Annotated in this window: 48 protein-coding genes (2 of these 48 running past the window's edge); 25 read left to right on the top strand and 23 right to left on the bottom strand. The window is 33.3% G+C overall.

Annotation, left to right across the window (positions count from 1 at the left end):
• A protein-coding gene (locus tag L3X39_RS04115; RefSeq protein ID WP_237230478.1) for a VCBS repeat-containing protein crosses the window boundary here: on the top strand, positions 1 to 3,135 show its 3' portion. The gene continues 129 nt to the left of window position 1, outside the view; only the last 3,135 of its 3,264 coding nucleotides appear in the window; its start codon lies off the left edge, out of view; it ends in the stop codon at positions 3,133 to 3,135.
• A 63-nt stretch (positions 3,136 to 3,198) separates the two neighbouring features.
• Here the strand turns inward: L3X39_RS04115 and L3X39_RS04110 are convergent, their stop codons facing one another.
• The 4 genes from L3X39_RS04110 to L3X39_RS04095 form a co-directional block, all read right to left on the bottom strand.
• The gene (locus tag L3X39_RS04110) at positions 3,199 to 3,939 is read right to left on the bottom strand and encodes a succinate dehydrogenase/fumarate reductase iron-sulfur subunit (RefSeq protein ID WP_237230477.1); all 741 of its coding nucleotides are present in this window, start codon (positions 3,937 to 3,939) and stop codon (positions 3,199 to 3,201) included.
• 12 nt (positions 3,940 to 3,951) lie between these two features.
• Complete coding sequence (locus tag L3X39_RS04105) at positions 3,952 to 5,964, bottom strand: fumarate reductase/succinate dehydrogenase flavoprotein subunit (RefSeq protein WP_237230476.1); 2,013 nt, start codon at positions 5,962 to 5,964, stop codon at positions 3,952 to 3,954.
• 11 nt (positions 5,965 to 5,975) lie between these two features.
• On the bottom strand, positions 5,976 to 6,653 hold the full coding sequence (locus tag L3X39_RS04100; protein ID WP_237230475.1) for a succinate dehydrogenase cytochrome b subunit: 678 nt from the start codon (positions 6,651 to 6,653) through the stop codon (positions 5,976 to 5,978).
• Positions 6,654 to 6,813: 160 nt separating this feature from the next.
• Complete coding sequence (locus L3X39_RS04095) at positions 6,814 to 8,628, bottom strand: T9SS type A sorting domain-containing protein (RefSeq protein WP_237230474.1); 1,815 nt, start codon at positions 8,626 to 8,628, stop codon at positions 6,814 to 6,816.
• A 109-nt stretch (positions 8,629 to 8,737) separates the two neighbouring features.
• Here L3X39_RS04095 and L3X39_RS04090 point away from each other — a divergent pair, with 109 nt between their 5' ends.
• Together L3X39_RS04090 and L3X39_RS04085 are read left to right on the top strand one after the other, a co-directional pair.
• Entirely contained in the window at positions 8,738 to 10,030 is a 1,293-nt protein-coding gene (locus L3X39_RS04090) for an aminopeptidase P family protein (protein ID WP_237230473.1), read from the top strand.
• Positions 10,031 to 10,091: 61 nt separating this feature from the next.
• Positions 10,092 to 11,462: a leucine-rich repeat domain-containing protein gene (locus tag L3X39_RS04085; protein WP_237230472.1), complete on the top strand. Its 1,371-nt coding sequence runs from the start codon at positions 10,092 to 10,094 to the stop codon at positions 11,460 to 11,462.
• Between the two features lie 55 nt (positions 11,463 to 11,517).
• Here L3X39_RS04085 and L3X39_RS04080 read toward each other — a convergent pair whose 3' ends face one another.
• The gene (locus tag L3X39_RS04080; RefSeq protein WP_237230471.1) at positions 11,518 to 12,840 is read right to left on the bottom strand and encodes an aspartate kinase; all 1,323 of its coding nucleotides are present in this window, start codon (positions 12,838 to 12,840) and stop codon (positions 11,518 to 11,520) included.
• 97 nt (positions 12,841 to 12,937) lie between these two features.
• On the opposite strand from L3X39_RS04080, the gene L3X39_RS04075 reads away from it, so the two are divergent.
• From L3X39_RS04075 to L3X39_RS04060, 4 genes are all read left to right on the top strand, one after another.
• Positions 12,938 to 13,594: a hypothetical protein gene (locus L3X39_RS04075; RefSeq protein ID WP_237230470.1), complete on the top strand. Its 657-nt coding sequence runs from the start codon at positions 12,938 to 12,940 to the stop codon at positions 13,592 to 13,594.
• An 85-nt stretch (positions 13,595 to 13,679) separates the two neighbouring features.
• On the top strand, positions 13,680 to 14,459 hold the full coding sequence (locus tag L3X39_RS04070; RefSeq protein ID WP_237230469.1) for an alpha/beta fold hydrolase: 780 nt from the start codon (positions 13,680 to 13,682) through the stop codon (positions 14,457 to 14,459).
• A 56-nt stretch (positions 14,460 to 14,515) separates the two neighbouring features.
• Positions 14,516 to 14,809: a DUF1660 family phage protein gene (locus L3X39_RS04065; RefSeq protein ID WP_237230468.1), complete on the top strand. Its 294-nt coding sequence runs from the start codon at positions 14,516 to 14,518 to the stop codon at positions 14,807 to 14,809.
• A 53-nt stretch (positions 14,810 to 14,862) separates the two neighbouring features.
• Positions 14,863 to 15,120, top strand: coding sequence for a DUF1660 family phage protein (locus L3X39_RS04060; RefSeq protein WP_237230467.1), 258 nt, complete (start codon positions 14,863 to 14,865; stop codon positions 15,118 to 15,120).
• Here L3X39_RS04060 and thiL read toward each other — a convergent pair.
• Complete coding sequence (gene thiL / locus L3X39_RS04055) at positions 15,110 to 16,156, bottom strand: thiamine-phosphate kinase (RefSeq protein WP_237230466.1); 1,047 nt, start codon at positions 16,154 to 16,156, stop codon at positions 15,110 to 15,112. The two genes, L3X39_RS04060 and thiL, sit on opposite strands and share 11 nt — an antisense overlap.
• 83 nt (positions 16,157 to 16,239) lie before the next feature.
• On the opposite strand from thiL, the gene L3X39_RS04050 reads away from it, so the two are divergent.
• From L3X39_RS04050 to L3X39_RS03975, 16 genes are all read left to right on the top strand, one after another.
• Positions 16,240 to 17,598: a choice-of-anchor B family protein gene (locus L3X39_RS04050; RefSeq protein ID WP_237230465.1), complete on the top strand. Its 1,359-nt coding sequence runs from the start codon at positions 16,240 to 16,242 to the stop codon at positions 17,596 to 17,598.
• Positions 17,599 to 17,607: 9 nt separating this feature from the next.
• Positions 17,608 to 18,945: a hypothetical protein gene (locus tag L3X39_RS04045; RefSeq protein WP_237230464.1), complete on the top strand. Its 1,338-nt coding sequence runs from the start codon at positions 17,608 to 17,610 to the stop codon at positions 18,943 to 18,945.
• Positions 18,946 to 18,948: 3 nt separating this feature from the next.
• A complete protein-coding gene (locus tag L3X39_RS04040; RefSeq protein ID WP_237230463.1) occupies positions 18,949 to 19,719 on the top strand; it encodes an MbnP family protein in 771 nt (256 codons plus the stop codon).
• 91 nt (positions 19,720 to 19,810) lie between these two features.
• On the top strand, positions 19,811 to 20,878 hold the full coding sequence (locus L3X39_RS04035; RefSeq protein WP_237230462.1) for a cytochrome-c peroxidase: 1,068 nt from the start codon (positions 19,811 to 19,813) through the stop codon (positions 20,876 to 20,878).
• Positions 20,879 to 21,083: 205 nt separating this feature from the next.
• On the top strand, positions 21,084 to 21,413 hold the full coding sequence (locus L3X39_RS04030) for a HesB/IscA family protein (protein ID WP_237230461.1): 330 nt from the start codon (positions 21,084 to 21,086) through the stop codon (positions 21,411 to 21,413).
• A 17-nt stretch (positions 21,414 to 21,430) separates the two neighbouring features.
• Positions 21,431 to 22,879 carry a Fe-S cluster assembly protein SufB gene (gene sufB / locus L3X39_RS04025; RefSeq protein ID WP_237230460.1) on the top strand — a complete coding sequence of 483 codons (1,449 nt, stop codon included), beginning with the start codon at positions 21,431 to 21,433 and terminating at the stop codon, positions 22,877 to 22,879.
• 16 nt (positions 22,880 to 22,895) lie between these two features.
• Positions 22,896 to 23,312 (top strand): hypothetical protein, encoded by a 417-nt coding sequence (locus L3X39_RS04020; RefSeq protein ID WP_237230459.1) that lies wholly within the window; start codon positions 22,896 to 22,898, stop codon positions 23,310 to 23,312.
• A gap of 5 nt (positions 23,313 to 23,317) precedes the next feature.
• Positions 23,318 to 24,070: a Fe-S cluster assembly ATPase SufC gene (gene sufC / locus L3X39_RS04015; protein WP_237230458.1), complete on the top strand. Its 753-nt coding sequence runs from the start codon at positions 23,318 to 23,320 to the stop codon at positions 24,068 to 24,070.
• A gap of 10 nt (positions 24,071 to 24,080) precedes the next feature.
• A complete protein-coding gene (gene sufD, locus L3X39_RS04010) occupies positions 24,081 to 25,394 on the top strand; it encodes a Fe-S cluster assembly protein SufD (RefSeq protein WP_237230457.1) in 1,314 nt (437 codons plus the stop codon).
• 115 nt (positions 25,395 to 25,509) lie between these two features.
• A complete protein-coding gene (locus tag L3X39_RS04005; protein WP_237230456.1) occupies positions 25,510 to 26,724 on the top strand; it encodes an aminotransferase class V-fold PLP-dependent enzyme in 1,215 nt (404 codons plus the stop codon).
• 131 nt (positions 26,725 to 26,855) lie between these two features.
• On the top strand, positions 26,856 to 27,926 hold the full coding sequence (locus L3X39_RS04000) for a zinc metalloprotease (RefSeq protein ID WP_237230455.1): 1,071 nt from the start codon (positions 26,856 to 26,858) through the stop codon (positions 27,924 to 27,926).
• A 78-nt stretch (positions 27,927 to 28,004) separates the two neighbouring features.
• On the top strand, positions 28,005 to 28,469 hold the full coding sequence (locus tag L3X39_RS03995) for a hypothetical protein (protein ID WP_237230454.1): 465 nt from the start codon (positions 28,005 to 28,007) through the stop codon (positions 28,467 to 28,469).
• Positions 28,470 to 28,509: 40 nt separating this feature from the next.
• Positions 28,510 to 28,932 carry a SufE family protein gene (locus L3X39_RS03990; protein ID WP_237230453.1) on the top strand — a complete coding sequence of 141 codons (423 nt, stop codon included), beginning with the start codon at positions 28,510 to 28,512 and terminating at the stop codon, positions 28,930 to 28,932.
• A 54-nt stretch (positions 28,933 to 28,986) separates the two neighbouring features.
• The gene (locus tag L3X39_RS03985; protein WP_237230452.1) at positions 28,987 to 29,310 is read left to right on the top strand and encodes a DUF59 domain-containing protein; all 324 of its coding nucleotides are present in this window, start codon (positions 28,987 to 28,989) and stop codon (positions 29,308 to 29,310) included.
• 8 nt (positions 29,311 to 29,318) lie between these two features.
• Entirely contained in the window at positions 29,319 to 29,831 is a 513-nt protein-coding gene (locus tag L3X39_RS03980) for a DUF2480 family protein (RefSeq protein WP_237230451.1), read from the top strand.
• A 113-nt stretch (positions 29,832 to 29,944) separates the two neighbouring features.
• A complete protein-coding gene (locus L3X39_RS03975) occupies positions 29,945 to 30,871 on the top strand; it encodes a DUF3078 domain-containing protein (RefSeq protein WP_237230450.1) in 927 nt (308 codons plus the stop codon).
• Between the two features lie 71 nt (positions 30,872 to 30,942).
• On the opposite strand, the gene L3X39_RS03970 is transcribed toward L3X39_RS03975, so the two are convergent.
• Both L3X39_RS03970 and hflX read right to left on the bottom strand, forming a co-directional pair.
• Positions 30,943 to 33,207 (bottom strand): transglycosylase domain-containing protein, encoded by a 2,265-nt coding sequence (locus tag L3X39_RS03970; protein WP_237230449.1) that lies wholly within the window; start codon positions 33,205 to 33,207, stop codon positions 30,943 to 30,945.
• A gap of 12 nt (positions 33,208 to 33,219) precedes the next feature.
• Complete coding sequence (hflX, locus tag L3X39_RS03965) at positions 33,220 to 34,440, bottom strand: GTPase HflX (RefSeq protein ID WP_237230448.1); 1,221 nt, start codon at positions 34,438 to 34,440, stop codon at positions 33,220 to 33,222.
• 74 nt (positions 34,441 to 34,514) lie between these two features.
• Between hflX and L3X39_RS03960 the strand changes: the two genes are divergently transcribed.
• Positions 34,515 to 35,483: an endonuclease/exonuclease/phosphatase family protein gene (locus L3X39_RS03960; protein ID WP_237230447.1), complete on the top strand. Its 969-nt coding sequence runs from the start codon at positions 34,515 to 34,517 to the stop codon at positions 35,481 to 35,483.
• A 42-nt stretch (positions 35,484 to 35,525) separates the two neighbouring features.
• On the opposite strand, the gene L3X39_RS03955 is transcribed toward L3X39_RS03960, so the two are convergent.
• Positions 35,526 to 36,965: a DUF5689 domain-containing protein gene (locus tag L3X39_RS03955; RefSeq protein WP_237230446.1), complete on the bottom strand. Its 1,440-nt coding sequence runs from the start codon at positions 36,963 to 36,965 to the stop codon at positions 35,526 to 35,528.
• Between the two features lie 42 nt (positions 36,966 to 37,007).
• Entirely contained in the window at positions 37,008 to 39,809 is a 2,802-nt protein-coding gene (locus tag L3X39_RS03950; RefSeq protein ID WP_237230445.1) for a TonB-dependent receptor, read from the bottom strand.
• 114 nt (positions 39,810 to 39,923) lie between these two features.
• Here L3X39_RS03950 and L3X39_RS03945 point away from each other — a divergent pair, with 114 nt between their 5' ends.
• On the top strand, positions 39,924 to 40,976 hold the full coding sequence (locus L3X39_RS03945; protein ID WP_237230444.1) for an endonuclease/exonuclease/phosphatase family protein: 1,053 nt from the start codon (positions 39,924 to 39,926) through the stop codon (positions 40,974 to 40,976).
• A gap of 2 nt (positions 40,977 to 40,978) precedes the next feature.
• On the opposite strand, the gene L3X39_RS03940 is transcribed toward L3X39_RS03945, so the two are convergent.
• The 13 genes from L3X39_RS03940 to uvrC all read right to left on the bottom strand — a co-directional run.
• Entirely contained in the window at positions 40,979 to 41,419 is a 441-nt protein-coding gene (locus L3X39_RS03940; protein ID WP_237230443.1) for a hypothetical protein, read from the bottom strand.
• 92 nt (positions 41,420 to 41,511) lie between these two features.
• Entirely contained in the window at positions 41,512 to 42,297 is a 786-nt protein-coding gene (locus L3X39_RS03935; RefSeq protein ID WP_237230442.1) for an endonuclease I family protein, read from the bottom strand.
• Between the two features lie 78 nt (positions 42,298 to 42,375).
• Positions 42,376 to 44,031 carry a choice-of-anchor J domain-containing protein gene (locus tag L3X39_RS03930; RefSeq protein ID WP_237230441.1) on the bottom strand — a complete coding sequence of 552 codons (1,656 nt, stop codon included), beginning with the start codon at positions 44,029 to 44,031 and terminating at the stop codon, positions 42,376 to 42,378.
• A gap of 11 nt (positions 44,032 to 44,042) precedes the next feature.
• A complete protein-coding gene (locus L3X39_RS03925) occupies positions 44,043 to 46,598 on the bottom strand; it encodes a TonB-dependent receptor (RefSeq protein WP_237230440.1) in 2,556 nt (851 codons plus the stop codon).
• A gap of 177 nt (positions 46,599 to 46,775) precedes the next feature.
• The gene (pgi, locus tag L3X39_RS03920; RefSeq protein ID WP_237230439.1) at positions 46,776 to 48,395 is read right to left on the bottom strand and encodes a glucose-6-phosphate isomerase; all 1,620 of its coding nucleotides are present in this window, start codon (positions 48,393 to 48,395) and stop codon (positions 46,776 to 46,778) included.
• Between the two features lies 1 nt (position 48,396).
• On the bottom strand, positions 48,397 to 49,713 hold the full coding sequence (locus tag L3X39_RS03915; RefSeq protein ID WP_262910952.1) for a peptidoglycan DD-metalloendopeptidase family protein: 1,317 nt from the start codon (positions 49,711 to 49,713) through the stop codon (positions 48,397 to 48,399).
• The gene (locus L3X39_RS03910) at positions 49,671 to 50,588 is read right to left on the bottom strand and encodes a tryptophan 2,3-dioxygenase family protein (RefSeq protein WP_237230437.1); all 918 of its coding nucleotides are present in this window, start codon (positions 50,586 to 50,588) and stop codon (positions 49,671 to 49,673) included. Before L3X39_RS03910 ends, L3X39_RS03915 begins: the two co-directional genes overlap by 43 nt.
• Before the next feature lie 6 nt (positions 50,589 to 50,594).
• A complete protein-coding gene (locus L3X39_RS03905; protein WP_237230436.1) occupies positions 50,595 to 51,377 on the bottom strand; it encodes a DUF3108 domain-containing protein in 783 nt (260 codons plus the stop codon).
• A 193-nt stretch (positions 51,378 to 51,570) separates the two neighbouring features.
• Positions 51,571 to 52,731, bottom strand: coding sequence for a 4-hydroxyphenylpyruvate dioxygenase (gene hppD, locus L3X39_RS03900; protein ID WP_237230435.1), 1,161 nt, complete (start codon positions 52,729 to 52,731; stop codon positions 51,571 to 51,573).
• 135 nt (positions 52,732 to 52,866) lie between these two features.
• Entirely contained in the window at positions 52,867 to 54,024 is a 1,158-nt protein-coding gene (locus tag L3X39_RS03895; protein WP_237230434.1) for a homogentisate 1,2-dioxygenase, read from the bottom strand.
• 218 nt (positions 54,025 to 54,242) lie between these two features.
• Complete coding sequence (locus tag L3X39_RS03890) at positions 54,243 to 56,486, bottom strand: patatin-like phospholipase family protein (protein ID WP_237230433.1); 2,244 nt, start codon at positions 56,484 to 56,486, stop codon at positions 54,243 to 54,245.
• Between the two features lie 10 nt (positions 56,487 to 56,496).
• The gene (locus L3X39_RS03885) at positions 56,497 to 56,862 is read right to left on the bottom strand and encodes a hypothetical protein (RefSeq protein ID WP_237230432.1); all 366 of its coding nucleotides are present in this window, start codon (positions 56,860 to 56,862) and stop codon (positions 56,497 to 56,499) included.
• Positions 56,863 to 56,887: 25 nt separating this feature from the next.
• Positions 56,888 to 57,671: the 3' portion of an excinuclease ABC subunit UvrC gene (gene uvrC, locus L3X39_RS03880; RefSeq protein ID WP_237230431.1), read on the bottom strand. Its footprint extends 1,010 nt past the window's final position; only the last 784 of its 1,794 coding nucleotides appear in the window; its start codon lies beyond the right edge, outside the window; its stop codon occupies positions 56,888 to 56,890.

Below are 57,671 nucleotides of genomic sequence, written 5' to 3'. Positions count from 1 at the left end.
GATTTTAAAAATACTGTAAAAGAAGATGCAAACCATAGCATTATTAATTATATATACTTTTATAATGGTGGTGGCGTAAGTGCCGGAGATATAAATAATGATGGGTTGCCAGACTTATATTTTGTATCAAATCAAGGCGAAAACAAACTATACCTCAACAAAGGAAATTTAACCTTCGAAGACATTACAAAAAACGCCAACGTTTCTGGTAACTCTGATTGGAATACTGGAAGTACGATGGTAGATATTAATGGTGATGGATTTTTAGACATCTATGTTTGTGCTGTTTCTGAACTACTAGATTTTAAAGGGCATAATGAGCTTTTTATTAATAATGGCGATGGCACTTTTATCGAAAGATCAAAAGAATATGGCTTAGATATTAAAGGCTATTCAACACAGGCGTACTTTTTTGATTATGATAAGGATAACGACTTAGATGTTTACATTGTAAACCACGCAGTACATACAGTAACTTCCCATGGTGAAGCTAGTTTAAGAAACAAAAGGGTTCCTTTGGTTGGCGACATGCTATTAAATAACAACAACGGTAAATTTGAAGACGTAAGTGAAAAAGCAAACATATATGGTGGCATTAATGGGTATGGTTTAAGTGCTTCTATTGCTGATTTCAATAACGATGGTTGGGACGATATTTACGTTTGCAACGATTTTCATGAAGATGATTACTACTACATTAACAATCAAGATGGTACTTTTAAAGAAGCTTTAGGGCAATCGTTTTCAACCATTTCAAGATTTTCTATGGGTAGTGACGCAGCAGATATTAATGGTGATGGATTTCAGGATTTAATTGCTTTAGACATGCTTCCAAGTGATGAAAAAGTGCTAAAAGAAACTGAAGGCGATGATGCCATGTATTTAATGCAAGAAAACCTCAGAAACAAAGGATACAAGGATCAATATTCTAGAAATGTGCTTCAAATAAACGAAAAAGGCAGCTATTTCTATGAAACCGCATTGTTTAACAACGTTGAAGATACTGATTGGAGTTGGTCGCCTTTACTGGCAGATTTTAATAACGATGGCAACCAAGATTTATTTATAAGTAACGGAATAAATAGAAGACCAAATGATTTAGATTTTAAAAAATACGTGTCGAATAGTTTTAAAAATAAAAGCCAAAAAGAAGGTCTGGATCATCTGTATAAATCCATTAATGAAATGCCTAGTGGTAAGGTTTCAAATGTCATTTTTCAAGGGAACTCGAGTAAATTTATGAATAAAACCGGTGAATGGATTGAAAATAAAGCGTCGCTTTCAAATGGTGCCACTTATGCTGATTTAGATTTAGATGGTGATTTAGATATTGTTACAAATAATTATAACGATTATGCAACAGTATATGAAAACAAAACCAACAAAGAAAAAAATAGTCTCAGCATCGTTTTAAACTATAAAGAAAATAACAAAAACGGTTTAGGAACTAAAGTTATTCTTTATAATAAAGGGGTTAAACAACTCAAACAATTGTTTACTTCAAGGGGGTTTTCATCTTCTACGGAAACAAAAATTCATTTTGGTTTAGACACGATTAGTACGATAGATTCATTAACAATTATATGGCCAGATAATAGTTATCAAAAACTATTCAATCCTGAAATAAATAATACCTTAACCATTGATTATAACGACACTCAAAATTATTTTGATTACTCCTCTGGTCAAAGCAAAAATCCAATCTTCACTCTAAATGATCTTATTCCCTTTAAGCATGAAGAAGATGATTATTATGATTTTAACAATGAAAAAATTATACCATACCAGGTTTCAAAACTAGGTCCAGCTATAGCCATTGGAGATATTGATGGCAATGGTTTTGATGATGTTTTTTTGGGTAACAGTTCTGGAAAAAAAGCTGAAATATTTTTAAATAACGGAACTTCCTTTACAAAATCACCTCAAAAGCAATTGGAAGAAGATGCTTTTTTTGAAGATAATGATGCTAGTTTTTTTGATGCTGATAACGACGGTGATTTAGATTTATATGTTGCCACCGGCATCAACTCACAGCGGAATAAAAATTTTGAGAAGGACAGAATTTACATTAATAATAATGGGAAATTTGAAATATCACAAAACAAAACATTGTATAATCCTTTAAATACATCTTGTGTTGCTCCTTATGATTATGACAACGATGGAGATGTTGACTTGTTTATAGGTAATTTATCAAATCCCGATAACTTCGGAAAAATGGTAAATTCCGCCATATTAGTAAATGACGGTAAAGGTAATTTTAAAGCAGATTTAAACTTTAAGCTAAAATCTTTTGTTACTTCAGCCCACTGGATAGATATTAATAATGATAACCAAAAAGACTTATTAGTAGCGACAGAATGGGATACTCCTAAAATTTTTGTTAATACCAATGGTACATTGTCTTTGTTAGAAATGCCTAAAAACCTAAATGGTCTGTGGCAAACCATTAATGCGTTTGATGTGGATTTAGATGGTGATAATGATATTTTATTAGGGAATTGGGGATTAAACACTAAATTTAATCCGACTACTGAAAACCCTCTAGTCATGTACTACGGTGACTTTGATGATGATGGACAAAAAGAAACCCTTATTGCTTACACTATAAATGGTAAGGAATATCCTGTAAGTTCAAAAGATGATTTAGCAAATCAATTAAATATTATTAGAAAAAGATTTGTTGAACATAAAAATTACGCCTTAAAAACGGTTGAAGAAATTTTAACTCCCGAAGCTGTAAAAAGAGCTGTAAAATATAATGTACAAACTCTAGCATCTGGTTATTTAGAAAATAACAACGGTACTTTTTCAGAGTTTAAAGAGTTCCCTCAAAAGTTTCAGTACGGTCCTATAAAAAGCTTTGATGCAATCGCTTTTGAGAATCAAAATGCGCTCATAGTTTCTGGTAACTCTTTAAGTATGAGCGCCTATCATGGAGGTTATACATCCTTAAAAGGTATTCTTTTAAAATCTTTAGAAGATTATAATTGGGTTTCAAATTATGGTATAGGACCTTTTAATGTTCAAACAAAAGGTGTGAAGTCCATTAAAATGAAAGATAAATCTGTTTTACTTGTTGTTTCAAACAACGACAGTTTAAGGACATACTCCTATAAAAATTATCAAAAATAAAGACAATAAAAAAGTCTGATAAACATATCAGACTTTAAATTATTTATTGAAAAACTTAAATCTTTAAATAGAAGCTTTCATTAATTCACGATTCATTCTAGCAATGTTGTCTAATGAAATTCCTTTAGGGCATTCAATTTCACAAGCACCTGTATTAGTACAGTTTCCAAATCCTTCTAAATCCATTTGGGCTACCATGTTACGTACGCGGTCAGCAGCCTCAACTTGTCCTTGCGGCAACAAAGCATATTGCGATACTTTTGCTCCAACAAACAACATAGCAGATGAGTTTTTACATGTTGCAACACAAGCTCCACAACCTATACAAGTAGCAGCATCCATAGCTTCATCAGCTGCGTGTTTAGAAATAGGAATTGCATTTGCATCTTGAGTGTTTCCTGAAGTGTTTACCGAAATATATCCTCCAGCATGTTGAATTCTATCAAAAGCACTTCTATCTACAACTAAGTCTTTTAATACCGGGAATGCTGTTGCTCTAAATGGCTCAATAGTAATAGTGTCTCCGTCTTTAAACATGCGCATGTGTAATTGACAAGTGGTAACACCTCTATCGGGACCATGAGCTTCTCCATTGATATACATAGAACACATACCGCAAATACCTTCGCGACAATCATGATCGAACGCTACAGGGTCTTCTCCAGAGCTTACTAATTGCTCATTCAAAACATCCATCATTTCTAAAAAAGACATGTGCTCTGAAATATCAGTAACTTTATAATCCACCATTTGACCCTTTGTATTTGAGTCCTTTTGTCTCCAAATTTTTAGTGTTAAATTCATAGTGTCTTTTTATTATTTGTACGAACGTTGTTTTAGTTCAATATCCTTAAATTCTAATTGTTCTTTATGTAATACGGCATCAGCAGGCTCTCCTTTATATTCCCAAGCGGCAACAAAAGCAAAGTTTTTATCATCTCGTTTTGCCTCTCCTTTTTGTGGTCCGGATTCTTCAGCAGATTCTTCTCTAAAATGTCCTCCACAAGATTCTTCTCGCATTAAAGCATCTTTAGCAAATAACTCCCCTAATTCTAAAAAGTCTGCAACACGACCTGCTTTTTCTAATTCTGGATTAATTTCATTTGCATTTCCTGGAACTGTAACTTCTTTCCAGAACTCTTCTCGAATAGCTTTAATTTCAGCCATAGCTTCTTTTAATCCTTTTGCATTACGAGACATACCACATTTATCCCACATAATTTTACCTAACTTCTTGTGGAAATAATCAACCGAATGCTTTCCTTTATTATTAACAAAGAAATCTATTTTGTCCTTAACAGCTTTTTCTGCTTCTTCAAATTCTGAAGTATCTGTTGGTATTTTTCCAGTACGAATGTCGTCTGATAAATAATCCCCAATAGTGTATGGTAAAACAAAGTAACCATCAGCTAAACCTTGCATTAATGCTGAAGCTCCTAATCTATTTGCACCATGGTCAGAGAAGTTTGCTTCACCTATACAGTAACAACCTGGAATTGTTGTCATTAAATTATAATCAACCCAAACACCACCCATAGTATAATGTACTGCAGGATAAATCATCATTGGTGTTTTATACGGATCTTGATCTACAATTTTCTCATACATCTGGAATAAGTTTCCGTATTTAGCTTCAACAATATTCTTACCTAAATCGTAAACTTTTTCTTTTGAAGGATTATCTATATTATGAATTTTAGCTTGCTCTTTTCCGTAACGTTCAATAGCGGAAGCAAAATCTAGATATACCGCTTCTCCTGTTGCATTTACTCCATACCCAGCATCGCAACGCTCTTTTGCAGCACGTGAAGCCACATCTCTAGGCACTAAGTTTCCAAACGCAGGATAACGACGCTCTAAATAGTAATCTCTTTCATCTTCAGACAAATCGGTAGGTTTTTTACGTCCTTCACGAATTGCTTTTACGTCCTCAATATTTTTTGGAACCCAAATACGTCCGTCGTTACGTAACGACTCAGACATTAAGGTTAATTTTGATTGATAATCTCCTGAACGTGGAATACACGTTGGATGAATTTGTGTGTAGCACGGGTTTGCAAAATAGGCACCTTTTTTATGAATTTTCCACGCAGCGGTAACATTACTTCCCATAGCATTTGTAGATAGGAAATATACATTTCCATAACCTCCTGAAGCCACCACTACAGCATGAGCTGAATGTCTTTCAATTTCACCAGTAACTAAGTTTCTTGCAATAATACCTCTAGCTTTACCATCAATTTTTACAACATCAAGCATTTCGTGGCGATTATACATTTGTATTTTTCCACGGGCTATTTGACGGTTCATTGCTGAATATGCCCCTAATAATAACTGTTGACCTGTCTGACCTTTGGCATAAAATGTTCTAGAAACTAATACCCCACCGAATGAGCGGTTATCTAACAATCCTCCATAATCACGTGCAAAAGGTACGCCTTGCGCCACACATTGGTCTATTATATTAGCAGATACCTCAGCTAAACGATACACGTTTGCTTCACGTGAGCGATAATCTCCACCTTTTACGGTATCATAGAATAATCTGTATGTTGAATCACCATCACCTTGATAATTTTTAGCTGCATTTATACCTCCCTGTGCCGCTATAGAATGCGCACGACGAGGTGAATCTTGATAACAAAAAGCTTTAACATTATAACCTAATTCTGCTAAAGTTGCAGCGGCTGAACCTCCTGCTAAACCTGTTCCCACAACAATTACATCAATATGTCTTTTATTAGCTGGGTTAACTAGGTTAATGTGATTTTTATAATCTGTCCATTTATCTTGAATTGGACCTTTTGGTACTTTTGAATCTAAAGCCATACTATTTCAGATTAATGGTTAAAATGATGATAAAGTGCAATAAAAATAAATCCTAAAGGAATTATTATTGAATAGGCTTTTCCTATATTTTGAAGGGTTTTCTTTCTGCCAGCAGTTGCTCCCATCGATTGAAATGCCGAGGTAAACCCATGTAATAAGTGTAAAGCTAAAAACACGAATGCTAACACGTATGCTCCAACCCTTATTGGGCTAACAAACTTATGGGTTAGCTCTTCATAATAGCGAAATCCTTCAACACCTTCTATGGTTCCAGACCAATCGCCCTTTATGAATTTTGTATTAATTTCTGGAAACCAAAAATCTATAAAATGTAGCACAATAAAAGCAAGTATTGCTACACCGCTATAAATCATGTTTCTACTCATCCAAGTTGAATTTGCAGCGCCATTATTCTTTACATAAGCTACTTTTCTAGCTTTTTTATTTTTAATTTCTAACACAAATCCCATAACAAAGTGGAATACAACACCAAAAATTAACACTGGTTGTAATACAAATTGGATTAAAGGGTTTGTTCCCATAAAATGAGAAACTTCGTTAAAAAGATCAGGATTAAATACTGATAAAATGTTAATTGAAAAATGTTGAAGTAGGAAAAACATAAGGAAGAATGCAGAAAGCGCCATAGCTACTTTTCTTCCAATTGAAGATTTAAAAAATCCACCCATTTTTATAAAGTTAATTTATTTAACACAAAGGTACGTTAGGACGCATATATACACAAATAACAAATGCCTTGTTTTAGCTATTTAGAATGATTTTAAAGAATTTGTATAAAAAGAAAAAAGGTATTCAAATGAATACCTTTTTTTAAGGTTCTTTTTTCTATTAATTAACTACTAACTTCTTTGTTATCATTGCATTATCAGAGTAAATATTTACAAAATAAACTCCTTTTGAAACCCCTATTAAATCGATTGTTTTTGTCCTTGGCGAATCGGACATATCAATTTGAGATATTAATCTTCCGCTTAGGTCATAAATAACGGTTTTTTGTAAGTTAATTAATGAATTGTTTTTTATATTAAATTCATTACGTGCTGGATTAGGGAAAATAGTAATTGCTTTAGCTAATTCATTTTCTTCAACACTTAATGGGCATGATGCATCTGTCATAACTAACTGTCCGCAAACCGCTGAACCAGTACTTCTACTTTGAACATTACTTGCGGCTGTAATGTTGTCTGCCGTTAAAACACGCTGCTGTTCACTATTTGAAAGCGCATAATGCATTACATCATCCATATTATCACCATCGAAAGCAGTATCTATAACATGCCCTAATTGATGCCCATGACCTAATTCATGTAACGCCACGCTATAAAAATCGTATTCTGTAATGCCTGGTAAACCAGAGCCAAAATGCCAATTGGTTTCACTATCAAAAACTATATCCAGTTCTGATACAAACCAATCAAAAGTAACACCACCACATCCAGAATACCATGAATAACATATCCCAAGAACATTAGTGTCAAGTTCTGAACCATTATCGAAACGAATAACATTGGTTCCATCTGAGGAACCACCAACCATATCAACCGCGGTTGCAGTCCCGCTAATGGTCCAATTTATTCCAGTTTGGCAAATCCATTCGTTAAAAGCGCTTTCAAAATCTGCCCTAGCACCAGGATGTTCAGTATCATTAAAGAAATCCGTTTGCATTTGCCATGTATATCCGCCACTTGCGTTAGCTCTAATGTGTTGTACTTGATAAGCTTCATCTCCAGAACCAGGATCGAAAACCACATTACTTTCAGCATATGATACTGTTAAAGTAGATGATAGCGGAGATTGTCCATTGCTGCTATCCTCTACATAAATAGGTCCCGTTCCAGCACCAGAAGGCACTTCCACTGTAATTTCAGTATCACCCCAAGTTAATACTTGTGTATCTAAAGCATTAATGTAAGTACCTCCTCCATCATCTGCATTACTAAACCAAACTGTCCCTTGAGTAGCTCCAAAATCAGTTCCTGTAATAGTTAAAACATCTTTTGTTCCTGCGGTAACAACTGACTTGTCTAGAGTTAAACTACCTGGAGGCAATAACCCTTTTGCCTGATTTTGCATTCTTTTAGAATGAATTTCTTGTATATCAAAACTCGAAATAATGGAATAATCTCTTTTTGTTAAGCCTAATATTTCATTATAAAACGTTGATTTAATACCTTGTTTTTTGTTAAATGGATTAACTGCCAAATCATTATATAAGTTATATTTATAAAACCCTTGAACTGATCCGTAAGGTTTAAATATTTGTGTTGCAGATTTTGATTCTGTTTTTACTTTATCGCTTTCTACTAAAGTAAAAACCCCAATATCTCCTTTTTGAAGTTTTAAACTTGGATGTGCAATTAAGGCTTTCAATCCAACCGTTCCACCCAGAGTTATAACCTCTATAGTTGCTAATGGATTTCCTTTAAAAACTTTATAAACTTCAACGGTATTTGCTGTATAAATTAAGCCGTCGCTCGTGTTCCAAAATGACCTTTTTGAAATAACTTTTCCCTCAATCACCAAACTAGATTTTTCTATTTGCTGACTTAAAGGTAATTCAATAAGCATTTCTTGTGCATTACTTGTTTTTGAAATCAATATTGAAAATAATATTAGAAATAACAAGGATAGTTTTCTTTTCATAATATAAACTTTTGAGTTATAAAACTATGGGGGAGTATCAAATATAGTAAATTATCAATTAAGATTTATTTTGTTTTACTACTTTTATCAAACATAACAAACATATAATATGAAATACTTACCTATTGATAATAAGCTTTTTACGAACAATAGAGCAAACTTTACGGCTAAAATGAAACCTAATAGTTTGGCTGTTTTTAACTCTAATGATATTTATCCTATAAGTGCAGATAGCACCATGCCTTTTGAGCAACATAGGGATATATTTTACTTAAGCGGTGTAGACCAAGAAGAAAGCATTTTAGTTCTGTTCCCTGATTGCCCAAAAGAAAAACACCGTGAAATTTTATTTTTAAAAGAAACTAACGACCATATTGCTGTTTGGGAAGGGGAAAAATTAACAAAAGAAAAAGCTTTTGAAACAAGCGGAGTCAAAACTGTTTATTGGCTTCATGACATGGAAAAAATTATGTTTGAGTTAATGACGCAGTGTGATACTGTCTATATTAATACCAATGAACATTACAGAGCCAATGTAGAAACAGAAACTCGTGAAGACCGTTATACAAAATGGCTTAAAGCAAAATACCCAGCGCATTCTGTAGCTAAAAGCAATCCTATTTTACAAAGACTTCGTTCGGTTAAAGACCCTATTGAAATTAAACTTATGCAACAGGCTTGCGATATAACAGAAAAGGGGTTTAGACGCATACTTAATTTTGTAAAACCTAATGTTTGGGAATATGAAATTGAAGCTGAATTTATGCACGAGTTTTTGAGAAACCGCTCAAAAGGGTTTGCTTATACGCCTATAATTGCCTCTGGAAACAATGCCAACGTACTACATTATGTAGAAAATAACCAACAGTGTAAAGCAGGCGATTTAATTTTGTTTGATGTCGCTGCTGAATACGCCAATTATTCAAGTGATTTAAGCAGGACCATTCCTGTTTCGGGTAAATTTAATAAAAGGCAAAAAGAAGTTTATAACGCGGTTAATCGTGTTAAAAAAGAAGCAACAAAAATGCTTACACCCGGAACTTTTTGGGCGGATTATCACGTTGAAGTAGGCAAACTAATGACTAGCGAATTATTGGGATTAGGATTATTAGATAAAGCGGATGTACAAAATGAAAATCCCGATTGGCCAGCTTACAAAAAATATTTTATGCATGGTACATCGCATCATATTGGTTTAGATACGCACGACTATGGGATTCTAACAGAGCCTATGCAAGCTAATATGGTGTTTACTGTAGAACCTGGTATATATATTCCAGATGAAGGCTTTGGAATTCGATTAGAGGATGATGTTGTTATACAAGAATCTGGAGAGCCTTTTAATTTAATGAAAAACATCCCAATTGAAGCTGATGAAATTGAAGATTTGATGAATAAATAACTCTTTTTCCATTAACAGAAAACATAATATTAACAAATAATTTTCTTAAACAGTTAAATTTATGAAAGCAAAGTTGGGCAGTGGCATTTATATGAGTCTCATATTTTGTTGCTCTTTGCTTTTGTTTAATTGTAGTCCAGATGACGAAAGTTCAATACCAAAAATAGGAAACATCCCAGACTCTGCTTTTGAGCAATCTCTAATTGATTTGGGCTATGATGATGTTTTAGATGGCGAAATTTTAACTGCCAATGTGGTTAATGTAACCGAACTAAATATCACTGGTTATAATTTAGATATAGATGATAAAATAAAAGATTTAACTGGAATTGAATATTTTATCGGCTTAACAAAATTGAATTGTTCAAACCAAAATATTTCCTCACTAAATTTAACTAATAATTTAGGTTTAAAAGAGTTAGAAATAGCAGATATGGGATCTGAAAATTTAGCTAATTTAAACATAAGTAAAAATGTTGAACTTGAGATATTAAAGTGCTTTAGAAGCGGTGTTATAAATTTAGATTTAAGTAAGAATATTAATTTAGTAGAATTATACACATACGAGAATAATAAACTTTCAAATCTAGATATTCTTAATAATACAGAATTAAAAGTACTGTGGTGTTACGGTAATGATTTAAGCGATTTAGATGTTAGCAATAATACAAATTTAGAAGTTCTAGATTGTAGGTTTAACAATCTCATCAACTTAGATGTTAGTCAAAATGCAAAGCTTAAACATCTCTCTTTTTGGGACAACGAAATCTCTAGTATCGATGTTAGTAACAATCTTGCTTTAGAGCTTTTTGATTGTTCAGATAATCCGATTAGTAATATTGATGTTACCAATAATTTATCTTTAGAAGCTTTGGGTTGCAATGGAAATCAGTTAACAAGCATTGACGTAAGCAAAAACACAGCATTAAAAAGTTTAGGTTGTAATAACAATCAACTTACTACCTTAGATATTAGTAATAATTTAGGTTTAATTAGTTTGTCTTTTGGATACAACCCTATTTCTAACATTAACCTAAGTAATAATTTGGCTATAGAGTATTTGTCAATTGATAACACAATAATATCCAATTTAGATGTTAGCAATAACGTAGCGTTAGAAATCCTTTTATGCAACAACAACCAACAACTCTCAACCTTAGATGTTAGTGGTAATTCGTCCTTAGTTTGGCTTCAATGTTATAATAACCAACTTAACACTTTAAATGTAAATGGTGCTGCTAACTTAAATATTTTAGAATGTAATAACAACCTGATTACTTTGCTTGATGTTAGCAACAATTCCAATTTAACCACGCTAGATTGCACTTCAAATAATTTAACCTGCATTCAGGTTAATGATGCACAGTTAGGAAATATTCCAACTAATTGGGTAAAAGACAACACAGCTTCATACGCAATTACTTGTAATTAATAAAAAAAAGGATTGTTAAGCAACAACCCTTTATATAACACTAAAAATTGCAATTTTAAAGAGTGACTAATTCAAATAAATAATTGTTTAATTTTTGAAGTGTGTTAATTTTATCGTTGGTATCAATTAATAACGAAATGTTATTCTTACTACCACCATAAGAAATCATTCTTATTTTAACATCTTGCAATATTTGGAATAATCTATAAGTTTCTTGATGGTTTACAATATTATGCCCTACCAAACAAACAATACTTTGGTTTTTGTCTACTTCTATTAAGGCTATTTTATTTAACTCAGTTAAAATAGCATCAAGATTTCTATCATCATCAATAGTTAATGATACAGCTACCTCCGATGTGGTAATCATATCGATAGAGGTTTTATAAGTTTCAAAAATTTCGAATACCTTTTTTAAGAAACCATGCGCTTGCAACATGCGAGCCGATTTAATTTTTATAGCGGTAATGTTATCTTTCGCGGCAATAGCTTTAACTCCTTTTGTTGACGTTTCGTCAGAAATTAAAGTACCGTAAGCCTCTGGGTTCATGGTATTTTTTAAACGTACAGGAATATTATCTGCTCTTACAGGCGTTACCGTTTGTGGATGTAATATTTTAGCACCAAAATAGGCTAACTCTGCAGCTTCATCAAATGATAAGTTAGAAATTGGATTGGTATTATCTACATATCTAGGATCATTATTATGCATCCCATCAATATCCGTCCAAATTTGAACCTCTTCAGCTTTAATAGCAGCACCTATAATAGTTGCCGTATAATCACTACCTCCTCTTTGTAAATTTGAAATAGCACCATCATTATCTAAACATATAAACCCTTGAGTAATATAAATTTGTGAAGCATCAGCAGCTTCAAAAACTACTTTAAAATTCTCTTCTATATAATTTAAATCTGGTTCTTTAAATTCATCTATACGCATGAAACTTAAAGCAGGAAGTAATGCAGATTTTACACCTTCTTGAACTAAATAACTGTTAAACATGTATGTAGAAAGTAATTCGCCTTGAGCAACAATTTCATTCTCTAAATGCTCTGAAAATGTTTTATAAGTGCATTCAACCAAAAAATTAAACACTCCAGAAACATATGTTTTTACATCTTCATTTAATTCTTTGTTTTGTAAAAGATTATCTATTGTAATAAAATAAGTTTCGTGAAGCTTGTTTATTTTATCAATAGCTTCATTGGATTGATTATTAGCTATATCTTGCGCAATAGACACCAATTGGTTAGTAGTTCCAGACATTGCTGAAAGTACCACAACTTTTTTTTCGCCATCGTTAATAATACTCTTAACGTTGCTCATATTTTTTACAGAACCAACTGAGGTTCCTCCAAATTTCAATACCTTCATTTTCATTAATTTGAGTGTAAAATTAAAACTCATTTATCTATTAACACTGTTTATTAAAGAAAATGTTTATTTTTGTACATAATGTTAAATAATTAACATGAGAACTGTATCTAACTGTGTTGAAGACATTTTGATAGCGCAACCTTATTTAGAAGAAGCGCTATCTCGGAATATTATAAACTTTAGTGCTTTAGCAGTGGAGTTGACTGCACCTATAAGTGAAATGCTTAAAAAAGAGGTGAAACCAGGAGCTATTATGATGGCGCTTAGGCGGTATAATCCACCTGCATCTTTGTCGAATACAGTAAAAATGAAGCGCGTGATACAAAACTTAGGCGATATAACTGTACGCTCAAATTTAACGGATTTTACAGTAAAAAATTCGGATACCCTTATTGATAATCATGCCAAAATTTTAGAGAGAATAAATCAAGAGTCAAAATTATTTTACACTTTTACAAGAGGAATTCACGAAAGCAATATTATTATTTCCAGCAGTTTAAATGATTTTATTGAAGATCAATTAAAACACGAAACATTTCTAGCAGTACAAGATGGTTTATCAGCCATAAGCATAAACTTACCTAAGGACAATTCAAAAATTGCGGGTTTATACTACCATTTTTTTAAGCGTTTAGCTTGGGAAGGTGTAGTGCTTTATGAAGTAATTTCAACCACAAACGAGTTTACTATTTTAGTAGAAGACGAATTTGTTGATAAAGCATTTGCCGCTATTAAAAGAGTAAAATCTTAATTCTTTCATCTTACTTTTTAAAAAATCTAGTCCAATTAAAATAAATAACGTCAGTAAATATATCTTTGCCTAAGATATATTAAAAATGGTTATTCAATATAAAGGAGCAAACATTTATTATACCGATATAGGGAAAGGACAAACACTTGTTCTGCTTCATGGTTTTTTAGAAAACAGTACTATGTGGCAACCATTTATTCCTAAGCTTTCCAAAAACAACAGAGTAATTTGTATTGATTTATTAGGACACGGAAAGACTGATTGTTTAGGTTATATCCACACTATGGAACTTATGGCTGAAGCTGTTGAAGCTGTTTTGAAAAAACTTCACATAAAAAAAGCATTTTTTGTAGGTCATTCTATGGGAGGATACGTAGCTCTTGCCTTTGCAGATAAAAATCCTAATATGTTACAAGGTTTATGTTTAATGAACTCAACAGCTCAACCAGATTCTATTGAAAGACAAACAAACAGAGATAGGGCAATCATTGCTGTTAAGGAAAATCACAAGCGGTTTATTAATATGTCTATTTCTAACTTATTCAGACCAAAAAACAGAACTCTATTTTCAGAAGAAATAAAGCAGGTTAAAAAGGAAGCTTTACTAACTCCTTTACAAGGTATTGTTGCGGCATTAGAAGGAATGAAAATAAGAAAAGACAGAACTTATTTACTAAATAATACTAAACAAAAATTAGTGATGATTATTAGTAAAAAAGACCCTGTTTTAGATTACAATACACTCTTAAATCAAGTTAAAAACACATCAGTTGAAGTTGTTGAATTTAACGACGGACATATGAGTCATATTGAAAATAAAAACGAGTTAGTAAACACAATAATGCATTTCATCGAAAATAAATGACATTTTATCGTTGTTTTGTTTTTTTTATGTAAGTTTAAACCCCAAATGTCCCAAACATGAAAAAAACTACTACCAACAAACCTTCTTTAATCCCAAAGATGTACTGCAATCTCTTCGGTCATGATTACCAAGTAACTAAAAAAGTAACCTACCATGTAAAAGAATACACTTGTAGGCATTGTAGAAAAGAACTAACTACAAACAGCAATGGCAGATTAATAGAGTTAACCCCTAAGTTTAGAGAGATTAATGCTATCTTAGAACGTATCCACAACTCCAGAATGGAACGTTTAAAGAGAAAAGCTGTCACTTCATCGATTTATCGTCAAGTAGTACAATCTTGTGAATGATTTTTAATACTTTAATGGTCTCCTTTTAAACTAATTAAGACATTAAAAATTAAATGAAAAACATTCATTGCAAAATGTTTGGTCACAACTTCAAAGTTACAAGACATGTTACCTTTCATGTTAAAGAATATACTTGTAAAAACTGTAACAAAGAGTTAACCACTAACAGTAACGGGCGTCTTGTTGAATTGACTCCTAAATTTAAAGAAATAAATAATGTCTTGGAGCGTATTCATCAAAAACGCGCACTTAAAAAAGCTAAAAATGATTCACCTCCACCAATAGACAATCTATTAGTTTTTAGTCATTAAAATTTTTCCAGCCTTGTGCTTTTATTGGAATTTTGGTATCGGTTCTGGTAACCAAATGCAATCCTTCTTTTTGTTCCTTAATGTGCCCTATAACACTCAAACTAGGGTTTGCCTTAATTTTTAGATAATCTTCTTGACTTATTGTAAATAATAATTCGTAATCCTCACCTCCATTTAAAGCAACCGTTGTACTATCTATATTAAATTCTTCACATGTTGAAATTACTTGTGGGTCTAATGGAATTTTGTCTTCGTATAAATCGCAGCCTACTTCACTTTGTTTACATAAATGAATAATTTCGGAAGATAAACCATCACTAATATCAATCATTGAAGTTGGTTTAACCTTTAAATCCTCTAATAGTTTAACAATATCTTTGCGAGCTTCAGGCTTAAGTTGTCGCTCTATAATATAAGTGTATGATTCTAAGTCTGGTTGATTATTTGGGTTGACTTTGTAAACTTCCTTTTCGCGTTCAAGAATTTGAAGTCCCATATACGCTGCACCTAAATCTCCACTTACAACAAGCAAATCGTTTGGTTTAGCCCCATTTCTATATACAACTTTATCACTATCTACTTCTCCTATTGCAGTAACAGAAATAAGCAACCCCTTATTTGACGATGTAGTATCACCACCTACAACATCAATATTATATATTTTGGCAGCAGTTTCAATACCCGCATATAAATCTTCTAATGCTTCTAAAGGAAATCTATTAGAAACGGCTATTGAAACTGTTATTTGAGAAGCACTGGCATTCATAGCGTATACATCAGATAGGTTAACTATAACGGCTTTATACCCCAAATGCTTCAAGGGCATATAGCTTAAATCAAAATGTACGCCTTCAACAAGCAAATCGGTAGTTACTACTATCTTTTTATTCTTGAAATCTAATACAGCTGCATCATCGCCAATGCCCTTAACGGTAGATTTATGATTGATTTTAAAGTTTTTAGTTAAATGATCTATAAGCCCAAATTCACCTAAATCACTTAATTGAGTTCTCTGTTGATTCTTATCTTCTATCATACTGCAAAAATAAGAAGCTATTTTTGTTTTTACTATCTTTATACCAAAACTAAATTTATTTAGTTATTATTAAAAAAACTGCTATGAAATTCCTACGATTCATTTTCATCATACTTCCTGTATGTCTGTTATTTTTCACTTTACAGTCTTGCAACACTGAACCAGTTGAAAGATTAGCTATTGTTGATACTGATGGCGATGGTATAGTAGATAGTTTAGATAACTGTGTTTCTATAGCTAATCCAAATCAAGAAGATGATGACAATGACGGTATTGGAAATTTATGTGATAACGATTTTGCAGACCCTAATGCGCCTTTAGCGCAATGTATTGATGGTTTTGCGGATGTTTATCCTTGTAACGATTATGATTTAATGGGCTATGTGTCTATAGATGATTTAGGTGGTGCAGGTTCTTCAGGAAATGATTGTTGGGGTTGGGTAGATCCTACTACCCAAAAAGAATACGTTATTTATTGTGCAAATAATGGTGTTGCTTTTGTAGATATTTCTACACCTAATAATCCTATTGTTGTTGGAAAACTTCTTACAGCAACCATAAACAGCGCATGGCGAGATGCAAAAATATATAATAATTATGCCTTTATTGTTGCTGATAGAGCAGGCAACCATGGCATGCAAGTGTTCGATTTAACACGTTTAAGAAATGTATCTAATCCGCCTGAAACATTTGCTTCTGACGCACGGTTTACAGAATTTGGTAGCGCTCACAATATAGTGATTAATGAATCTAGCCCGTACGCCTATATTGTTGGCACTGGCAAAGGGTCTTCATATTTAGGGGCAACTATTATGGTAGATATCCAAAACCCATTAAACTCAGTAAATTTAGGCACAATTAATGGATATTCGCATGATGCTTTGGTAGTAACCTATAACGGTCCTGACACAGAACATAATGGTAAAGAAATTTACATTGGAAGTAATGAAAATATTATAACAATTGTTGATATAACTGATAAGTCAAACCCTTTAACTTTATCAACAGTAAATTACAGTAATGTAGGCTATACGCACCAAGGTTGGCTTTCGGAAGATATGAGCTATTTTATTTTAGGGGACGAACTTGATGAATTAAATAACGGCAACAATACTAAAACTATTGTTTTTGACTTTACAGATTTAGATAACCCAACATTTGCATTTAATTATTTCGGACCAACCGAAGCTATTGACCATAATGGCTATGTGGTTGGAAACACATTTTATCTTGCTAATTATAGAGCAGGTGTAAGAATGATTGATATATCAAATATTCAGAATAATTCGTTTCAAGAAATTGGTTTCTTTGACACCTATCCGGAAAATGATATTGCAGATTTTGATGGTGCTTGGAGTGTTTATCCATACTTCCCTAGTGAAAACATAGCCATAAGTGATATTAACAGAGGCTTATTTATAGTACGAAAAAGCGATTTATAATTTTTCATCATGTATTTTAAAGAGTATACCCCAAAGTTTGCTTGGATTCTCTTCATTATTTTAAGTTGCTCTTCAAATAATGATAATACCAATAATACTGCGGAGTTAGAAATTGATTTTGTGAAAACTTTTGGTGGAACAAATAATGATAGTGCTCAAGCTATTACGAAAACTCAGGATGGTGGATATGCTGTAATAGGATATACCCAAAGTAGCGATGGGGATGTTTTAAACAAAACTAATGTGTCTTTTGATTATTGGCTACTTAAATTTGATAGTAACAGTAATTTACAATGGCAGAAGACTTATGGAGGAACGGATGATGATAGAGGCAGTGATATAATCCAAACTACTGATGGTGGCTTCGCCATAATTGGCTATAGTAAAAGCAGTGATTTAGACGTTACCGAAAATGCTGGCGCCAATGATTTTTGGATATCAAAACTGGATGCATCTGGAACTATAACTTGGGAAAAGTCATTTGGTTTTCAAGGTGCAGATAGTGGTATTTCTATTATTCAAACCAATGATAATGGCTTTTTATTAACTGGAGTTTTAGATGTATCTGCTTCGGGTGGTCAAGGCAATAGTAAAACTATTTCTTCAAAAAGACACGCTGGAGGAGATTATTGGGTAATTAAAATTGATGCATCTGGCGAAAAAGAATGGAGTCATTTTTATGGTGGCACTTTCACTGATACATCTTATGATGCTATACAAACTGAAGACAAAGGCTATTTAATTATAGGCTCTTCGGATAGTGATGATGTTGATATTACAGGAAACAAAGGGTCTTACGATTTTTGGGTAGTCAAAATTTCAGAAAACGGCAATTTTGCTTGGGAAAAATCTTTCGGAGGTTCAGAAATTGATGAAGCTAGGGCCATAGCTAAAACTAATGATGGTAATTACATAATTGTTGGTGATACTAGAAGCAGTAATTTAGACGTTACAAACAATAAAGGAGCTGCTGACTTATGGATAATTAAAATATCTCCTGATGGAAATTTAATTTGGGAACAATCTTTTGGAGGGAGTAGCTTTGATGTGGGTCGGTCGGTTTATAAAACAGATGATAATGGATTTTTAATATCAGGAAATTCTAGAAGCTCTGATGGTGATGTATTATCAAACTTTGGGCAGAATGATGCTTGGGTTTTAAAAATTGATGCTGACGCTAATTTAATATGGCAAAAAACCATTGGAGGGTCTGAAATAGATTTTGCTAACGATGCTGTTGAACTAAATGATGGAACCATACTTATTGCTGGAGAATCTAATAGCAACAACTTCGATATAACAGAAAACAAAGGTTTTACTGATTTACTCATTATAAAATTAAAATAAAAAATGAAAAATATAATCGTTCTTTTTACACTAACACTTTTTATTTTTTCTTGTAGCAAAGAAAATGATGAAAACACTACTACTCCTGAAGTAAGCACAACCTTTAATTTCATCCATTATTGGGATGAAACGGCCGTTTTTAAAATTCTTTTTAACATTATTCAATTCACTAATGCTAATGGCGATGATTTAAGTATTACTAAGCTGCGATATATAGTTTCAAAAATAGCTTTTCAAAAAGCAAATGGTGACGATATTGTAATAAGTGGTTATAATTTGGTTGATGTAACTAATGGTACAAATTTATCGTTTGTACCGAGTACAAAAATTCCCATCGGCAATTACAGTAACGTAAGTTTTACTTTTGGTTTTGATGATGTTTACAATAGTGGAAATTACCCAGATTTGAATTCAGCATCCTGGAATGTACCTGAAATGCTAGGTGGTGGTTATCATTATATGCAATTAGAAGGCAAATTTATAGATGAGAATTCAAACGAAACAGGTTATGCATACCACACAATAAGAGCGGTAGATAACACTGGCTCAACGCTAGTGTTACAAGATACTTCAATTGAGGTAAACTTAGGTCCTGTAAACATTACACAAAATGTAACTTTTAACATAGCCATGAATATTGCCGAATGGTTTAAAAACCCTAACACTTGGAATTTAAACGAATTAAACAACGCTTTAATGCCAAATTATGACGCGCAAATTATGATGAATGAAAATGGGCAAAACGTATTTAGTTTAGAATCTGTTATACAATGATTTTGAAATGAGCAATAACAAGAAGTTGGAATATCCAAAATGATTATTGGCGAATTACATCTAACCGATAAAAACAATAAAATTTAAACAGATGAAAAAATGGTTAGTCTATATGGGCTTTATAGGTGTTTTCATTTGCATTTCTTGTTCAAATGAAAGTGTAGACCAATATGCTCCTACACAAAGACCATTAGAAATCCCTCCACTTTTTCAAGAAAATATTCTATCACCTATAATTCCTATTGATAACCCTCAAACAGCAGAAGGTATTTCTTTAGGTAAAAAACTATTTTTCGATCCTATCCTATCTGCGAATAACACCCAAGCTTGTGCAGATTGCCATAACCCGCAAAATGCGTTTTCCGATTCCGACAGGTTTAGTGATGGTATAGATGGAATTCTTGGAAATCGAAACTCTATGCCACTATTTAACTTAGCATGGAATTATGATGAAAAATTTTTTTGGGATGGAAGCGTTTTTAGTTTAGAACATCAAGCTTTCATACCTGTATCCGACCCCATTGAGATGAAAAGTTCGTGGACTCAATTAGAGGAAGAGCTTCAACAACACCCTGAATATCCAAACCTATTTCAACAAGCTTTCGGGACATCAACCATTGATTCTACTTTGGTAACTAAAGCTATTGCACAATTTGAACGTACTTTAATATCTGCCAACTCAAAATTTGATAATTATCTGTTAGGTAATATAGAGCTTACCGAAGAAGAGCTAAATGGATTTAACGTATTTATGGATGAAAACAGGGGTGATTGTTTCCATTGCCATGGTAGTGATAAAAACCCGTTATGGACTGATAATATTTTTCACAACAATGGGTTAGATGAAAGATTTTCAGATTTAGGCTTAGGCGAAGTTACTGGCGATCCTGCAGATAATGGAAAGTTCAAATCACCTTCACTTCGCAATTTAGCCTTCACAGCGCCGTATATGCACGATGGTAGATTTGCTACACTAGAAGACGTAATAAATCATTACAGCGAAGGATTAAAAAACTCACCAACGATAGATCCTTTAATGAAAAAAGTAGCTCAAGGTGGTGTTGGTTTATCAGATAAAGATAAAGCCGATTTAAAATCTTTTCTTTTAGCGCTTTCAGATTATGAATTTATTAATAATCCTGATTTTAAAAATCAATAACAAAAAACTATAAAACCATATATTAATATAATGTTAGGTTATATGGTAATCCATGACTTATATTGTATATTTGTGCTCTATTTAGAAACCGTCTTAATAAAATTATCTGTGTAATTTGTTTGACAGATTATTTTTTATGAATGAAGGTTACATGTGATACCTATTGAAATTAAAATATTACATGAATAGATATAATTAATAAATTATGATAACAGTATCAGAAATAGCTAAGAAAAAAGTTGTTGAGCTTATGCAAGAAGAAGGCTATAACGCTACAACAGACTTTGTTCGAGTAGGTGTAAAAAGCGGTGGATGCTCTGGACTTTCTTACGATTTAAAGTTTGATAAAGAAAAGCAAGAAGACGATAAAGTTTTTGAAGACAATGGCGTTAAAATTATTGTTGACAAAAAGAGCTTTTTATATTTAATAGGAACAACCTTAGAATATTCAGGAGGTTTGAACGGAACTGGTTTTGTGTTTAACAACCCAAATGCTAACCGTACTTGTGGTTGTGGCGAATCATTTTCATTATAATAAAATCAGAAAGCATTATGTCGAAGTATACCGAAGATGATTTACGCGAAGAATTAAAAACCAAAGAATACGAATATGGTTTTTACACAGATATAAAGTCTGATACATTTCCTATTGGTTTAAATGAAGATATTGTTCGAGCAATTTCTAAGAAAAAAGAAGAACCTCAATGGATGACGGACTGGAGATTAGAATCGTTTAAAGCTTGGAAAGAAATGACCGAGCCTGAATGGGCTAATGTTAAATACGAAAAACCAGATTTTCAAGCTATTTCATATTATTCTGCACCAAACAGCAAACCCAAATATGATAGTATTGATGAAGTTGACCCAGAATTATTAGCAACATTTGAAAAACTAGGAATTTCCCTTGATGAGCAAAAAAAACTTGCTGGTGTCGCTATGGATGTAGTGATCGATTCTGTTTCAGTGGCTACAACATTCAAAAAAACATTAGGCGAAAAGGGTATTATTTTTTGTTCAATTAGTGAAGCTATAAAAGAGCATCCCGAACTTGTAAAAAAATATATCGGTACTGTAGTACCCCAAAAAGATAACTTTTATGCTGCGCTAAATAGTGCTGTATTTAGTGATGGAAGCTTCTGCTATATTCCAAAAGGTGTACGATGCCCTATGGAGCTTTCAACTTACTTCAGAATCAATCAAGCAGGTACAGGCCAATTTGAAAGAACATTAGTTATTGCAGATGAAGGTAGTTATGTGAGTTATTTAGAAGGTTGTACCGCACCAAGTAGAGACGAAAATCAATTACACGCCGCTGTTGTGGAGCTTATTGCTCTTGATGACGCCGAAATAAAATACTCTACAGTACAAAACTGGTACCCTGGAAATGCCGAAGGTAAAGGTGGTGTTTACAATTTTGTAACTAAACGCGGACTGTGTGAAAAGAATGCAAAAATCTCTTGGACACAAGTAGAAACTGGTAGTGCGGTAACATGGAAATATCCTAGTTGCATTTTAAAAGGTGATAACTCCGTTGGTGAATTTTATTCTATTGCTGTAACCAATAATTACCAACAGGCTGATACGGGAACCAAAATGATTCACTTAGGTAAAAATACCAGATCAACCATTATATCAAAAGGAATTTCTGCTGGTAAATCACAAAATAGCTATCGTGGATTAGTTCAAATCAATTCGCGTGCAGAAAACGCTCGTAATTTTTCACAATGTGATAGTTTATTAATGGGTAACGAGTGTGGAGCTCATACCTTTCCATATATCGAAGCAAAAAACAATTCAGCAAAAATAGAACACGAAGCAACAACGAGTAAAATTGGTGAAGATCAAATTTTTTACTGTAACCAACGTGGTATTGATACTGAAAAGGCAATTGCGCTCATTGTAAATGGTTTTAGTAAAGAGGTTTTAAACAAACTTCCTATGGAGTTTGCCGTGGAGGCTCAAAAATTATTAGAAATAAGTTTAGAAGGCAGTGTTGGATAAATCATTTACATTCAAAATGAAAAAATTACTTATTCTATTTTTATGTACTTCTGTGTTAGTCGGTTGTAAAAATGACACTAAATCCAAAAAGGAAGAAACTCCTGTAAGTCCGGAAAACTCGGAGCGCACTGAAAAACAGAGTGATGGTTTAACCCTATTAAAAGGAGCATTTATTTATCATGGTGATGCTGCAGTTTTGCAAACACATGCTGAAATTTATGGTGTTTTTGTAACCGACAAAATGCTGGAACTAAATAAAATGGCTGAACAATATAAAAAGCAACCAACCGATATGGTTCAGATAGAAATAAGAGGAAAAATAACTAATCAAAAAGACGAAAAAATTCTTTGGGAAAATAAAGTAGAAATTGTTGAGATACTCAGTGTTTCTGCTCCAAAAGATAAAGATAACGTTATAAAACTAGGACAATAAATAGTATGTTAAAAATTAATAATTTACACGCTAGTGTTGAAGATAAAAGCATTTTAAAAGGGGTAAACCTTGAAGTAAAACCAGGTGAAGTTCATGCCATTATGGGACCTAACGGTTCGGGAAAAAGCACCTTAGCAGCAGTTATTGCTGGGAAAGAGGAATATGAAGTTGAAAAGGGCAACATTCTTTTTGAAGGTGAAGATATTGAAGAGTTATCTGCTGAAGAACGTGCACATAAAGGCGTGTTTTTATCATTCCAGTACCCTGTTGAAATACCAGGAGTGTCAGTAACCAATTTTATTAAAACCGCTATAAACGAATCGCGTAAAGCAAAAGGATTAGAAGATATGCCTGCTAAAGACATGCTAAAACTAATTCGTGAAAAAGCAGATTTGTTAGAAATAGACCGTAAGTTTTTATCACGTTCTTTAAACGAAGGCTTTTCGGGTGGCGAAAAAAAACGTAACGAAATTTTTCAAATGGCTATGTTAAATCCAAAATTGGCCATCTTAGATGAAACCGATTCAGGATTAGATATTGATGCACTTCGTATTGTAGCAAATGGGGTTAATAAATTAAAAAGTAAAGACAATGCTGTGGTAGTTATAACTCACTACCAACGTTTGTTAGACCATATCGTTCCAGATTTTGTACATGTTCTTTACAACGGTAAAATTGTAAAATCGGGCACTAAAGAGCTTGCTCACGAATTAGAAGAAAAAGGATACGACTGGATTAAAGAAGAAGTGAACGCTTAAAATTGAGCAAATGGATTTAAAAGAAAAATTATTATCATCGTATTTAGTTTTCGAAGATCATGTAGATATAGACACCTATGTTCATAACCTTCGCAACGATGCAATAAAAATATTTGAAGATAAAGGCTTTCCAACTAAAAAGGAGGAAGCATGGAAATACACCTCTTTAAATAAAATTTTAAAAGAAGACTATAGTGTTTTCCCAAAACAAGAAAATGCTATTGAATACAATGATGTTAAAAAATACTTTATCCACGACATAGACTCGTATAAAATTGTATTTATCGACGGGAAATATTCATCACACTTATCACAAACCACACACGATGGGATGGATATTTGTTTAATGTCTGCTGCTTTAACAAAACCAAAGTATCGATTAATAATTGAAAATTATTTTAATAAAGCTGCAACTAAAGATAGTTTACCATCATTGAATACGGCTTTTTCGAGTGAAGGTGCATACATTCATATTCCTAAGAATAAAATGGTTGAAAAACCAATACAAATTATTCATTTTTCAACGGGTAATGAGTCGGCTTTAATGCTTCAACCTCGTAATTTAATTGTAGTTGACGAGAATTCTCATGTTCAAATTATCGAGCGTCATCAAAGTTTAACCAATAGCCCTGTTTTAACCAACTCTGTTACTGAAATTTTCACTAACAAGCGTGCAATTGTCGATTATTATAAAATTCAAAACGATAGTTTAAACGCTTCGTTAATAGACAATACTTTTATAAAACAAAAGCAAGAAAGTGTTGCTTCAGTTCACACATTTGCTTTTGGTGGTAACCTTGTACGCAATAATCTTAACTTTTATCAACATGGTGAAAGGATTGATTCAACCTTAAAAGGTGTTACTATTATTGGAGATAAACAACATGTAGACCATAACACGTTGGTACATCATATTGAGCCTAACTGTGAAAGTCATCAAGATTACAAAGGTATTTTTGGCGAAAACTCAACCGGTGTTTTTAATGGTAAAATAATTGTTGAAAAAGAAGCACAAAAAACCAACGCATTTCAGGCAAACAATAATATTTTAATTAGCGATAAAGCTACTATTAATACCAAACCACAACTTGAAATTTTTGCCGACGATGTAAAATGTTCTCACGGTTGTACCATTGGTCAGTTAGACGAAAGTGCTCTATTTTACATGCAATCGCGCGGTATTCCAAAAAAAGAAGCTAAGGCACTTTTAATGTATGCATTTAGTAACAATGTTTTAAGCTCGGTTAAAATCCCAGAAATGAAACAGCGTATTACTAAAATTATTGCTAACAAATTAGGTGTAAACCTAGGTTTCGATTTATAAAATATTTTGAAGCTTATCCCGCTATCCGCTGTATCTTTTTTATGTCTTACTAATTTCAGTTGAAGAATCAAACATAAAAAAGGATGCCGCTTCTATCGGGGCTAAATACAGAACTATGTTTAAGGTAGAAGATATAAGAAAAGACTTCCCCATACTTTCTCGCAAAGTAAATGGAAAACCCTTAGTGTATTTTGACAATGCGGCAACCTCTCAAACACCTCAACAAGTTATCGATGTCATTGTAGATTATTATTCAAACTACAATGCTAATATCCATAGAGGCGTGCATACACTAAGTCAAGAAGCTACCGATTTATATGAACAAGCTCGCCAAAAAATACAGCGCCATTTTAATGCTAAGTTTTCGCATGAAATTATCCTAACTTCAGGAACAACACATGGAATAAATTTAGTTGCTAATGGTTTTTCGTCATTATTAAAAAAAGGTGATGAAATAATTGTTTCCGCTTTAGAGCATCATAGCAATATAGTCCCTTGGCAAATGTTGTGTGAGCGCACAGGTGCTTCGCTTAAAGTAATTCCAATGACTCAGGAAGGCGAATTGGAAATGGCTATATATGATACTCTATTATCAAAAAACACCAAACTTGTTTTTGTTAATCACATATCTAATGCTCTAGGAACCATAAACCCTATTGAAACAATCATTGATAAAGCCCATAAAGTAGGTGCCGCTGTTTTAATTGACGGAGCACAATCTTGTGCCCATCTTAAGCCAGATGTTCAAAAATTGAATGTGGATTTTTACGTAGCATCAGCACACAAAATGTGTGGTCCAACTGGAGTTGGTGTGCTTTACGGAAAAGAAGAATGGCTTAAAAAATTGCCGCCTTACCAAGGTGGTGGCGAAATGATTGCCGAAGTAACCTTCGAAAAAACTACATACGCAGACTTGCCCCATAAATTTGAAGCAGGTACTCCAAATATTTGTGGAGGTATTGCCTTTGGAGCCGCTATAGATTATATGAACTCTATAGGTTTTGATGCTATTGCATCCTATGAAAATGAGTTATTGGCATATGGAACAAAACAACTTCTGACTATTGACGGTTTAAAAATTTATGGTACTTCAGAACATAAAACATCTGTTATTTCATTTAATTTGGACAGTATTCATCCGTATGATGTAGGTAGCATCCTAGATAAATTAGGTATCGCCGTTCGAACAGGTCATCATTGTGCACAACCCATAATGGATTACTACAAAATTCCCGGAACCGTTAGAGCTTCCTTCTCATTTTACAACACAAAAGCCGAAATAGATAGCCTTGTTGAAGGTGTAAAAAAGGCTAAAATGATGCTTTCATAGAAACGAATAATTGTTAACTATTTAACGAAATTATGCATTTTGTCGAATAATTAACAAATTTTTTGTGAATTTGCAAGGTACTTTGCAGAATTATTATATCTTCAGCATCGACTAATTCAAACCATTAAAAAATGAAAAAATTATTTTTAAGTATGGCAGCTGTAGCCGTATTATTTACAGCATGTGATGAAGACAAAAACGAAATCGTTCAAGAGCAAGAAATTGACATGAGCGATTTTTATGTTCACACAGATTTTAGTGAAGATTTAAGTTCTAAATCTGCTAGTTCAAAGGAAAAATATAAAACTTGTTATTCTATGGCTGTTTTAAACAAACAACTCGATGCAGATCCAGGATTAGCAAAAAAAATGTATGATGTTGAATATCATACAAGAAAATTTATAACTGCCAAAGGCAAACCCGGTACTAAACCAGGTGGTGGCGGAAGTGGTGGCGGAGACACTGATGTAGATGTGTTACCAATCAATGATGGTTTAGGAACAATCAACATACCTGTTTACGTTCACATTGTTTTACCTAACGCAAATGATGTTTCTAACTCACAAGTTCAGGCACAAATGAATGTTTTAAACGACGATTTTAATAGCACTAATGCAAACCAACTTCCTTCAGGTGCTACTAATTTTGTTAACGATGCTACCATTACTGATATTAATTTTTCTTTAGCAGGAACCTTTAGACATAACGATTCTAGGTCTTCTTGGGGAACAAATAATGCAATAAAATCTGCATACCCACCTATTACACCAGACACACATTTAAACATTTGGGTATGTAATATAGGTGGTGGCATTTTAGGATATGCACAATTCCCTGGTGGTAACTCTTCAACCGATGGTATTGTACTTTTAAATTCTACTTTACCAGGAGGTTCAGCAGCACCTTATAATTTAGGAAGAACTGCAACTCACGAAGTAGGTCATTACTTAAACTTACGTCATATTTGGGGTGATGGAAGATGCAGACAAGATGATTTTGTTGAAGATACACCGTCATCTGACGGAGCAAATTATGGTTGTCCATCATACCCAACTGTTAACTGTAAAACAACGGATATGACCATGAACTACATGGATTACACAGACGATTCATGCATGTATATGTTTACAGATGGGCAAAGAAACAGAATGCGTGCTATTTTCGCCTCAGGTGGAGCAAGAGCATCTATGGCTGGCAACTAACTTTTTATCAACCTAATAAAAATTTAAAAGACGCCTACTTTGGCGTCTTTTTTGTATCTTAATTTTAAAATTTAACCCATGCATTTTATAAAACTTACAAGCTTAATTTTAATGTTGTTTACGCTGCAATCCTGTAAATGTCAACAGAAAACATCCAATTTAAATGATGAAAGCACACAAACCGGTGGCGACTATATTGTTGAATATACAGCTTTATCCAGAGGTATTTATAATCAAATCATTATCAATAAAAAAACCATTTCTAGTTTACAACAAAGAGGTGGCACACCATCATTACATCCATGCGAAGAAAAAAATTGGAATACCATAACAAAAATGCTAGGACCTATTGAAGTTGAAAACATATCAACTTTAGAAGCCCCAAGTAAAGCGTTTCAATATGATGGTGCGGCAATCGCTCATTTAAAAATCACGAAGGGAGACAAAACTTACGAATCAGCACCTTTTGATCACGGAAATCCCCCTAAAGAAATTGCTGAACTTGTTAAAGTAATCTTATCAATTTCCGAAAATATTGAATAGCAACATTTGTTATTGTATTTTTGCCTGAAAATTAGTGATTGTGACTATTGAAGATATACAAAACGAAATTATAGAAGAATTCTCAATGTTTGAAGATTGGGAAGAGCGCTATCAATATATGATTGATTTAGGGAAAGATTTACCATTAATTGACGACCAATATAAAACCGAAAGCAACATAATAAAAGGGTGCCAAAGTAAAGTATGGGTACATGCCGAAATGAAAGATGATAGGGTGGTTTTTACAGCTGATAGCGATGCCATTATTACAAAAGGTATTATTGCTATTTTAATACGGGCGTTTTCAAACCAGCACCCAAAAGATATTATTGATGCCGATACCAGTTTTATTGATAAAATTGGATTAAAAGAACACCTATCACCTACCAGAGCTAATGGTTTGGTAAGTATGATAAAACAACTAAAAATGTATGCTATTGCATACCAAACACAGTTAAAATAAGTTTATTTGTAGATATATTTCGAATAAACATCTGAAAAAATAACATTAGAAAAAATGAGTGATACCATAGATACAACCGAATTAGGTGAAAAAATAGTAAACGTTCTTAAAACGATTTACGACCCAGAAATTCCTGTAGACATTTACGAATTAGGGTTAATTTACGACGTATTTGTGAACGAAGACTACGACGTTAAAATACTAATGACACTTACAACACCTAATTGTCCCGTTGCTGAAACGTTACCTTTAGAAGTTGAGGAAAAAGTAAAATCATTAAATGAAGTAAAAAGTGCCGAAGTAGAGATTACCTTCGATCCGCCTTGGACTCAAGATTTGATGAGTGAAGAAGCGAAATTGGAATTGGGAATGCTTTAATTGATTTTATGTCAGACGAAATCATAAATCGCGTAGCGAATAGCAAATTAGTAACAGTTAACCTTGAAGATTATTATCCAAAAGGACAACGAGTGCTGTTTGATATTAAAGATTGGCTATTTGAAGGTTTTGTATTGCGTGAAAAAGATTTTAGATCTCAGGTTTCAGCTTATGACTGGTCACAATACCAAAATTCTTATGTTGCTTTAACATGCAGTAGCGATGCCATTATTCCCGGTTGGGCTTATATGCTACTAAGTATTCAATTAGAGCCCTTTGTTAACAAAGTAGTTATTGGCACTCTTGAGGAGTTAGAAACTTCCATTTATCAAGATATTATAAATAATTTAGACGTAAGTGAGTTTAAAGATAAACCTATAATCATAAAAGGATGTTCTAACAAACCTGTCCCTCAAAACGCATATATTATGCTTACTACAAAGCTAAAGCCTATAGTTAAATCTATTATGTATGGCGAAGCCTGTTCATCTGTTCCTTTGTTTAAAAACAAACAAGTATAACCTTATTATTTTTATAGAACGCGTTAACAATTGTTAATTTTCGGATATATAAATCTGTTTTTTTGACAGAAATTACCTTATATTTGCACGCATTTTTAATAAACATTACAAGCATGAAAAAATTAACATTATTATTTATCTTTTTAATTGGAGTAAATTCAATCCAAGCTCAAACTAAAGAAGAATTACAAGCTCAAAAAGCAGAAAAACAAGCTGCGGCTAATGCTGCTCAAGCTGAAGCAAATGCAATTCAAGCACAAATAGATGCATTACCTGGTTGGAGAACAGGTGCTTTTGGTACCATTGGAGGAAGCATATCTAATTTTAATAATTGGTATGCACAAGGAGCCCCAAATAATTCATCTGGTAACATTGGATTTACTTTAAATGCCCATGCAAATTTAATTGAAGAGAAATTCTTTTGGAGAAATGCTTTAAGCACTAATTTAAACTGGGTTAAATTAGATAATAAAGATATTGATACGGATGACGATAGCTTTAATCCTACTACTGATGTATTCAATATTTCATCTTTATACGGTAGAAACATAACAAAAAAATTAGCAGTTTCAGGATTAATGGAATATAGAACAACCTTATTAAATAATTTTAACGACCCTGGTTATTTAGATTTAGGAGTTGGAGCCACTTGGACACCAATTGATAATTTAATAGTTGTTATACACCCATTAAACTACAACTTTGTGTTTAGTAGTGGTGATACGGTTTTCGAATCGTCTTTAGGTGCAAAAATCCTAGCAGATTATACCAGACAAATTGGTGCAGTTAACTTTAAAACAAACCTTTCGATGTTCCAAAGTTATAAGAGTAGTGATTACTCAAACTGGACATGGACAAACTCGTTTGGATACACTTTATGGAAAATGATTGGTGTTGGTTTTGATTTTGGTTTAAGAAACAACAAACAAGAAGCACTAAATTATGCCTTAGCACAAACACCTGCTGAAGCTACTGGTTTTGATGATTTAGATAATAAATTACAAACCTATTATACAGTTGGGTTAAGCTATAAGTTTTAATTTGATAATTAAATATAATAAGAAAAAAGTGTTTCAAATTTGAAACGCTTTTTTGTTTAACAATATAAACATCAATTGCCTTTAAACTTTTTCTTAGGATTTTTACCGCCAAAAAGCCTTTTAAAAAAACCATCTCTCTTTTCAGGATTGCAATCTAAGGCATCAATAACTTCTTGAGAAGGGTTTTCAAAACTACTTTTGGTAATTTCATTAAAACGTGAATCTCCATTCATTTTTTGATAAAATTTAGCAAAAATAGGAAGCGCAGAATTTGCCCCTTGACCAATAGCTGTAGAGTTAAAACCAATACTATGATTATCATTTCCAACCCAAGTAACAGTAACCAGTTTAGGCGTTATGGCTGCAAACCAGCCATCCTTATTATTTTGGGTAGTTCCTGTTTTTCCCGCAATAGCATTTTTTAGTCCGTAAGTTGTTCTTATTCTAGATGCTGTCCCAGAATTTACTGTAGATTGCATGATCTCTAATAGTGTTTGTCTTGTAAAATCACTGTAGGCTTTATCTTTAGCAACTTCTGGTTTAAACGTAGCGATTATATTACCATCCTTGTCTTCAATTTTGGTGATTGCATATGGTTTTACATGTTTGCTTTGGTTAACATAGCTCGCATAAACTCCCGTAAGTTCTTTTAAGTTAATTTCAGCAACACCCAATGCTAAAGAAGGTTGATTAGGTAATTCTTTAGTAATCCCCATTTTATGTGCCTGATCTATAACCTTATCTATGCCTACTTCATTTAAAACCTTAACAGCAATTGTATTTATTGAATTGCTTAATGCCTTCTCTAAATTATAATTAAGATGAGGGTCTTCTTCTTCTGACCCTGAATTTGAAGGTGTCCAATCATCAAAATTCGTATAAGTTACTTCCGCCAAAGAAAAGTAAGTACATGGCTTCATGCCATTTTCAATAGCTGCTGTATAAACTAAGGGTTTAAATGTAGAACCTACTTGTCGTTCGCTTTGTGAAACATGGTCATACTTAAAATACCTATAGTCAATGCCTCCAATATAGGCCTTTATAGCGCCAGTAGTTGGTTCAATAGATAACATGCCCGTATTTAAAAATTTTAAGTGATGCTTCAAGCTATCTATAACTGATATGTTTTGTATGGTGTCTCCGCTCCATTCAAACAATTCCATAGGGCGTTTTTTTGATAACGAATCTAAAATCTGCTTATCGGTGAATCCTTCTTTCTTATATGATTTATACCTAGATAGGGTTTTTATGGCTGCTTCAATAACACGCTTATTAGTTTTCCATGGTGCAGATTTACCAAAAGACTTTTCATGAGTAATTTGCAAACTTTTTAGATGTTCTTTCATTGATTCCTCAGCCAATACCTGCATTGTGGAATCTAAAGTTGTGTGAACAACTAATCCGTCGCGATATAAATCGTAGCGTTCGCCATCAGCTCTTTTTAAGGTATCTAAAATGGTGGATAATTGCTTTTTTACTTCCGCTCTAAAATAAGGCGCTAAACCTAAGTCGTGATTAAATGATTTGTAGTTTAACGTAACATCTTGTTTTGTTAGGGAATCTGCCAATTCTTGCGTGATATAATCGTATTTTAACATTTGTTGAAATACCACATTTCTCCGTATTTGACTTTTTTTAAGATGTAACCTAGGGTTATAAAAACTAGTGGCTTTTAAGGTGCCTACCAAAGTCGCAGCTTCAGAATATGATAAAGTAGAAGCTGATTTATTGAAAAACTTTCGGGATGCACTTTCAATACCATACGTGTTATCTGAAAATGGTACCGTATTTAAGTATAACGTAACAATCTCTTTTTTTGAATAGATTTCTTCAATACGTTTGGCAATAATAGATTCTTTGAACTTATTAATTAGCATGCTAGACATTACATGCTTTTTTCTGCCATATAAATTTTTAGCGAGTTGAAGCGTAATAGTACTTCCGCCTCCAGCAGATTTATCTTGCAGTATAATATTTTTTAAAAATACTCGAATTAAACTGACATTATCTATACCATCATGTTCATAAAAACGAGCATCTTCTGTTGCTATTAATGCGTCAGTTAAGTGTTTTGGAAAGTCTTCAAACTCTAAAGGTTGTCGGTCGTAAATGTAGTATTTGCCTATTAATTTCCCGTTAGTGTCTAAAACCTGAGTAGCTTCATCTTGTTTAATGGAGCTAATATCTTCTGTGGTTGGTAATTTCCCAAATAACCCTAAAAAAACACTAATATAAATAATTGAAAAAAAGGCTATAACGGAGCCTCCAAATATCAAAAGCCATTTAACCCATTTTCTTTTTAGAAGTAATGAAATCCTCTCTTTTATTTGGCTCATTGATTTGCTTTTCTATTCTTTTACATCAAATTCGTTATAGTCAGGATATAGAAAATGATTATATGGAAAACGTGTTACATGAATATCTCTTACCTCATCGTAAACACGCTTTTTAAAGTCCTCTAAGTTCTTCTTATTTAACGCAGAAATAAACAAAGCATTGTTACCAACCTTACTCATCCATGTACTTTTCCACTCTTGTAACGTGTAGTGTCTTTCAGTTCTTTCGGTTTCTAAATCGTCTTCATCCAAAGGTTCTGGTTCGTAAGCATCAATTTTATTAAAAACCATTATAGTTGGCTTATCACTACTTTTTATTTCACCTAAAATTTTATTTACAGACTCAATATGTTCTTCAAAGTTTGGATGCGATATATCTACTACATGAAGCAACAAATCAGCTTCTCTTACTTCATCCAAAGTGCTTTTAAAACTTTCTACCAATTGGGTTGGGAGTTTACGAATAAACCCAACGGTATCACTTAATAAAAAGGGCAAATTTTGAATAACCACTTTTCTAACCGTAGTATCTAAGGTTGCAAATAATTTATTTTCGGCAAAAACTTCGCTTTTACTAATAACATTCATTAACGTTGATTTCCCAACATTAGTGTACCCTACCAAAGCCACTCTAACCATAGCGCCACGGTTACCACGTTGAACAGCCATTTGCTTATCGATGGTTTTTATACGTGCTTTTAAAAGTGAGATTTTATCGCGTACAATACGTCTATCCGTTTCAATTTCGGTTTCTCCCGGTCCTCTCATTCCAATACCACCTTTTTGTCGCTCAAGGTGAGTCCACATTCCTCGCAGTCGTGGTAAAAGGTATTCGCATTGCGCTAGCTCCACTTGAGTGCGAGCGTAACTTGTTTGTGCACGTTGTGCAAAAATATCAAGTATTAAATTCGTTCTGTCTAAGACTTTTACGTTTAGAATTTTACTGATATTACGTTCTTGTGCTGCAGATAACTCATCATCAAAAATAGCTGTACCAATCTCATTATCTTCAATATATTGGCGCACTTCTTCCATTTTACCAGTCCCTATAAAAGTTCTAGGGTCTGGTTTTTCCATTTTCTGCGTAAACCGTTTTACCGCATAACCGCCTGCTGTAAAGGTTAAAAACTCCAATTCATCTAGATATTCTTTAGATTTATCTTCGTCTTGTTGCTTTGTTATAACACCAATTAAAACTGCTTTTTCTAATGCAATATCTTTCTTTTCAATCATACCAATAAATAATGTACAAAGTTACACAATTGTAACCATTTTAATTTTTATATTTTTAAAGCTAATTTTGATTTATGACGGATTTTACAGAAGATTTTGAAGTGCACCATAATATGCAAACTATTGCATTTTATAATCTTGAAAACCTATTTGATTTAGAGGACGACTTTCACACAAATGACAACGATTTTTTACCAGGTTCAGTTAAAAACTGGACTCCTAAACGTTATGAAAATAAGCTTAGAAAATTAGGGTTTGCCATTTCTAACATTGGGAGAAAAGAAACTGGAAAACATCCAGCTGTTGTTGGTTTAGCCGAAATTGAAAATGCTAAAGTTATTGAAGATTTAATTGCTTCGAAACATTTAGAAGACTGTAATTATAATTATATCCACTATGACTCTCCAGACGAACGTGGAATAGATGTAGGCATTATTTACGATGCATTGGTCTTTCAGGTATTACATTCAGAAACATTCTCGATTGAATTGTTTGATGAAGATGGTCTCCTCGATTACACACGCGATATATTATTGGTTTCTGGTTTACTAGATGGAGAACTGATACATATTATAGCTAATCATTGGTCGTCAAGACGAGAAGGTGTGCAGGAAACAGAATATAAACGCATAGCCTCATCAAATAAGGTTAACGATATTATTATAAAACTGCGATTAGAAAATGAAAATGCTAAAATAGTTATCATTGGAGATTTTAATGATGAACCTGATAATAATAGCATTAAACATCTTGTTGAAAACAATAAGCTCTTTAATCCCATGGAAACTTTACGCTCATTTAGTAGAGGAACTGTCTACCACAACCGAAAATGGAGTTTGTTCGATCAGATATTTTTCACTCCTAACTTTTTTGCCAGTTCTGATAAGAAATTCGAGTTTTATAAAGCTGATATTTTTGATGAGGATTTTTTAAAACTTTTTAATGGGCCATACAAAGGATCTCCGTTTAGAACTTATGTGGGTAAAAAATACAAAGGCGGATATAGTGACCATTTTCCTATATATGCTATTTTTAAGAAATAAAAAAAGCCTGTTTAAAACAAGCTTTTTTTAATTACAAAATATCTAAAAGTCTATACTTATATCATCTAATTCATAGGTTCCATCAAAATCAACCTCTCCACTTCCCGTATATTTAAACGCTATATACATAGTTCCTGATGCACAAGATAAATCTACAATGCCAGAATCAAACCAGCTACTAAAACTATCACTATCTTGTGTGATGTAAGCATCAGTTAAAACACCCCAAGTAGCGGTAGTTATTCCCGATTCTGTTCCATCCCAATCTGTTGAGAATAATAATTCCATATTACTGCCATCAGAAAAACTATTAGACGTTTTAAAAACTAATGTCTCATTATCTTGAGTATCTAAATTTATTGCTGGGGTTATTAACCAAGATATTGTTGACACATCATTCGAACGGAAAGAGCCTACTCTTGCTGAAATTCCTAAAGATGAATTTGATCCACCAGAAGTATAAGCTTCCCAACCTTCTGTTCCAGATTCTATAAAGTTCGTCCATCCATTACCAGATATAAGTGAGTTTGGTAGCTGAGTTTCAAAATTATCTGAAAATAAATTATTAGTTCCTTGTGTAGTTGCAATACCACAGCTTAACTCTATTGGATCACATCTATCATTATTATCAAAAATAATGTCAGAAGTACTATTAATTATCAAAACATTAAAATCGTCTCTAAAATCTCTACTAAAAATACCTTTTATAGAACCTTTTAATTGAGGCACTTGCAGCGATTTAAAATCGGCAAAAGTACTGGTTTGTAAAGTTATTGTAGAACTTTCTTCACAACTTTCAATAGTTCTAAAACCATCAAACTCATCGTCTTGTTCTCCTGCAAATGTCTTGTTCAATTCGTTTCTGTTTATTTGTACATTACTTAATTGAATAAAGGTATTTTCGTCAGCTTCTGATAAACCTGAGATTGAAATAACTTTAGGCGTAATAGTAACAACTTCATTACTTCTCATAATAAAATCTTTATACTCATACGCTTGAATTTGTTCAACATCACTACCTTCACCTTTGCCAATTACCATAACTCCATTAGATTCTCCTATGGTTAATCCACTTAATTTAATGTATACTTTACGTCCAAATTCATAAGTATCACTCAAACTAGCAACATTTATATCAACTCTAAAACCTAGTCTAGGGTCTGAGGCTGGATCACTATCATCTGCCTTATTTTGAATAATTAATTCTTCAAAAAAGTTTCCAGATCTGTCGCTAGAAATTACATATCCTTCAATGTATAACTCTTCGTCTAAACCTATTATTGCAGTATCATCGCCATCTGCTTGAGCTTGCTCTAAACGAGATTTTACCGCTTCAAAAGTAGTCGTCTTATCTGAAGGAATCATCGGTTCGTTAATTGTTAGATCTGGCAAATTATAATCATCATCATTCACACATGATGCTAATAAAACAGTAAGTGTTAAAACACTTAAAAACGTTAGAAATTTATTTGAATTACTCATAATGCTTTTATTTTTTGATATTATATTTTTCTTTTTCATGACTTAGAATCTTAGGTATACATTAACAAAATAGGTTGTTCCACGTCCGTACCAATATTTAGAACCAAAAACAGGTGTATCTAAAGCTTGATCGTCTCTTAACTGTCTATAGTTGGCGTTTCTACCTTGTTCAAATCCTCCTGATTTATAAACTTCGTCAAATAAATTATTGATACTTGCAAAGAAGCCAATGTATTTATCACCAATTCGCCAAGATTTACCGCCAACTAGGTTTATAACCATATAATCATCAAACTTCTCTTGTTTTAATAATTCTCTGGCTAAATCTTCATCATAATCGTTAAAGGTGTTGCCGTCAAAATCGGTTGTAAAGTTTGATGATCGTGTTAATGGGCTAACATCTATATATGTGTTTGTAAAAAAGTTAGCTGTAGCACCAAACCACCAATAATCTGGGTCTCTGTACTCGAAACCTACTGAATACGCTCTATGAGGTCCTGCTGCTAATTTGTAATCCTTTAAATTAGATTGACCAAAGTCTTTACGTCCATTAACAAATCCTGCAGCAATAGACTCATCATCTGCCTCAGTAGTTAAAATTAAATTAGGATTATTATCATAGGTGAATTGACCCACAGACGCTACACCCTTTAATTTAATGGTAGGAGTTACCTGAGCTTCAATTCCTAACTCACCTCCTATGTGTAATTTATCAATTCCTTGTAAAATCTCTTGAACAAATGCTGTATTATCACCACCAATTCCATCAGCAAAGAAAAACGAAATCTCACTAGCATCTTCAATTTTGGTATAATACCCCGTTAATTTCGCTTTAATTATTGGTGATCTAAAAATATAACTAGCATCCGCTGAGGTTATTTTCTCTTCTGTAATATCTGGAACAATATTATGATTCTCTCTTGAGTTGGAATAGGTGTTACGTAAGGAAGGTGCCCTAGTAATATATCCACCGTTAATATCTAATAAATGTTTACCAGTAATTTTATAGGTAAGCCCTCCTTTGGCACCAATACCTGTAAAAGTTAATTTTTCACCTTTCCCGAAAGAATTATCGGCAAAACCACCGTTTTGGTATAAGCCTTCTCTTTGATACTGCGTATTTGTAATACTTCCTGAAAGATAAAAGTCTACTTTATTGTACTTGAATTGCGCTTGTGCATATCCACTAACTATATTTGCCAAAAGATTATAATTATATTTAAACCTGTCGCCTTCAGTAACAATTCTATTTGGATTTCTTAAATCATTTTGAGCTTCGTCAATATCTGTCGCAAAACCGTCAATATCTAAATACGAATTTGCACCTAATAAATCTTTAACAAGCGCAAAATTTTCAGATTTTAATGATTTGTAATTAACGGAAGCATTTAAAATAATATTTTCTGAAAGTTCAGAACTTAAAATAGTGTTTGCTGTAAGTTGTTTATCGTCTACTCTATCTTCATAAAGTGCATAAATGGCGTTTCCACCATTTTGAGCATTTGATATATTGGCTTGGTATAAGCTGTTCCAATCAATTTGCCCATCATCTAAAAACTGTTGTTGTAAACCATAAGCAATTTCAGGGCTTTCAGGAAAATTTCTTAGTGCATAACTTGGTAACTTTTGATAATATGCCGGACTTGGGTTAGCGCCTCCACCTTCAGGAAAACCATTTACCAAGTCGGTTCCATTATTATCCAAACGACTATTTCCTAATTTACCAAATTGATAGCCAATATTTGTATTAAGTGTTGTTTTACTTGATATATCCCAATAATGATTTAGCATTAAAATAGGTTCTTCTACTTCTTTAATACGCGAATTTCGTTTTTCGCCATCTTGCCAGCCCCAATATTCATTATACTTGATGCCTTTTAAATCATAAACTTCTTGTGTGTTAGGGGAAGACTTTCCACGACGATTAGGAGCATATATAGAAACAAAATTAATACTATGTTTATCATTAATTTTTTTCTCAATAGAAGCAAAAATAGAGTTGGAATCGTATAATGTAGCATCTTGAAAACCTTCATTTCCCCAACGTCTGGCTAACGATACTGTAAATGCCCAATTGTTTTTTAACAACCCCGATGCGTACGTTGCCATTAATCGGTTGGTGTAGCTTCTATCAGAAGATGAATACGTTATACGAGAACCTGGTCTTGCCTCGGCTGCTCTAACATTAATATTGGTTGTTCCTAAAATTCCTCCAAAATTATAACTTGACGGTGTTAACCCCGCTGTTAGTTCTTGGTTTCTCATTACGTCATTTAAACCACCCCAATTACTCCATTGTGGTCTGCCGTTGTATAGCTTGTTCATTTCTATTCCATTTATCAAAACCGAACCATTTTCGGAATCTAATCCTCTGACCCGAAAAAAAGATGAACTAAATTCAAAGGCTGCTGTTCTTTGAAAAACATCCAATGAAGACGAAAGCAATCCTGATATGTTATCAGCTCCACTTGTGTCATCATTAAGTTCATCATCAGAAAGTGTAATGGTAAATAAATCTTGACTTGAAGATAGGTCTCTATCTAAAGTCATATCGGTAATATTTACCACTTTATTTTCGTTAACAACAATGGGATATCTTTTAGTAATATATCCACTTTTAGAAATTCTTAAAACTTGTTCTCCCAAAGGAATTCTTGATGAGAATATAAACTCTCCCAGAGCATCCGTTTGAGTTGTTTCTTCCGTTTTTTCAATAGTAATAGTAACACTTGAAATAGGCTCAAATGAAACCGCATCTTTTACACTTCCTTTGATAATAGTTTGTGAAAAAGTTGTGAAAAAAGAAAAAAAACCAAACAAAAAAATGAGTAATCTTTTTTTCATACTTAGCTTTGTAAAATAATTATTTAATATTTACAAACTTACAGTATTTATAAGAAATATTTACTTTTGGCTTAAATTTTGTAATCAAAATATCGAAAACTTAATATATCAATAATGGAAAAATTAAGATTGTGCGTTCTAACCTTTTTAATCTGTACGTTTTTAAACGTTTCAGCTCAAGAAAAGAAAACCTATAAAATACATACCATTGCCTTTTATAATTTAGAAAACTTATTTGACCCTTTAGATGACCCAACGAAGTTTGATGAAGCAAGCCCCATCATGGAGTTAAATACTAACAAAGAAGAAGCGTACAAAAAGAAGATTAAAAATATGGCTCGTGTTATTGCTGATATTGGGCATGATGTAACCAATAATACCCCAGCAATTATTGGTGTTTCGGAAGTTGAAAATAGAGAAGTTTTGGAAGACCTAGTGAACGATTCTTTATTAATAGATAAAGACTACGGTATTGTACATTATCATTCACCTGATGCTCGTGGTATCGATGTCGCTTTACTTTATCAAAAAAAGCTGTTTACCCCTATTTCTACGAGTAGCCACGAACTTAAAATTTTTGATGATTTATCGAGAAAACGCGTTTATACCAGAGACCAATTATTAGTAAGTGGAAATTTGGAAGACGATTTTATACACCTCGTTGTAAACCACTGGCCATCAAGAAGTGGTGGAGAGGCTAGAAGCAGACCTAAACGAGTTGCTGCTGCAAAATTAACCAAACGTATTGTAGATTCTCTTCAAGTTATAGATCCATACGCTAAAGTATTTATCATGGGTGATTTAAATGACGACCCTACAAACTCTAGTGTAAAAGATGAACTAAAAGCACAAAAAAATAGAAAAAAAGTAGGCTTAAAAGGCATTTATAATCCTTATGAAGATTTATTTAAAAATGGCTTAGGTACTACCGCGTATAGAGATGCATGGAGTTTATTTGATCAAATTTTAATAACGAAGCCTTTGCTTGAAAACGACTATTCTTCTTTTAGGTTTTATAAAGCTGGGATTTTTAATGAAAATTACCTAATCACAAAAAAAGGGCAATATAAAGGTTACCCCTTTAGAAGTTGGTCGAACGGTGGATTTAGCGATGGTTTTAGCGACCACTTTCCCGTCTATGTGTATGTGATAAAAGAGGTTAATTAATGTTAATCTAACCAAGCATTCCAAGGAATTCTCGATAAAAACAACAACAATCCTAAAGTGTAAAAAATTGCTATAGTCTTTAATTTAGCCTTAGACGTTAATTTCTTTTTATGCTTTGAATAACCTATTGTAATCAAAGCAACAGCTATTATGTTAATTAATGGATGCTCTACTAAGTATAATCTATTTACAGAGTCTTTCATAATCTCTCCCATCCCCAATTCACTAAACATTTTTAATCTTGGTGATACAAAGTATAAAACCAATCCAATAAGTAATTGAATATGTGATACTATTAAAGTGAATAATGCTTTTCTAAAATCATTTGCTTCATATTCTTTATCGCCAACAGTTTTTATGATTGCACTTACGGCTGCAATAATTAAAACTAAAAGCACTAAATATGCCCAATATGAGTGCAACTTTAATAAAACATCGTACATAAATTAAATATTTAAAAGTTTAGACAACAAATGTAATAATTAAAACGTAGAAAAAAACCGCTTGTTTTTGAAGCGGTTTTAAATATTTACAATTACCATTTATTTTCAGCATCAGCACTTCCGCCCCAAATTAATGTTGCTAAATACGGATTATCAATAAACGGATTTCTATTACCTTGTGCAGCATAAATAACTTCATTTCTTTGCACTTCAAATGCAGAAACTGGGTCTTCAATGTTCCATTTCAAAAACAACGATATACCTCCAACCTTATTAAAATTTTCTCCATATCTAATATTTAAATACATCACCATTCTAGCAACGTCTCCTCGCCATTCATCTCCTGGGTACCACCGAGTTCCATCAAGTTTATACGTTCCGCTTCCATCTAAAAAAGGGTAATTACTTCTATTGCTATTAACATCATCATCACAAACTCGTAAATGATGCAAATCGGTTACCGCATCTTCAGCACTTAGCATTGATTGAGGAAAAATATGTTCGGTGTTAAATGTTTGGGGTGTATAATTGTTTGAACTAGAAGTGTATTCTCGCCAATATCTGCTTTCTCCAGAATACATTAAAGTAACATTGTCTGTGTTATTTAAGTCGGCATCCGCATTATACAAATATTGGTGTCTTTGTCCGTAAGATAGGATTGTAGTATGATTTAAAGTTACATGAGCTTCTAATTCATTAAACAATAAATCAGCATCTTCAAAAAACGTTATATCACTATAATAACTTTGCACGCTAGAAGGCAGGTTAAAGTTAATTTGTGCTGGTTCTTCTTCCTTTGCAGGTGCTCTATTATCATCAGGGTTACTGCAATTAATAAGTAGTAAACTGAATAAAATTAAAATTTTGTATTTGTTCATTTATGCTATTTTATTAAAGATTAAAAACCGCTTTAAATTAAAGCGGTTTTTAATCTTTACTGAATAATCTTTAGGTTTCTATTGATAAACCCATTCACCACCTGTTTTTATAACGCTTTTTGATTCGTTAGTGGTAGAACCATTGTATATAACATACGTTAAAAGATATTTTTGACCTTCAGCAGTTACAAAATTTCCATTTTCTAACAGCGCGTTAAATGCTTCAAGCAACATCGCATCGCTCCAGAAGTTACTACTTGATGATCTTCTATCAAAACTACCAAAGAAACCAACGTTATCAGCAGGTCCTGGATATATACTACTAAATGCATTAGAAATAAATGTAATATCAGCACCTGTTAACATATATCTTATTGTATTATCTGGAACCCAAGAATTACCGTCATGTCCAAATTGCAGCGACGTACTAATAACAGAGGTATGAGGTGTCCATTTTCCGTCAATTACTGTATAACGATTACCTCTAATTTGAGCTCCGCTTGAGCTAGAAAAATAATCGTATACCATAATAACTTCATCTTCTTCCTGAGCATAAGCATAAGGCGCCGTAATACTTAAAAATGTTGGTAAATAATCTTCTGCAGGTGTAGAACTACCAAAGTTATTAAAGCGACCTGGTTGTCCTGATCCTTCACCCATTGAATCAAAATCAGCAGAGCTTAAAAAATAAACGCCGTCTACTTCTTCCCATTCAGTACCATCGTACATAAAAAACTCACCTTTTTTATTAGTGTCTCCTGTGGCACCTAAAACTTTTATAGCTAAATTAGCGACTCTCCAACGTCCCGCGTCCGTATCAGAAGACACATATTTGAAAGCAATATTAATTGTCTGCCCATCATAAGCTGAAAAATCATAATCTGGAGATGCTGTCATACTTCCAAAAGCTGTTTTATCAAAACTTAATGCTGTCCATGTTGCCGTAGAAAGGTCTCCAGCGTAGTCTGTAGAAACCATGATATCAATTTGATCAGGTACAGATAGGAAATCTATTTCTTGCGTTATTTGTAACTTAAGATTTGATTCTCCGCTTAAATCAATACTTGGAGAAACTAACCATTCTTCATTGGCTACTGCACCTCCAAAGAAACCATTTCCTTGAACATAACCAGATTGCGAAGTCCAAACATCATTACCCCCTGTTGCAGGAGATGTTTCTACCGCAGTCCAGCCTGCCAAACTACCTGCAAAGTTGTATTCTACTAAATTAGCTAACCCCACAACTGGATTGTCAAAATACTGCGCATATCTAGCTAATACAATATCTCCATCCGCGGCACCCGCTATTTGAGTTGCTAAAACACCAGGTATTTCATCCGTGGCATCTACATTTGGGTAAAAACCAAAAGCATCACTTCCTGTTGAAGCGTAATCTGCATTTGTAAGCTGATAAACATCTGCTCCAGAATAATCGCTAACGCCTTCTGCGTTTCCTATAAATAGTTTGTATCCTACAGTTACAGCAGATCCTTTACCCCATGAAGGGTATAAATCGCTTAAAAAGTCTGGCAATAACGCCTTGGCATCATCTTCAGAGCTAAAGTTCCCAAAAGTTAACCCTAAGTCATCGTAATCTTCGCTAGTTAAAACGTAAGTAGCTTCCCCAACAATTGGGTTTTCTTTTGCATCTATATCATTATAAATGTCTTCCATAGGATTACAGCTTGTTAAGGCTACTCCTAGAATTAATAAGTAAAAATATATATATTTCATGTTACAATTTTTTAAAAATTAAGTTTTGCTCCAATACTAAAGGTTCTTCCGTAACCAAAATAAACAAGAGCAGTTTCAGCTACCGAACCACTTCCATCTTGGGCATCTGATATATATTCAGTATCAAACACGTTATTCATTCTAGCTGTTAAACTAGCATCAAACGGTCCAAATTTAAAACCATGTGTCATCGCTATATCAAAAAGTCCATAAGCTGGCATTTCCCAAGCATCAGGTGCTCCTTCAGTACCACGATCACTAGGGTCGAAATCTGCATAAATATTATCGTAATAATTATAATCAATAATTAATCTTGTTTCTGGAGAAAATCTATAGTTAACCCCTAATGCCATAGTTGTTTGTGCAGCATCAGCAACATGTAAATCTTTTATATATAAATCAACTGTTTCTACAACATTTTGGTCTTCGTCAAGTATATCAACATCTGTTACATTACTATCCCATCTCCAATCTCCAATTGACGCCATACCGGTTAAACTCAACTTATCCGTAGCCCTATAAACAAAATCTAACTCAACCCCTTGATGAATTGCATTAACCCCTAAAATATTTGCTGCAGCTCTAGTCCCGTCAGGTTGTTGAAACGTTGCAGTTTCTGTTCTATCATTCCATCTAGTACTATATAAGTTTAAATTTGCAGATAATTTTTCTCCTCTAAAACCATACCCCAATTCAAAACTTGATATTTTTTGATTTGGTGCATCAGCATTTATATTATCATTGCTAAAGTTCAAAAACACAGAATCAAAACCTGGAGCCTTTTCAAAATATCCAAGGTTTGCAAACACATTATGATTCCCATCAATTCTATAATTCGCACCACCTTTAGCACTAAACCCAAAGAAGTTATATCGATCGGTTTCTTGTAAAGGATCACTATCTAAATAGTTAAAATAGTCAACTCTTTTATAAGAAGTATTAGATGCTGCTAACGATATGAATGTATTGAAATTTTCATTTACATCATATTCTAACTGTCCAAATGCACCTAACCAACCTACTAAACCATCATTAAAATAGTCTCTCTTATCGCCCACTTGAAGCGCTGCATTTGGGTTGTTAACATTCCCATTATCTAAGGCATATTGTGCACCTAATAAATCGGTTACTTCAGAGAAATGTATTCCCTTATAGTTTCTGTAATCTAATCCTGTTAACAACACTAAATCGTCAGATAAATTTGTCTTTAATGTTGAAAGAACACCATACCAGTTATGGTCATTACGCGAAGCTCTTAAATACGTTTCAGCGCCATTTGCACCAGCGGCAACATTGTCATCTACTATTTTATCAAAATCTATTGGTCCAAAAGCTCCAATTCTGTAATCACCTTGACCTGTCGTGGCATCAAATCCAAACTTAAAATCACCAGCGGTACCACCACCACCACCAGATCCGAAAGATGCATAAGCAGAGGTATTAATAGATGTATTATCACTTAAATTCCAATAATGGTTTAAGGACATTTGTGGTTTATTATAAAAATTGTCTTCTTGAAACGTTACTTGTCCGTTTTTATATCCCCAATCTGCATTAAATTTTCTACCTCTTTCAGCTCTTCTGAATGTTTCTATTAACTGTCTGTTTTGTCTTTGTCCATGACGCTGTTTTGCACCAAAGGCAGAAAATGACAACTTATGAGCATCGTTAATTTCCTTCGAAATATTTACGAAATAAGATACTCCTGAAAACTCTGTACCATCAACATAACCGTCTCCTTCTGTTTTAGCTGCTGAAACTGTTGCAGCAAAACCGTTGTCCATTAATCCAGTTGAGTATGTTAAACCATATTTAAAATAGCCATCATTACCAATTGAAGTTATTACATTTCCTCCTTCTTCTACGTCAGTTGTTTTTGTAACAATATTTATTGTACCACCAATAGAAGGTACTGCAATTTTAGCAGCTCCTAAACCTCTTTGTACTTGCATTTGACTTGTTACATCGCCTAAACCAGCCCAGTTAGACCAGAATACTCGACCATTTTCCATGTCGTTTACAGGAATACCATTAATCATAACCGCAACGTTTTCAGAATTAAATCCTCTAAGGTTAATTCTACCGTCACCATAACCTCCACCTGCTTTGGTAGCATATACCCCTGGCGTAGATTTTAAAATTTCCGGAAACTCTTGGGTTCCTAGCTTTAATTCAATATCTGCAGATTTAATAGTTGACACTGCAACCGGTGTTTTTCTGTCAACTGCAACCGATGCAATAATTTGAACTTCTTCTAAGCCCACTTGACTTGATTCTAAAGTAATGCTTCCTAAAGTTGCATTTCCAGAAAACGGTACTGTTTTAGATGTATAACCAATGTAAGAAACAACTATTTCTCCGGATGAAGATTTTGTCGTTATTGTAAAGTTTCCATCAAAGTCTGAAACAACTCCGTTTGATGTTCCCTTTTCAACAACGTTAGCACCTGGTAATGGAATATTTGTTCCTGCTTCCACAACTGTACCAGTAACTGTGCTTTGAGCTATTAATGCTGTAGTAAATAAAAAGGCTACAGTCATCAATAAATTTTGAGTAATTTTTCTCATAATTTTTGAAAGATTAATTATTTAATTTTTGAAATTAGTCCCAGCAAAAATACGTATAATTATACATTGAATATTACTCAATTGTTAAGAAATTTAACAATTGTTGATAAATAAAAAGACGCTAGTATTTGATTTTTAGCGTCTTTTTTAAATTTTTATTGATAAAAATGTCGAAGTTTACGAGATATTCTTATAATAACTCAATAAACTTTGTGTTGAGGAATCATGTTCACTTTTCGCAGTATTGTTAAATTCTTGTAAAATTTTAGAAGCTAATTGCTTTCCAAGTTCTACTCCAAATTGGTCATAACTAAAAATGTTCCAAACAATACCTTGAACAAATATTTTATGCTCATACATCGCTATTAGTTTGCCCAAACTTTCTGGTGATAACCTGTTAATAAATATGGTATTAGTGGGTTTATTCCCTTGAAACACTTTAAAAGGAATGATGTTTTTGGGAGTATTTTCTGCAATCACCTCAGCTTCAGTTTTCCCATTTAACAAGGCTTCAGTTTGTGCTAAAAAATTGGAAATCAATTTATCTTGATGATCCTTATTTCCGTGTAATGATTCTTTAAAACCAATAAAATCAGCTGGAATTATTTTAGTTCCTTGGTGAATTAACTGAAAAAATGCGTGTTGTGAATTGGTTCCTGGTTCACCCCAAATAATTGTTCCCGTTTGATAGTCAATAGGATTTCCATTTCTATCTACACTTTTACCGTTACTTTCCATAATACCCTGTTGCAAGTACGTAGCAAACTGGTTTAAGTATTGAGAATATGGAATGATAGCCTCGGTTTCAGCATTAAAAAAGTTGTTATACCAAATACTAATTAATGCCAGTAAAACAGGAATATTTGTTGCAAAATCTTCATTTTTAAAATGTTCATCCATTTTATTAGCACCTTTCAATAAGCTATCAAAATTTTTATAGCCTACGGCTAGACTAATTGATAACCCTACAGCACTCCATAATGAAAAACGACCACCAACCCAGTCCCACATAGGAAAGATGTTATTTTCGTCAATACCAAATTCCTTTACGTTTTTTAAGTTAGTTGAAACCGCCACAAAATGTTTTGCAATAGCCTCTTCTTTCGCTGATTTTAAAAACCATGCTTTAATTGTATTGGCATTTGATAATGTTTCTTGTGTAGTGAATGTTTTAGAAACAATTACAAATAAGGTGGTTTCCGGGTTTAGTTTTTTTATTACTTCATTTACATGATCCCCATCAACATTACTTACAAAATGCGTGTTTAAGTGGTTTTTGTAAAACTGCAAAGAATCAACAACCATTGCTGGACCTAAATCGGAGCCTCCAATTCCAATATTAACTACATCAGTAAATGCTTTTCCGGTAAAACCTTTTAGTTCGCCATTTACAACTTGCTTGGTAAACGCTTCTATTTTTTGTTTCACGCTATATACTTCAGGCATTACATTAACACCTTCTACCTTAAAATTGGCATCTTTTGGCGCACGTAAAGCTGTGTGTAATACGGCTCGACCTTCGGTTTTATTTATTATTTCACCAGAAAACTGACTTTTAATGGCATCTTTCAACTTTAGCTCATCGGCTAATTCCAACAAATACTTTAAAGTTTCTTCGGTAATTCTGTTTTTAGAAAAATCAACATAAAAATCATCCCATTTAATCGTGAATTTATTTGCCCTGTTTTTGTCTTGAGCAAATAAATCCTTCATATGAATGTTCTTTACTGCTTTAAAATGTTGCGATAATTTTTCCCAAGATTTTGTTGTGGTTGGATTTACTGTTGGTAATGACATGTTATGAATTTGCTTGAGTGATAATAGTTTGCTCTGGTTCTTCTTCTTCTATTTCTGGTTTAAAGAAAATATTGTCTAGCTGATATTTTAAGGGCTTTATAAACTCCAAATACTTCACTTTTAAAGAGTCTGAAATAGGTTTAGCTTCTGGTAGTTTTTGCTTAAAAGGGTCTACTTGTTTTCCGTTAACCCAAAAACGATAGCATACATGTGGCCCTCCTGTGTTACCTGTCATGCCAACCCATCCAATAACATCGCCTTGTTTTACAAATTGACCTACTTTAGCTTTACGCTTACTCATATGTAAATATTGAGTTTCATACGTTGCATTATGGCGTATTTTTACATAATTTCCATTACCTCCTCTTCTTGCCGATTCGGTAACTGTACCATTTGCAGTTGCCATGATAGGTGTTCCAATATCAGCGGCAAAATCAGTGCCCTTATGCGGGCGAACTTTATACCCGTAAACAGCTATTCTTCTTTTTAAATTATATCTTGATGAAATGCGTTTGAACTTTACTGGAGCTTTCAAAAAGGCACGTCGTAAGTTTTTTGCTTCTTCATTAAAATAATCAATAATGCCTTTGGTTGAATCTGTCATAAACTCAAAAGCATAAAATGGTTCGTTATTATGCTCAAAAAAAGCCGCTTTAATATTATGAACTCCAGTATAAATAGTATCGTCGATATACTTGTCTGTATAAATCACTTTAAAACGATCTCCTTTTTGTAAACGACGAAAATCGATAGTCCACGCATAAATTTCGTCGGCCATTTTATATGCTAATCGCGGACTTAGCCCTTGTTCTTCTAAAGTTTCAGAAATGTTATTTGTAATTACACCTGTGGCTGTTTTTTCGATATATTTAATAGGTTTTCTGCTGGTGTAAGCATGAATGGAATCGTGAAAATTGATAACCACATATTCTTCCATTGTTGGCTGATAAATAAAACATTTAGGGAGTTCTAAAGAATCTTTTGAACACAAAAGTGTATAAGGTTTTCCTATTTGGAGTCTTCTTATATCAAAAGTGTCTTTTGCTTTTTCCGCAATGTGAAATATTTTTGGATAGCCTACCTTATTACGTTCTAAAATTACTCCAAAACTGTCACCGCGTCTTATGGTGTCTCTTTTAACGATATAATCGTTTAAATTAAACCCAAATTCGAGAATTTCTTCGGGTTCCTCTACAACGGCTAATTCTTCTTTTATTACAGGTTTTTCTACTTCTTCTTTACAAGCTATAAAACAAATTAAAGCTACTAATAGTATTATATATTTGTTCCCCACGTTTCTTTTTCTTTTTCGGTCCATAAATCTGGAAAAAATATTCTTTTTTGATATTTTGGGTGCATGTATTTTACCCATTCACTGCCTCCTGTTGCTTCTGCTGTTTTACCGTTAATATTTAAATAGTGATTTGCCGTATTGTAATGCGCCATAACCCATTTTATATTAACTGTATAATCATAATGTCGCATCGCCTCAGTTAAAGCTTTATTTTCTTTAGCTTCTTTAGGCAGCGACTTAAATTTAGAATACAAATTGTTAAACTGATAAAACTTTGTAAATCTAATAAATTCCTCTTTATACCGCTCCTCAAAAGCTGTTAATGTATAGGTTTTTTTTCCAGTTTTATAATCTTTACCCGCTGCTTGCCAATATAGGTGCTCAAAAGCATGCTCGTATGATGTATTTCTATCAATCGTATCTCTAAATCTTTTATCGATTAAGTTAATAAGCTCGGTAGATGCAAACTCTATTTTTCTGTACTGTGCACTCTGAAAACCACTGGCTGGTGTTAATGTAGTTCTGAACTTATTATACTGATTAACATCCATTCCATCTTTCATGATACTAAAAGATGATGTAAGCACATCAAAGTAACGACTTACACGCATTATTTTATCTGTAAATATTTCGGTTGTTATATTATCATCCTTGGCCACTTGTTCAATCTCACTAAGTATCATCTTGAATAATAATTCAGAAATTTGATGGTACATAATGAACACCTTTTCATCAGGAAAAACGGTGTGTTGTATTTGAAGATTCAATAAGGCATCGGTTTGAATGTAATCCCAATAATTTATGGGTTTACTATGCAATAAACCCTCCAAATGTGTTTCAACATCTTGGTTTATCGCTTCGTACTTTTCTTTAAGTTGGTTGGTTATTTTGGAGTTCAAAATTTCTTAATTATTTACAACTATTTTAAACGGATGTTTTAAACCTTTAAAAGCTTCTAAATCTGCTCTTAACGAGCCTACAGCCAAATCTGCTTTAATGCGCAAAGGTACTTTATTTTTGTCTTTTGAAACCCATAGGGTTAAACTTTCTTCTTCTTTAAAAACACGTCCTGCCATTACATAAGGTCTGAATTTTAAGGTCTCAATTTCGCCAAAGTCTGTGTCTATAGTTTCTTCTCCTAGGTATTTTAATTTAAACCCATAATTTTCTTTATCGAAAAACATATCGGTTCTAATCTCATCACCTACTTTTAATTTGCTCGGATTAATCGAATTACGTAAATAGTAATAGGTAGACACCATGTCTTGTATATTAGGTGTGGTGGTAAAAACTGTTTTTACGTTATGTTTTTTATCGTTTACGTAAGCTTTATTATTTTCTTGGTCAAAATCTATCTCTATATCTTTTGTGTAACCGCCTTCGTCAATATTTCTAATAAACTTATATGGCAACATTGTTTTTCTGTCAAAATAGCTTTCGTATCTATCTTTTACTTTAAAAAACCATTTTATCATACCTGTGGTCCAACCTTTCCCTACTACATGATATACATCCTTATTATCCAATTTAGAAGCTTTTACAGCAAGGGTAGCGTTGCCAGCCTTTAGAAACCCACTATAGCTCATTTTGAATTTAAACCATTCGCCATCACCAAACGCAGATTCTTGTTGGGCATACGACAATTGTAATGCGGTAATTGCGATTATTATAAGTAGTATTTTTTTCATTTTATTTGGGTTATGGAAATGTAACTTCTTTAAAGCTAATTTATTGTTTACAATTAAGAAATTACAATTACTATTCCAAAAATATAAAAAATCTTCTCACAGCCTGTAAATATTGGAAGTTCTTAACACAAATTTGGTATACATAATAAAAAACTCCATCGTTTTGATGGAGTCTTTTTATTTATTAATGGTTTTAAAGGGTGCCTCTTTTAGCTTGTTCGCGCTCTATAGACTCAAAAAGTGCTTTAAAATTACCTGCACCAAAGCCTCTAGCTCCCATACGTTGTATTATTTCAAAGAATAGTGTTGGTCGGTCCTCAACAGGTTTTGTGAAAATTTGAAGTAAATACCCTTCTTCATCAGCATCAATCATGATACCCAATTTTTTTAAGGTTTCAATATCTTCTCGTAGTTGATGACTGTGCTCCTCTAAGCGCCCAGGAACCGCTCTATAATACTCTTCTGGAGGAATCGACAAAAACTCAACACCTCTATCCCTTAACTGACTAACAGTACTAATAATATCATCCGTTGCCACCGCTATGTGTTGTACGCCTGCGTCTTCATAAAAATCAAGATATTCTTCTATCTGCGAGCGTTTTTTCCCTTTAGCTGGTTCGTTTATTGGAAATTTAATACGCCCGTTACCATTACTCATCACTTTACTCATAAGCGCCGAATATTCGGTATGTATTTGTTTGTCGTCAAAGGATAAAAAGTTTTCAAAACCCATTACGTCCTCATACCATTTTACCCATGTATTCATTTGTCCCCAACCTACGTTACCAACCATATGGTCGATAAATTTTAATCCAACGGGTGTAGGATTATAATCCGATTTCCATTCTTGGAAACCTGGTAAAAATGCCCCATTATAATTTTTGCGTTCTACAAACATGTGAACCGTTTCGCCGTAGGTATAAATTCCAGCTCTTACTACCTCGCCATGTTCGTCTTTTTCAACAACAGGTTCCATGTAAGATTTAGCTCCTCTACTGGTGGTTTCTTGGTACGCTTTTCTAGCATCTTCAACCCAAAGCGCAATTACTTTTACCCCATCACCATGCTTTACAATATGGTCATTTATAGGTGACTTACTTGTTAGTGGTGTTGTAAGAACAAGTTTTATTTTATCTTGTTTTAATACATAACTCACTTGATCTTTCGAGCCTGTTTCTAAACCTTTATAAGCATATGATTGAAATCCAAATGCTGTTTTGTAAAAATGTGCTGATTGTTTTGCATTACCTACATAGAATTCTACATAGTCTGTTCCTAAAAGTGGCAAAAAGTCTTGTGCCCCTTCAAATATTTTTTCTAAACCGTAGTTTACTGATTTTATGTCTTTACTCATGATTAATTGTTGATTTGTTGATTTGTTAAGTCGTTTAGTTGATAACAAATGATATATTTTAGCCCTGATTGATGCGAAATCCTTTTGCATCCTGCAAAAGATATAGCGGAAAGCAGGAAATAGCTTCAAATTAATTTATTCCAGCCAAGATTTATGATAACTATCATCGGCTATTTTCATAGCTTCTTCGGTTACTTTTAGAGGTTTGAACGTGTCCACCATAACTGCAAGTTCATCGGTTTTTGTTTTACCAATACTACGCTCTGTCGCTCCCGGATGTGGCCCATGCGGTATCCCCGCTGGATGCAAGGAAATGTGGCCTGCTGCTACATCGTTTCGACTCATAAAATCACCATCAACGTAATACAACACCTCATCGCTATCAATATTACTATGATTGTAAGGTGCTGGTATTGACTGCGGATGATAGTCGTAAAGCCTTGGTACAAAACTACACACCACAAAAGCATCAGTCTCAAAGGTTTGATGTACTGGAGGTGGTTGGTGAATACGCCCTGTTATAGGTTCGAAATCGTGGATTGAAAACGCATAAGGGTAGTTGTAGCCGTCATATCCAACAACATCAAACGGGTGTGAAGCGTACACCATTTCTATAATATCGTCTTGTTTTTTAACTTTAATTAAAAAGTCACCACTTTCATTATTCGTTTCTAGCTCATATGGTCTGCGAATATCGCGTTCACAAAATGGAGAATGCTCCAAAAGTTGTCCAAACCAGTTTCGGTAGCGCTTAGGTGTATAAATAGGTCTGCGAGATTCTACAATAAATAGGCGATTATCCTTTGAGTCAAAATCAATTTTATAAATAATCCCTCTTGGAACTAAAAGGTAATCGCCATATTTAAAATCTAAATTTCCTAAATGTGTTCGTAATTTACCAGAACCTTTGTGAATGAAAATAAGCTCATCCGCATCGGTGTTTTTATAAAAATAGTCGTTTGTAGATTGTTTTGGTGCTGCCAAAATAATAGCACAATCGCTATTGATTAAAACGGTTTTTCTACTTTCTAAATAATCGTTCTCTGGTTTTACTTGAAACCCCTTTAAACGATACGACTGAATATTATTTGTTTTAGCAATTTTTGGTGCTACGCTATATTGTTTTTTAATCTCTTTTACCTGCGTAGGGCGTTGCTCGTGATAACTGTTTGTTGACATTCCGTCAAAACCGATGGTCCCAAATAGTTGTTCGTAATACAAGCTTCCATCTGATTTTCTAAACTGTATATGGCGTTTATGTGGAATGTTTCCTAATTTATGATAAAAAGGCATTTTTATAAATTTTAAGTTAAAAATGAAAAGTTAAAAGTTTAAAAATCAAAACTTTATTATTCAATATAAAGATACAAAAAGCCAGCTCATTCTGGGTTTCTCTTGATGAGATAGTGTAGAAATAAAAGTAAATCTTTCCAAAAAAGTATCATAGTGTTACAAATATCGGAATTAATTAAGAAACTGCATAAAAACACGCCTGCCTTAACAGAAAATTATTAAAACCAAAAGCCAATATTAAAAAACCAAACACTTTGTTTTTGTTCTGGGGAATAGCTAAACTTAGCCTGAATAGGACCAATAAAACTATCAATAGCATACCCCAAGGCATAACCACGATAGTCTGGGAGTGTAAACCACTCACCCGACTCAAAAATATTATCATCAATATTTGCCCAATTCCCTTCGGCTGTAATGTGATGCTTTTTAAATATTTCAAAATCGGCAGTAACTGAAGCCTTCACATAGCTATTACCTGTAAGTGATATAAAATCGTATCCTACAAACGGAATAAAATTATTTATTAGGTTATTGCCATAGCCGCCTAAAGCAAAATCTAAAGTTTTTGTAGTCTCTTCACCCACCTTAAAACCGCCATGGGTTTGTAGATTGAATGCTAATTTATCCGTTAAGCTAAATGCGTATCCCATATCTGCTTTAGCAATAGAAAATTGGTTGAAATTTTCAACGAAACCTGAAGCGTGCACATAAATATGTAAATCGCCATTAAAATAAACTCCTTTTTTAGGGAAATATTTATTGTCGTAGGTATCAAGCTTTAAGTTTCCAAAAAGGCTCAAATAATCGGTATTTTCAAATATGAATTGATCGTTTTGGTTGGGTTGTAAAATTGTCTCAGACGCTACTTTTAAGCGTTTATGTTCTACACCCATACTGAGTGCAAAATCCCTCCTGAAAAGTGTTTGTAAATATATTTGATTAGTTTGGTCGGCAAGTTTAGCGTCTATTTTATTTAAACCTGTAGACATTATTTGCTCGTCATCTAACAGTAATTGTGCATTTATATTTTTATGGAATTGATTGTATCTTGATCTTAAACCTACACTCCAATAAAAGCCTTTATCAATTAAATACTCAAAATTGTAGCGCACATTATCACCCAAAATAATATCTAATGAAGCTAAATCATTACTAAACAACAACCGCTTTTTCGTTAAGTTTACAAGTGCTGCACTTTTATATAAATCGTCATAATGTAATCCTAATTTTAAAAAAGTATTTATTTCAGACTCTTTTAAAGTAGTTACAAGGTCGTAGCCCTCACCATCTTCTGCGTTTTTTAGTTGATATTCAAAGGAATCAAAATTGTTGGTTGCTACTAGATTGTCTATCCCTTTTGCAAAATTTTTATAACTAATTTTTTCATTGTCTTTTATCTTTAATTTCCCTAAAACATAAGACCTCGTATAGTTTTTATTTCCTTCTACGACAATATTTTTTATAGTAATACTATCACGCGCAGTAGGTATAATTCTAGATATATGTTGATTTGATTTATCTGAAACCAAATTTTTTAGCATTTCCATTTGAGATAACGCTGCTTCCTTCCCTTTTTTAATTATTTGAATACCTTCACTAAAGGAAACAACCGAAAAATCAGTGATATCTGGCTTTATGTAAACATCGGTTTTTTTAACCTTTGTTTTCATATCATTAATGGTTCGGAAATTGTTAATTTGAATCAAAACGTCAGGCGCCGAGGTTAAAGCGTTTCTATCTGCCAATCCATCTTGCACATCCACACCAATGATAATATCCATGCCTTTGGCTCGTAACTCATCAATCGGGTAGTTGTTTACAACACCGCCATCAATTAACATGTCGTCATCAATAAACACGGGTTGAAAAAGCGATGGCAAAGCGCCACTCGCCATAACCGATTGGGTTAAATTTCCTTTATCTAGTATAACAGGTTTGCCAGTTTCAATATTAGTAGCAATACAAAAAAACGGAATAGGCAATTCGCTAAAATCTTTTACATCATTAACATGCAAGGTTAATTTTAAAAGCAAGCTATAGGTATTGTATCCTTTTGAAAGCGCCGATGGTAATTTTAATTTAAAATCTTCAAAAGGAAGTTTTACGGCATATTTTTCGGAGTTATCTCGTTCGTAAAATGCTTTTGAAGCTCTGGGCAAATTATCGGTAATAATGTTATCAAAATCAATTTCTTGAAAGATAGAATCGAGCTGTTTACCCGTATAACCCGATGCGTACAGCGACCCAATAATCGCGCCCATGCTCGTGCCTGCTATATAATCAATTTTTACACCTAAGCTATCTATAACTTTTAAAACACCAATATGCGCTAAGCCTTTGGCGCCACCACCACTTAACACCAAGCCGATTTTTGGTTCGGGTTTTACCAGTGTATCATTTTGCGCTTTCGCGGAAAACAATACAAGTAGGCTTAGGATTAATATGATCGTTTTTTGTTTCAAATTATTGTTTTTACCAACTTTGCTTTATGCCTCCACTACTGCCTGATTCCGGTAATGGTCTATCGTAATGTAATTTTTTATTGTAAGCATTGTATTTTAACTTCTCTAACTGAGAATATCTAGCTACTTTAGAATTTACCAGTTCAATTATTTTTTCGAGTTGTCCTTTAGTAAGGTGTTTATTCCAGATTAATTTATCTCCATAAAAAGCAATCCCTTTTATGTCATTAAAAGATTCCGATTTAAGAAACTTATTCCAGTGCTCATCTAATACCTTTCTATCGTTAGTTCTATCTCGCCACAAAAAATACTGTATCAAAATTCCAACTAGCACAATAACAGATACTGCAATTAATAGTGTATTAGAAGTGTTCATTTAAATTGTATTAGTTAGATTTTTTTTACTTCTCATGATAATAATTATAAACCTTTTCAGCTCTTGAAACACCAACTACAGCTTCCAATTCGTCTAACTTTGCATTGGCAACTCGTTTTGCCGATTTAAAATGTTTTAACAACTCTACTACCGTTTTTTCTCCTACTCCAGATATGGTTTCAAGCTCCGTATTCAATGCACTTTTACTACGCTTATTTCGGTGGTGCTCAATACCAAAACGGTGTGCTTCATTACGTAATTGCTGTATAATTTTTAGGGTTTCGCTTTTTTTATCTAAATATAAGGGAATTGGATCGTTTGGATAGAATAATTCTTCCAAACGTTTAGCAATTCCGATAATAGCAATTTTTCCTCTTAAATTTAAAGCGTCTAAACTTTTTAAGGCTGACGATAATTGCCCTTTGCCCCCATCAATAATTATAAGTTGGGGTAACGATTGATCTTCATCCAACATACGCTTGTAACGTCTGTAAACCACTTCTTCCATCGATGCGAAATCATCGGGTCCTTCAACCGTTTTTATATTAAAATGTCGGTAATCTTTTTTACTTGGTTTTCCGTTTTTAAACACCACGCAAGCAGCAACAGGGTGTGTTCCTTGAATATTAGAATTATCAAAACACTCAATATGTCTTGGTTCTTCAGAGAGCCTTAAATCGGCCTTCATTTGCGCCATAATACGGTTTACATGCCTATCAGGATCTACAATTTTCATTTGCTTAAAACGCTCCATTCTAAAATATTTGGCGTTTCTGAGTGATAAATCTAAAATATGCTTTTTATCACCT

It is taken from the genome of Flaviramulus multivorans, from assembly GCF_021728415.1.
GTDB lineage: Bacteria > Bacteroidota > Bacteroidia > Flavobacteriales > Flavobacteriaceae > Sabulilitoribacter > Sabulilitoribacter multivorans.
The sequence above is the reverse complement of the archived record's forward strand: the minus strand, read 5'-3'. Positions and strand labels throughout refer to the sequence as shown.

Bases quoted from the DNA above. Each gene is read 5' to 3' on its own strand.
- L3X39_RS03955 (WP_237230446.1), bottom strand. From the start codon at position 36,965: ATGAGTAATTCAAATAAATTTCTAACGTTTTTAAGTGTTTTAACACTT.
- L3X39_RS04000 (WP_237230455.1), top strand. From the start codon at position 26,856: ATGAAAAAATTATTTTTAAGTATGGCAGCTGTAGCCGTATTATTTACA.
- L3X39_RS04110 (WP_237230477.1), bottom strand. From the start codon at position 3,939: ATGAATTTAACACTAAAAATTTGGAGACAAAAGGACTCAAATACAAAG.
- L3X39_RS03885 (WP_237230432.1), bottom strand. From the start codon at position 56,862: ATGAACACTTCTAATACACTATTAATTGCAGTATCTGTTATTGTGCTA.
- L3X39_RS04050 (WP_237230465.1), top strand. From the start codon at position 16,240: ATGAAATTCCTACGATTCATTTTCATCATACTTCCTGTATGTCTGTTA.
- L3X39_RS04030 (WP_237230461.1), top strand. From the start codon at position 21,084: ATGATAACAGTATCAGAAATAGCTAAGAAAAAAGTTGTTGAGCTTATG.
- L3X39_RS03970 (WP_237230449.1), bottom strand. From the start codon at position 33,207: ATGAGCCAAATAAAAGAGAGGATTTCATTACTTCTAAAAAGAAAATGG.
- L3X39_RS03975 (WP_237230450.1), top strand. From the start codon at position 29,945: ATGAAAAAATTAACATTATTATTTATCTTTTTAATTGGAGTAAATTCA.
- L3X39_RS03940 (WP_237230443.1), bottom strand. From the start codon at position 41,419: ATGTACGATGTTTTATTAAAGTTGCACTCATATTGGGCATATTTAGTG.
- L3X39_RS04105 (WP_237230476.1), bottom strand. From the start codon at position 5,964: ATGGCTTTAGATTCAAAAGTACCAAAAGGTCCAATTCAAGATAAATGG.
- L3X39_RS03945 (WP_237230444.1), top strand. From the start codon at position 39,924: ATGGAAAAATTAAGATTGTGCGTTCTAACCTTTTTAATCTGTACGTTT.
- L3X39_RS03980 (WP_237230451.1), top strand. From the start codon at position 29,319: ATGTCAGACGAAATCATAAATCGCGTAGCGAATAGCAAATTAGTAACA.
- pgi (WP_237230439.1), bottom strand. From the start codon at position 48,395: ATGTCATTACCAACAGTAAATCCAACCACAACAAAATCTTGGGAAAAA.
- L3X39_RS03985 (WP_237230452.1), top strand. From the start codon at position 28,987: ATGAGTGATACCATAGATACAACCGAATTAGGTGAAAAAATAGTAAAC.
- L3X39_RS03915 (WP_262910952.1), bottom strand. From the start codon at position 49,713: ATGGACCGAAAAAGAAAAAGAAACGTGGGGAACAAATATATAATACTA.
- L3X39_RS04075 (WP_237230470.1), top strand. From the start codon at position 12,938: ATGAGAACTGTATCTAACTGTGTTGAAGACATTTTGATAGCGCAACCT.
- L3X39_RS03950 (WP_237230445.1), bottom strand. From the start codon at position 39,809: ATGAAAAAAAGATTACTCATTTTTTTGTTTGGTTTTTTTTCTTTTTTC.
- L3X39_RS04090 (WP_237230473.1), top strand. From the start codon at position 8,738: ATGAAATACTTACCTATTGATAATAAGCTTTTTACGAACAATAGAGCA.
- L3X39_RS03935 (WP_237230442.1), bottom strand. From the start codon at position 42,297: ATGAACAAATACAAAATTTTAATTTTATTCAGTTTACTACTTATTAAT.
- L3X39_RS03995 (WP_237230454.1), top strand. From the start codon at position 28,005: ATGCATTTTATAAAACTTACAAGCTTAATTTTAATGTTGTTTACGCTG.
- sufD (WP_237230457.1), top strand. From the start codon at position 24,081: ATGGATTTAAAAGAAAAATTATTATCATCGTATTTAGTTTTCGAAGAT.
- L3X39_RS04085 (WP_237230472.1), top strand. From the start codon at position 10,092: ATGAAAGCAAAGTTGGGCAGTGGCATTTATATGAGTCTCATATTTTGT.
- L3X39_RS04020 (WP_237230459.1), top strand. From the start codon at position 22,896: ATGAAAAAATTACTTATTCTATTTTTATGTACTTCTGTGTTAGTCGGT.
- L3X39_RS04065 (WP_237230468.1), top strand. From the start codon at position 14,516: ATGAAAAAAACTACTACCAACAAACCTTCTTTAATCCCAAAGATGTAC.
- L3X39_RS04095 (WP_237230474.1), bottom strand. From the start codon at position 8,628: ATGAAAAGAAAACTATCCTTGTTATTTCTAATATTATTTTCAATATTG.
- hflX (WP_237230448.1), bottom strand. From the start codon at position 34,440: ATGATTGAAAAGAAAGATATTGCATTAGAAAAAGCAGTTTTAATTGGT.
- L3X39_RS04005 (WP_237230456.1), top strand. From the start codon at position 25,510: ATGTTTAAGGTAGAAGATATAAGAAAAGACTTCCCCATACTTTCTCGC.
- L3X39_RS03925 (WP_237230440.1), bottom strand. From the start codon at position 46,598: ATGAGAAAAATTACTCAAAATTTATTGATGACTGTAGCCTTTTTATTT.
- L3X39_RS03905 (WP_237230436.1), bottom strand. From the start codon at position 51,377: ATGAAAAAAATACTACTTATAATAATCGCAATTACCGCATTACAATTG.
- L3X39_RS03895 (WP_237230434.1), bottom strand. From the start codon at position 54,024: ATGCCTTTTTATCATAAATTAGGAAACATTCCACATAAACGCCATATA.
- L3X39_RS04045 (WP_237230464.1), top strand. From the start codon at position 17,608: ATGTATTTTAAAGAGTATACCCCAAAGTTTGCTTGGATTCTCTTCATT.
- L3X39_RS04070 (WP_237230469.1), top strand. From the start codon at position 13,680: ATGGTTATTCAATATAAAGGAGCAAACATTTATTATACCGATATAGGG.
- L3X39_RS04080 (WP_237230471.1), bottom strand. From the start codon at position 12,840: ATGAAGGTATTGAAATTTGGAGGAACCTCAGTTGGTTCTGTAAAAAAT.
- L3X39_RS03930 (WP_237230441.1), bottom strand. From the start codon at position 44,031: ATGAAATATATATATTTTTACTTATTAATTCTAGGAGTAGCCTTAACA.
- thiL (WP_237230466.1), bottom strand. From the start codon at position 16,156: ATGATAGAAGATAAGAATCAACAGAGAACTCAATTAAGTGATTTAGGT.
- L3X39_RS04040 (WP_237230463.1), top strand. From the start codon at position 18,949: ATGAAAAATATAATCGTTCTTTTTACACTAACACTTTTTATTTTTTCT.
- L3X39_RS04035 (WP_237230462.1), top strand. From the start codon at position 19,811: ATGAAAAAATGGTTAGTCTATATGGGCTTTATAGGTGTTTTCATTTGC.
- L3X39_RS04060 (WP_237230467.1), top strand. From the start codon at position 14,863: ATGAAAAACATTCATTGCAAAATGTTTGGTCACAACTTCAAAGTTACA.
- hppD (WP_237230435.1), bottom strand. From the start codon at position 52,731: ATGAGTAAAGACATAAAATCAGTAAACTACGGTTTAGAAAAAATATTT.
- sufB (WP_237230460.1), top strand. From the start codon at position 21,431: ATGTCGAAGTATACCGAAGATGATTTACGCGAAGAATTAAAAACCAAA.
- L3X39_RS03960 (WP_237230447.1), top strand. From the start codon at position 34,515: ATGACGGATTTTACAGAAGATTTTGAAGTGCACCATAATATGCAAACT.
- sufC (WP_237230458.1), top strand. From the start codon at position 23,318: ATGTTAAAAATTAATAATTTACACGCTAGTGTTGAAGATAAAAGCATT.
- L3X39_RS04100 (WP_237230475.1), bottom strand. From the start codon at position 6,653: ATGGGTGGATTTTTTAAATCTTCAATTGGAAGAAAAGTAGCTATGGCG.